This is a genomic window from Nostoc sp. PCC 9305, assembly GCF_963920915.1.
GTDB lineage: Bacteria > Cyanobacteriota > Cyanobacteriia > Cyanobacteriales > Nostocaceae > Nostoc.
In genome coordinates this window covers 1-57671 of the sequence record NZ_CAWUDN010000008.1, presented here as the reverse complement: position 1 = coordinate 57671, position 57671 = coordinate 1, and the positions used below count along the sequence as shown (strand labels likewise).

The following is a 57671-nucleotide window of genomic DNA, read 5'->3' as shown; positions in this document are numbered from 1 at the left end:
ATATTGAGTGGTAACTCAATTTTTTTCTATTTTCCCAGATTTAGGGCGCGTAGTTGGCGCTGGCGCTGAATTATTTTGCAGAATTGCAATTTCCCGCCGTGCATCTTGATAACTATCTTGTTCCCCTTGCTGTTGGAATAGTTTTGCAGCTTTTTGGAAATCTGCGATCGCACCCAGTTTATTTTTCTGCTGGGTGCGAATCACACCCCGGTTATAATAGGCTAAGGCATTGTTAGCATTAATTGCGATCGCTCGTGAATAATCCTGATTTGCAGCTTTTTTATTTCCCAGTTCGAGATAAGCGTTACCACGGTTGTTGTAAGCTGCTACATTATTAGTATCTAGTTTTAGCGCTGCGGTGTAATCTTCAATAGCGCCTTTATAATCTCCAAAAGAAAAGCGGTGAATACCTCTGTGAATATAAGCTGCAATAAATTTAGGATCGATCTGTAAAATAGTGTTGTAATCTTCAGTAGCTTCTACATTATTTCCTAGATCGCTGTAAATATCGCCACGATTCAGATAAGCTTCTATGTATTTGGGATTGATGTTGATTGCATCTGTGTAATCTTTAATCGCTTCAGATTTTTGTTTATTAATAGATTGAGTTAAACCCCTTTGATAATAAGCTTTAGCATCACTGGGATTAATTTTAATTACTTTATCAAAATCTTGGATTGCTTCAAGTCTTTGTTTGAGGCGACGGCGAAGAATACCTCGTTGCAAGTAGGCTTCAGTATACTGAGGTTTAAGAGCGATCGCTTTGCTAAAATCTTCAATTGCACCTTTATTATCCTTCGATTGAGCGCGAGCTAATCCTCGTCCATAGTAAGGGTATGCATCTTTAGAATTTAACTTAATTGCTTGAGTATAATCTGCGATCGCTTCTTTGTATTTGCCTAATGCCGAAAAAGCAAATCCTCGGTCAAAATAGGCATTAGCATCTTGAGGATTAAGTACAATAGCTTGGCTAGAATCTGCTTGTGCTTGCTCGTAGTCTCCTAATCGATAATAAGCATCGCCTCGCCGATTATAAGCCAAAGCGTTTTGCGGATCTAATTTAATAGCCTGATTGAAATCTTCAACTGCTCCTTCATAGTTTCCTGACTCATATTTATTTACTCCCTCTTGGTATAATGTCTTTTGAGCATTACTTACAAGTTTTGGCGATCTCAATTGCCACGCTGCAACACTAAGGGTAATACATCCAGCTATCCCTGCTAGAACTAGTAATAATTTTTTCTGATGCTGTTTTTGCTGATCGTCATCAACATTGATTAACTTTTTCAGGTCTTCTAAGACTTCCGTTGCATACTGGTAGCGCTTACGATAATCAAAACGCACCATTTTATTAATAATTTTTGCTAATTTTCTGTTAACTTTGAGATTTTTATCGCGCCAAACTATTTCACCCGTCAGCTTATTTTTCTGACTTCGCAAATTAGATATTTCCTTTGCAGGTAAAGCTTTCAGGGCTGCGATCGCAACTATACCTAAAGCATATATATCACTATTGTATTTGAGGTTGCCGTTAATTTGCTCTATAGGCATATACTCGGAATTGCCAACAGTATTATCGAGTGCTTCATTGAAAGTACCCAAATTAACCAAAACTAACTTTTTATCTGATTCCCGACGAATAATATTTGCTGGTGTAATATTCCGATGAATTATGCCATAGCTATGTACAACGACCAAAGTTTCTAATATCTCTGACAAAAGACTAATTACTTGGTCTTCTTTGAGAAGTTGTCCCTGGATAATTTCGTCAGTTAAAGGATTACCAGGTATGAATTCTTGGACTAGATAAAATTCTTCATTTTCTTCAAAAGAAGCAATGAGATTCTGAATTTTGTCGTGTTCTTGTCCGAGTTTTTCTAAAGTTGCTGCCTTGCTGGCAAACAAGCGGCGTAGGATTGTTAAAGCTTGAGGACTGCTATTAGGAAGAGATAACTGCTTTACTACAAATTCTTCACCATTAAGATTAACATCTTCAACTAGATAGGTTTTTTCTTTTTCCCCATCATTGAGAACTTTTAGTATTTGATAATGTCCATCTAGTAAATGACTATTCATCAATATAAAATTATAGTCTGATAAATTGCTCGATTATAGCTTAAGTGTTATTACTACTGATTTTAAAATATAAATATTTATTTATTAAGCAACTTCCAATGAGATCGCTACGTGGGTTGCTACCGCGTGTATATTGCAAAGTCCCTCTCCCAAGCTTGGGAGAGGGATTTAGGGTGAAAGCTCATTGATTAAGATTTTACGCTGGCACGACAAATTTCTCGCTACCAGCTAGTTCAAAGGCTGCATGAATGGCTTGCAAAGCTTTAACACCTTGCTCTTGTGCCACAACACAACTAATTTTGATTTCTGAGGTGGCAATCATTTGAATATTGATTTGGTGTTGGGCTAAAGCTTCAAACATTTTAGCGGCAATACCTGGTTGTCCTACCATACCTGCACCAACAATACTCACCTTAGCGATCGCACTATCTAAAACAACTTCACCCCATCCTAATTCTGCCGCTACTTGGGTAAGCATTTCTCTGGCATTTTCCCCGTCTATCCGCGAGACTGTAAAAGCAATATCTCGCCTGGGAACACCATCAATCACCCGGCAGCGCTGAGATTGGATAATCATATCAACACTAATATTATGTTTCGCTAATAATCCAAACAACTTCGCCGCCATCCCCGGACGATCTGGTAATTGGCGAATAGCAAGACGCGCTTGATTCAAGTCAAGGGCAACACCGCGAACGGGAGGAGAATTGGGCAGAGGGGCAGAGGGGGGGAGGGGCAGAGGAGAATCTATGCAGGTACTCTCCCCTGCTCCCTTGCTCCCCTGCTCCCCTGCTTCTATTTCAAAGGCAGTGCGGAGTGCATTGACGGCGCGATCGCATTGGTTGGCATTGACTACGCAACTTACTTTCACTTCGCTGGTGGAAATCATTTGAATATTCACGCCAGCTTCAGCTAATGTGGCGAACATCTTTGCCGCTACCCCAGGGCGGCCAATCATTCCCGCGCCTGCGATGCTGACTTTGGCAATGTTATGTTCTACCATTACCTCGGCTTCTTCCAACTTGGGATTAGATTGACTTCTCAGTGCTGGGGCGATCGCTGTTGCTACTGCTTCTGCTCGTCTTAATATTGGTGTGGTGACAGTAAAGGCAATGTCATTACTGTTACCTTCATGAACTGATTGAATAATCAAATCTACGTCTACTTTTTGCCGAGAGATTTCGCCAAATAATCTCGCTGCAACACCTGGTTTATCGGGTACGCGCAACAAAGCAACCTTTGCTTGGTCAGTGTCAAATTCTACATGATCTACTGGACGGGCAATTTCTAAATTGATTAGCGATCGCCCTTGGGGTTTGGCTGATGTCACCCAAGTACCTGGCTGATCCGTCCAACTAGACCTAACTACAAGGGGAACACCATAGTTACGGGCAATTTCCACAGCACGGGGATGTAACACTTTTGCGCCCAAGCTAGCTAATTCCAACATTTCATCGCAGGTGATGGCATCCATCAACTGGGCTTCGGCAACTAAGCGGGGGTCTGTAGTGAGAATACCTGGAACGTCTGTATAAATTTCGCAAAAATTCGCTCTTAATGCGGCTGCGATCGCCACTGCTGATGTGTCGGAACCACCACGCCCCAAAGTCGTAATTTCCATCTCTCCGGCGCTAGAGATACCTTGGAAGCCTGCTACTACAACTACTTTACCTTCATTTATGTGGCGAGTTAGGCGAGTAGTTTCAATATGCAAAATTCGAGCGCGGCTGTGTTCGGCTTCAGTAACAATTCCTACTTGAGCGCCAGTCATGGAAATTGCGGGTTGTCCGAGTTCCTGCAAAGCCATGCTGAGTAAGGCAATGGTTACTTGTTCGCCAGTAGAAAGCAGCATATCCATTTCCCGGCGATTAGGATTTGGAGAAATTTCAGTAGCTAGTTTGACGAGTCCATCGGTGGTTTTGCCCATTGCCGAAACCACTACGACAATAGAGTTTCCAGCTTTAACAGTTTTATAAACACGCTGTGCAACAGCTTGAATACGTTCGACTGAACCGACAGATGTACCACCGTATTTCTGAACTATGAGCGCCATAACTTTTTTTAATCAATTGTGCCTGCTTTCATCAACGCTTCCGTCTGGTTAGGAAGCATTCAAGGCTTATCAGTTATATAGTTTACTAAATATTGCGTCGAATGCCCTATAATAATTGATCATTCAAAAACTACATCTTCGTAGAGTGTTGCCATTGTTTCCTCAAAATCCACGCTATTGAGTCGAAATGATTGATGCTCTGATGTGTAAGATTGTAAAACCCATAACCCTTGTTCATTGCGTCGAAAACACTCAACTCTCTGACGTTTTGTATTAATTAAAACATACTCTTGCAGACTTTCCAGTGTTTGATAATCGGCGAATTTATCGCCTCGATCAAAAGCTTCGGTAGAATTAGATAAAACTTCGACAATTAAACAGGGAAATCTTTTATAACCTGGTGTTTCTCGATCTCGTCGATCGCAAGTAACCATCACATCGGGATAATAAAAGCGATTTAGTGATTCAATTCTGGTTTTCATGTCAGCGATGTAAACACGACAACCAGAGCCGCGTACATGATTACGGAGGAGAGCGAACAGGTTTCCCGCAATGGTAACGTGTGGATCTAGCGCTCCAGCCATTGCGTAGATGTAGCCGTCGATGTATTCATGCTTGATATCGCTCTGTTCCTCCAGTTGGAGGTATTCTTCAGCAGTCAGATAGTTTTGTTGGGGCGAGGCTATCATAGTTGAAACTTCAAGGTTTGAGTGATATTTATTGATGGCAAGTATACTTTATAATCCAATACGTTTCCGTTAAGGCAAGAGACGCGATAAATCGCCGTCTTTACAAAAGATTCATTCTTGTAAAGACGGCGATTTATCGCTTCTTTAAGAGCGATCGCTTGTAGATTTACACTTCTTTTCTAGAGCCTACGCCTTGACAACACCATCATTCAAGGCTTTGAGGCTAGATAATATAGCTATGAACTCCATTTGGGTAGACCTATGCAACTAGAAGATTATTTTGACTTTTTATCAGCCGATGATATTCGTCTGAAAGGACACCGTATCGGCATCGACAATGTACTTGATTATTACTTGGAAGGATATACGCCGGAAGAAATTGCTGCTAATCTACCTAGTTTGAGTTTGGAACAAATTCACGCTACTATTACTTACTATCTCCATAATCGCGCCGATATCGAAGCTTATCTGTCACGTCTGGCAACATGGCGGGAACAGCGTTACCAAGAATCGCTTACAAATCCTTCACCTTTGGTACAGCGCCTCAGAATCTTAAAAGCTCAAAGAAATGAACGTCAGGTAAGTGCTTAGTGAAAGTTCGTTTTTTGCTCGATGAAAATTTGTCACCCCGTCTGAAAATAGCTGTTCTTCGTCTTAACCCAGCAATAGATATTTTGCGCGTGGGTGAAAGTAATGCACCGATATTAGGAACTTTAGACCCTGACGTATTGCGTTATCTGCAATTATCTCAACGGCTGTTAGTGACAGATAACCGCGCTAGTATGCCGGCTCATTTAGAGACACATTGGGCAGAAGGTGGACATATTTGGGGCTTATTCTGGTTGCGTCCGAGAATACCAATAGGGCAATTAGCACAAGAACTATTGCTAGTTTGGGAGACTACTGAGGCAGAAGAATGGATCGATCAGTTGGAATGGATTCCTTTTTAAGCGATCGCTTGTCGATTTACACTTTAAAGTAGAGTCTCATTATCTTGATATTCTTTGATTTTGGCATATAAACTGGCAACCGTTTCTAGAGCAAATAGTTTTTCTTTAACTTGCAAATAGTGGCCTTCACTGAGTTTACAAGCCGCCCAAAATTTCATTACCTTCGACGGTTATAAGTGGCAGTTAAAAATTAGGTGATAAACCTGCTTGTTTACAAATCTCATTAGCAGTAATACGATCAATGGTACGATGTCGTTTTACTGGAAGAGTTTTCATATCATTAGTATATATAGAATGATTTCCTCCTTCCCTTAATAAATAAAAGCCATTTTGCTCTAAGTATTTAATTAGCTCTTTTCGTTTGACTGACACACTCAAACCTCTATCGGAATTTGTTCCAGCAAAGAACCGCCTGTCGGAATTTCTTTATTTTGTTGACGATAGGCAAGAATCATTTCTTTGGTTGCGTCTTGCAACATAGCCCTGCATTCTTCTATGGTTTCTCCTTCTGTGATGACTTCTTGCCATTCAATGAGTTGTCCCATATATCCGCTATTAGTTTTTGTATATTTTGCAGTGTATGTAATTAACATTGCTATGTTTGTGAAGATAATTATATGATTTATCGTAGCTGATTTTTTGTTGTGGGAGACATTGCTCTTCATCATTCACAACTGCATAATAGCTTTCGGCTCAATGATATACCAAAATAATGCGTGAATTACTCAAATAAGTAAGCAAACTGGGGTTTGAGTAAGTCAAAGCTTATTTTACTTGCGGAAAACACCAAAATGAGAAAGCAAAAGCTTATTTTGAGTAAGTCAAAGCTTATTTTACTTGCGGAAAACACCAAAATGAGAAAGCAAAAGCTTATTTTGAGTAAGTCAAAGCTTATTTTGCTTGCGGAAAACACCAAAATGAGAAAGTAAAAGCTTATTTTGAGTAAGTCAAAGCTGCTTTTGAGAAAGTAAAAGCTCATTTTGAGTAAGTCGAATGGCATTTTTACTGAGTTCAATATGAATTTTAGTCCAGGCGATACCTTTCCTACGGAACGCTACGCGAACGGTGAGCTTCTCTTCGAGACGCTGCGCGAACGCTAACGCACTTTTCAGTTTTCTCACGGTACGCTTTGCACAAAACTAGCTTATTCTGGATTTGGGGGGAGGCGATCGCTTATGGGTTTACAATCAATTTTTTAACGTAAAATTAAACTGGTAGGACAACGCGAGATTTCATGGCGATAAGATTTATTCTGAGCGACTATGTTGACCGAGCGATCGCCCAGGCAATTTATGACAAGTTAGAAGATGGTACATTTACAGGTAGAATTCCTGTTTGCAAAGGAGTGATAGCCTTTGCATTGACTTTACGCGAGTGTGAAGATGAATTACGCTCAACACTGGAAGACTGGATTTTACTTGGGTTAAAGCTGGCACATTCTCTACCAGTAATTGATAATATTGACCTCAACAAGGAGCCGAGCCTTGAGCCGATGGATACCGTGTAAGCGTCGGGATTTTGTCAAGAAATTACGACGGATTGGGTTTGAGGGGACTTATTCTGGAACAAGACATCAGTTTATGGTTTATGGGCAACATCGTCTAACTATTCACCTCTAATGATGAGTATTCTGTACCGCAATTGCGGATGATGATTGGGGAAGTTGAGGTGATTTTAGAGCGGGAAATGACGCTAGATGAATGGAATAGCCTTTAAGATTTACCAAGAAGCGATCGCTCTTAGTCTATATTAATAAGATTTAGGAGAGTGATGTCTACGACGGGCTATTCGGCGTCGCCTTTACAACACCATCATTCCACCTCAGAACACGAAAATCTGAGTTTGAGCGATACCTTCGGTAAGCTCCGCTAACGCACTTTTCAGTTTTATCACGGTAGCTTTGCACAAAACTAGCTTATTCTGGATTTGAGGAGAGGCGATCGCGAAGATATACTAAATTTCCACGAATAGTAACAGTATTTGGATGATCCACACCTAATCGCCGCTCACAAATATCCAAAGCTTGGATGTAAAGGGGTTCGGCTTCGCTGTATCTGCCTTGGGAATCGTAGAGTAACGCTAGATTGTTGAGGCTAGTGGCGACAGATGGATGTTCTTCTCCGAGCAGCTTGCGGCAGAGTGCCAAAGCTTGAATGTAAAGGGGTTCGGCTTCGCTGTATCTGCCTTGGGAATCGTAGAGTGACGCTAGGTTGTTGAAGCTAGTGGCGACAGATGGATGTTCTTCACTCAGCAGCTTGCGCCAGAGTGCCAAAGCTTGGATGTAAAGGGGTTCGGCTTCGCTGTATCTGCCTTGGGAGCGGTAGAGTAACGCTAGGTTGTTGAGACTAAGTGCGACATCTGGATGTTCTTCACCCAGCAGCTTGCGGCAGAGTGCCAAAGTTTGGATGTAAAGGGGTTCGGCTTCGCTGTATCTGCCTTGAGAGTAGTAGAGTAACGCTAGGTTGTTGAAGACTGGTGCGACATCTGGATGTTCTTCACCCAGCAGCTTACGGTAGAGTGCCAAAGCTTGGATGTAAAGAGGTTCGGCTTCGCTGTATCTGCCTTGAGAGTAGTAGAGTAACGCTAGATTGTTGAGGCTAGTGGCGACAGATGGATGTTCTTCTCCGAGCAGCTTGCGGCAGAGTGCCAAAGCTTGGATGTAAAGGGGTTCGGCTTCGCTGTATCTGCCTTGGAAGTCGTAGAGTAACGCTAGGTTGTTGAGACTAAGTGCGACATCTGGATGTTCTTCACCCAAGCGCTTTTTAGTGACTTCTAAACACTGCTCATACCAAAGTAAAGCTTGGTTATATAAACCTTGACCATTGTAAAATCGAGCGTTGCCGACAAAAGACCAAGGTAAATCATCATCGCTGACGTATTGAATAAGATTCTTCGCTACCTCAGCTAAATGAGGTATAGTAGGGGTGACATAGGTAATTTGCTCAAGTGTGGGAGTTTCAGGAATATTTTTAGCAACTGCTACCATTACTCCACAAAGCGATCGCTTTAATTCCTCTCCCTTATCTAAACCTCTACACTTATATTGAAAAAACTCCCGTAGCAGTGGATGCAGTTGATATATTCCCTCACCTTTGCGCTGAACTAAATGCAGATTCAGCAAGGTATCATCTCTAATTTCCTCTAAATCTTCGACATCTTCCTCTGGTAAACACTGTTCCACCAACTTCCAAGGTATGGGTGCGGCTGCAAATAAACTCAATAAACAACCCAATTGTTTATCGTCGTTCTCTAATTCCTGCCAACTCAATTCAAAGGCAGCTAACACACCTCGTTGTGCTGTCATATCAGCTTCCGACTTAGATTTAGACAGAGAACGCTCATCTAATCGCTTGTTCTCCAACCGCCGCAACATTTCTGCTAAAGATAAATCCTGTTTCCGCGCCAGATAGCGCCCTACTAATTCCACACCCAAAGGTAAATATCCCAGCCATTCACACAACTGATTTGCTAAAGCTAATTCTTTTTCAATTCGCCCCGGTGTTTCTTTGAGTAAAGACTTTAATAACTCCAGCGCTTCCTCTGGTTGCAGCACATCCAAAGATAACTTTGCGATGCGTCCCAAGTTCTGGCGCGTAGTCATCAACACTTTAAACCGAGAAGGTAGCGACTGTAAGTAAGGCTTAACTTCGTCATAGTCGCTGACATCATCCAGCACTAGCAACACATCACCCCCACGCCAACGCCGCCAACAGTATTGCACTTGGGCGAGTATGTCAAAATCTTCTGGCGGCTTTAAGTCAAGCTGCGTTCTGGCAAACTGCACAACTTGAATGCCCACATCCCCACTTTTTGGTAGCAACCAGCAAAGCCCACCGTTGTATGTTTCGCGGTACTTGATGGCATATTGTAAGGCGAGTTCTGTTTTACCAACTCCACCCATCCCTGCAATAGCAGCAATGGCAACTTGTTTATTATCCTGCAAAAGTTTGTGGAGTTGTTGCAATTCTTCCTCACGCCCGACAAACTCCACCACCCCACTCAGGGGCAAATTTTGCGGTATTTCAGTAGAAAGTATCAATTCCCCTTCGGGCGACTTTAGTCAGAAGTTTAAGGTGTTACCAGAAATGGTATTAGTTCCACCTTTAATATTTATCCCCTGCCAATTTTCAATAATAGTGTTCGTCAGTTGAGGTTGTGCTTCATTGGCTACAGCTTCCACAGCTTGAGCAATTTCAGGATCTTTCTTCGCCGCTTCCTCTACTTGCTGTCCAACAAGATAAGCCTGATTGTAATCTAAAGGTTGTGTTTGAGCCAGTTCGATAAGCTTCGCCGTGCTAGGTTCCTTAAGTTTGAGCAAAACTAACAACTTTTCGCCCTCGTTCCAAGCCTTTTCGCCGATGATTTCCCCAGTTTTTTCAAAGGCTTTGATAATTACCAAGGTTGCGATCGCAGCTGCTGTCAGTGATACTGGCTCCATAAGTTTCCCAAAATATACGAGATTTCACTTATGGCTTTTAGTCTAACAGCCTCTTACCAGTTGTACAAAATTCATTCTTAATTCTGACTCCTGACTCCTGAATTCTGTTTTGATAAAACAAATTAAGGGACGACTCCAACAGGTGAAATCGTCCCTTTAAACTTATAAAAGTGAAATATTCTCTATCTGCTTACCCTGGAAGGTTCAACCCACTCATCCCAAGAGCTATCATAGCCATCATAAGTAATTTTATAAAGATCGTTGCTAACTTCTAAAACCTGCCCTGGATACCATTTTCCTTTCCACAAAATTCTCACTGCATCTCCAGCTTGAAATGATGCCCGAAAGCGTGTAGTGCCAACCCACTCATTCCAGGAACTATCATAACCATCGTAGGTAATATAGCACTTCTCATCATTAACCTTAAGTACCGTTGCTGAATACCATGTTTCCTTCCAAAGAACCTCAGCCTTTTGTCCCGCAGAACAGGGTGAAGCAGCAAAAGCACTGGGAATTAATGTTCCTACCCAAGTTGCCATGAATATAGCGCCAAACAATACTTTGTTTTTCATGATTATTTCTATCCTCAAACAGTAAAACCAAATTTTGATAATGATTTATGGAAATCTACTTCAAAATTTGCAACTAACTGTTACTATTTTCGTGGGATTTATTTAGCGATCGCCTCAGCAAAAATTAGGAATTTCTGCCGCCGAATGTGAAGATAGCACCGCAGGATTCCGCATTTAAAAATAACAGTAGTTACTGATTTTACAAATTTGACATCAAAAGCCCTCACCCTAAATCCCTCTCCCAAGTTTGGGAGAGGGACTTTGAAATTTACTCCCCTTCTCCCACAGTTGTGAGAAGGAGTTTGGGGATGAGGGCTTTTGATTCATACAAGAGGTTTATTTTTTAATTCCCCTTTCTAAATCTAATTTCATAAAGTCCTAGTAAACCTGCTGCTACTAGCAAAGGTAAGAAATAATAGACTCCCCGATAAGCTAACATTGATCCCAAAACTGCCGCCGCCGAAACTTTTGAGGAGAGAATCAGCAAAATTATAGTTTCAAATACTCCCAAACCACCAGGGACATTACTAACCACACCCGCAAACATCGCTAGTAAATAAATTCCCAAAAAGTCTAAATATGACAAAGATATATTGCTAGAAAGTAAAGCATAAAGAACTGCTGCCGCCAGAATCCAGTCAAAACTAGAAATTGCTATTTGAGCCAGAGATATTGTAAAAGAAGGAAATCGAAATTCATGTCCACGAATTATTAATGGTTGTTTAATAAAAATACTTCCTAGTAAATAAACCGCAACTAATAGCAGAAAAATTACGCCGATGGGACGCACAGTAGCAAAAGGTAAATGTAATTGAGTGGGAATCTTCAGGGGGTTGATGAGGAACAATAAACCTGCAACGGCAAACATTCCCAACCAAAAAGTAAAATTGGCGAAAGCAATGACTTGAGCGATCGCAACTGCTGACACACCCCAACTTGAGTAAAATCGATAACGGATAGCACTGCCAGTCAGCAAGGCAAAACCGATGGTATTACTAAATGCAGAGCTAATAAAGCTAGTGAAAGCTATCTTATTCCAACTTAAAGAACGATTAATGTAGTTAAAACCTAAGATATCGTACCCAATCATCACTAGATAGCCGAAAGCTGTCAGCCAAATTGCCCAGCTTAAGCGACTTTTGGGAATAGCAGCTAGAGAGTTGAGGATATCACGATAATTATACTGACGTAACTCGTTTGCGATCGCCAACAGGGAAAGCACCAGCAACAACAAGCCAAACAAAGAACTGAAATTGAGTTGCAGCTTTTTAAGCATCATGAAGAAACTTATCCTAACTCTTGACTTTTAATTTACAACTAGTCGTAAAGTTTCCATCTTGTTGACACAGCGTTGACATACAGTTTGCATAAGCTTTTGAAGGCAAGCAACAACTAACTACGCCATGCTCAATGCCTTTCAAAAATGAACTACAAACAATCTAGAATTCTCTTGCTATTTTCAGTATTAACCCTAGTTGGCTGTAATTTTTCCCAAGGTGTCGTCGCAAAACCACCGCAACAGCAGGATTTACAAACAACGCCTTCCGTGCTGACAACCCAGCGCAATACTAGCAACTCAGCGACTCTCCTAACCTACAAAATTGAAACCTACGATAGTCAAGCAATGGGTGCAAATCGCACTTATGGCGTTTCTTTACCTCCTGGCTATGAGCAAAACCCCAAACAAAGGTATCCTGTAATCTTTCTCCTCCACGGTGGACATGGTAATCCCAGTGATTGGTTTATTCAGAATAAGGGACAAGCTCTCAAGACAGTAGAACAACTTTATGCTACAGGTAAGTTGCCACCCAGCATCATCATTACACCAGATGGCAACGACAAACGCGGCTCTAGTCCGTACCGAGATCCCGAATATATCGATGGCCCTAACGGTAAAGTCTCAACAGCTGTAGGCGATGAGTTAGTAAAAGTTATCCAAAGCCGTTATCGTACAATCAATAATCCAGATTTTTGGGCGATAGGTGGTTTATCTTCTGGTGGTTGGGGAGCAATCAATGTGGGATTACACAACCTAGATCGTTTCTCGATTTTATTTAGTCATAGTGGTTATTTTAATGATAAAAGTGGCCCAGCAAATAGCCCAATATTTTATATTAAAACCATTCCTATACAAGCCCAAAAAAGGTTAAAAATTTATCTAGATTCGGGTACATCAGATACTGATGAAATCAGGGAAGCAGAGCGATTTAGTAAAGTGTTAAATCAACTGAAAATTTATAATTCATTTCATGAATTTCCTGGCAGTCACACTTGGCAATACTGGCGGAAACATTTAGCAAACTCATTGATATTTGTCGGCGAACAATTTCGAGCTTCTGAAACAGCAAATATGGCTGATAAAAATTTAAGTATTAATCATAAAAAAATGCTCAAAAGAATTTAAAATCCATAGTACAATGTCTAAACTAGTAATAAAAAGTTTGTAGTAAGCACTTTAGTGCTTAGAGGATGTCTAAGAAGTATCAAATATTTCTTGATCCCCCCTAACCCCCTTAGAAAAGGGGGGAATAAGAGTCTTAAAGTCCCCCTTTTTAAGGGGGATCTCCAAGGGTTAGATGTATACAAAAAAACTTTTCAGACATCCTCTTAGAAAATCAAGGACTAAAGTCCTTACTACGAACTTAATTACCCATGAATTTAAACTTGATAGACTATTAGTAGAAATCATACTATTTTGCCGAGCAGTTGATACTTAAAATCCAAGGTGAAAAACTATACTGCCATTTTTCAAAAGATTCATTATAGTAAGTTTTAATGGAGGTGATTTTTTATTTAAAAGAATATAAAGAATATGAAGATTTATAAATTGTTAATTAGCTTAGTAGGAGCGATCGCACTCTTCACTGGCGCAGGTTATTATTATGTATTCATCTTAGGTGCGCCACAACTAGACCCACCTAAAAAAGCGGCAAATACCGGGCTAAAGTTTCAATTAGCAACCTTCAACTCCCAAGCGATGGGTGCAGTTCGTAACTACGGTGTGATTTTGCCTCCTAGTTATAATAACAATCCACAAAAGCGCTACCCTGTGATATTCTTACTACACGGTGGTCATGATGATGCTCGTGCTTATGCTAATAAATACGCACTCTTAGACGTATTGCATGAACTTTATCAAAATGGAAAATTACCGCCATCGATTGTGATTACACCTGATGGTAATGATAATCGCGGTTCTAGTCCTTTATACGACCCCGATTACTTTGATGGGCCGAATGGCAAAGTGGGAACTTTAATTGGTTCAGAATTAGTACAAGTTGTCAAGTCGCGCTACCGCACTTTGAAAGAACCCCAATTTTGGGCGCTAGGAGGTCTATCTTCTGGAGGATGGGGTGCATTTAATATCGGATTACGCTATCTCAATAACTTTCAGATTTTGTTTAGCCACAGTGGTTACTTTACTGATGACAGCGGTTCACAAAATAGTCCTCAACAAATTGTGCAACAGCTAACCGTTCAAGATAGGAAGCGATTGCGCGTTTACCTAGATGCGGGTGTAAACGATACTAATTTGCTAGCTTCTACCAAAGCCTTCAACGAAACCTTAAATAAATTAGGCATTGCTCACGTGTTTTATGCATTTCCTGGAGGTCATGGTTTGTCTGGTGCTAATGTAGGCTGGAACTACTTCCACAAACATCTTAAAGATTCACTCTCGTATGTAGGGGAACAGTTTAAAAAGTTAGAAATTAGGAGTTAAGAGTTAAAAATTGAAAACTCCTAACTCCTAACTTTTTACTCCTAACTACTAACGAAAAATGACAAATAATTTAAAAACTAAGATTGGACTTTGGAGTGCAGTTTTCCTAACAGGTTTAGTCGGAGTAGTAAATTTATTATCAGCAGTGACACCTAACCTGTATGGGCGGACTCACTGGTTAAAGGAATTTTTACCATTTGAAATTCGCGCCAGCGGTCATATATTCGCAGCATTGACTGGGTTTGTTTTATTAACACTTGCTACTAATTTATTACGCCGGAAAAGAATAGCCTGGTTACTAACCATTGCTTTACTAGTAATTTCCATTTGCAGCCACTTGCTGAAGGGACTGGACTATGAAGAAAGTCTACTCTCTGGAGTTTTGCTAGTGCAATTAATTTGGATGCGCCATTTTTTCACGGCGCAATCAGACCGTCCTTCCATTGCACGGGGAGTCAGAGTGCTGATAGGCGCTTTATTATTTACTCTGGCATACGGAACTATTGGATTTTACTTATTAGATGGTAAGTTTTCAGAGAATTTTAATTGGCGTGAAGCGATAGTTCAGACTTTGGCGATGTTCTTCACCGAGGATAATTGGGGACTGCAACCAAAGAGTCGATTTGGAGAATTTTTTGCTAATTCTATCTATATTATCGCCGCAGGTACTATTACTTATGCAATAGTTATGTTGTTGCAACCTGTATTTTGGCGCAATCTAGCAACTACAAACGAGCAACGAAGAGTTAAAGAAATTGTCGAACAATATGGATGTTCTTCTTTAGCAGCACTTACACTCTTAAATGATAAAAGTTATTATTTCAGTCCTTCGGGTAATAGTGTAATTGCTTATGTTCCCAAAGGACGGGGCGCGATCGCCTTGGGAGATCCTATCGGCCCCATTGAAGACCGCAAAGAGACAATTATTGCTTTCCAACAGTTTTGTCAGCGTAATGACTGGTATCCTGGCTTTTACCAAACTATGCCCGATGATGTTGAGCTTTACAAATCATTGGGGTTTAAGGTACTCAAGATTGGAGAGGAAGCGATCGTTGACTTAAAAAGTTTTACGTTACAAGGTAAAGCTGGTAAAAACTTTAGACCATCAATTAGTCGTTTAACTAAACTAGGATACCAAATCGACTTTTACCAACCACCCATTGCCAATGATTTATTGCATCGGCTCAAACCTGTGAGTGATGAATGGTTGAAAATGGTACAAGGTTCGGAAAAACAATTTTCTTTGGGTTGGTTTGACGAAGCTTACCTGCGAGAGTGCGAAATTGCTGTGGTGCATAATCCTGAAGGTCAGATTAGCGCCTTTGCCAACATTATCCGGGAGTACCAACTTAACGAAGCGACTATTGACATGATGCGACATCGCTCGTCTCTTGAAAATGGCACAATGGACTTTCTATTTATTTCCCTGCTCCAGCATTTTAAAGAGGGTGGCTACGACAGCTTTAATTTCGGTCTTTCGGCGCTTGCTGGAGTTGGAGATAACCCGGAATCACGCCGCTTGGAGAAAGTATTGCACTATCTTTACGAGCATTTGAATCGCTTCTACAACTTCAAAGGATTGCACGCCTACAAAGACAAGTTCCGCCCGCGTTGGGAACCGCGTTATTTGGTTTACCCCAGTTTAACTGCCTTACCAGATGTAGTTGTAGCATTGATTCGCGCAGATTCAGGCGATCGCCTCTTCGATTATTTCAAACCCGGAGCCTAAATCTAGACTCAAAACAAAGTCACTCAAGAGTGCAAAGCTTAGAAAGCATATATTCTGACATTATTCAGCAACACCATAACACCTCATTGCACAACGATATCTACCAGGGGCTACGCCTACACAACTAGCCCTTTTTATGATACAATTGTACTATAAATGTACAAGACTGTTCTTCGCGTTGCCTAAATTCCTAGCGAATAGACTCAAACAAACTTTGCGCTCCTCTGCGCTATACTCTGCGCCCCTCTGCGTTTAAACTTAAACCCTCAATCGTCCACGAACTTACCATTAAATTTCGCACGGTAAGAACAGTTTATTTTGGAATATTAATAGACTTCAATAACCGTTGCTATAAAAGATTATTGACCTTTATTCGCAAGGTGACAATATGAGCGACAATAAAATTTCTCTAGTAGAACTAATCCAAATTTTTGCAGAATATCGCAACAATATTATCATCAACATCAAACACCTACAAGAACATTATCAAAGAACAGGTGTTAAGCGTATTAGAGGTGTTAGAAACGAAAATGGAGAACTGTTACAACCTTGGTTAACAACAGAATATATAGATAATGCTGAGTATGTTGACATGGGCGAGTTTCAGTTTAGCCGCAACACTGCTACTATCAATATGCTTGTCAAACGTAGAGTTAAACTTGCCAAATTTGAAGACCAAACTCCTACTATTGAAGTAGCAGGCTTGTTAGTAAATGACCTCAACACTTTTAATAATTACACGATTGTAAGTGACGGCAAAATCAACATAAAGTCATTACAAGTCAAAATTAGCAGTAAAAAAGTCTTTGATTTACTCAAACAAAAAGGCATACTGGACGTAGAAGAATTTGACTTTCGGGCAGAATATACGATTCAGTTAGATAACTTGCCACTTGTAGCTGCTAATAGTCGTTACAGCAGTATTGATGGACTATTCAATGAACTAGCAGAAATCAAAGTACTGACTAGTATTATTTGCGCTCACTTGAAACAGGAATCAGATGTATTTATAGAGGCGCAGTTAGATGAGTTTAAAAAGCACTATCTGTCTAAGAATACTTACATCAACTTTCCTACAACCAATGAATATACTGACATCAGCGAAGCTTTAGCTAATGGTACTCTTGACTCAAAATTGAGTTATAAAATCGATATCGGCAGTCAAGATATTCTGAACTTGAGTAAATTACCTTCTGCTAACAAATTTCTCAATAGAATGTATCGTCTTTATGACAAAGAAACTGGAGAAATTATCATTAAGCCGAGTTTCGAGACGGCATTTAATCAGAATCTCGCTGTTAGACACAGATTACTTTCATCACGCACCAAGATTACAAAAGTTGACGAATTGATGAAACCAATTTTTGATGATTTTCTTGGGCTTGAGCAAAATGGTATTGTTGGAGGTATTCTTCAAAAAGTTGGTGCTGATAGTTTAGCGCAGTTATTGCAGGATAAACAAACTGGTAAGCAGATAAACAAAGAAGAAATGGTTGCAGCTTTAACAGTGGCAAATAAAAAGTTAGAACAATATGCAGAAAATATCTATCAAGATAAAATATCTCCCTTAGTATTTTACATTGGTTCTACTGGACTATTGCCAGAGCAAATGAAAGCTAAAGCCATGACTGCTGACGAAGCTGCTGTTAAATATCCAAATTTGCAATTTTCTAAGCATGAGCAAGAAGGTAATTTTTTTGCAGTTGGTGATAGTATTATCAGCATTTATGCCAAAACTGAATATTATAGCAAAAAGGTGGCTATCCTAAATCACTTGTGATCCAAAAAATCCCCGACTTCTTTGAGAAGTCGGGGATCTATGGCTTACAATTATCACAAATAAAATAGGATTACTATATAAATAATCTATTTTTGCTGAAAAAGCTGCTGATTATTCCCCAAGTGCTGACTGTATAACTAAATCAGCAATGCTACCAAGTCCCATCCCAAATTCTGGAATTATGAATACAAGCATCATTGCAAAGAGTCCGAATTGGGTATATTGCAATGGCTTTAGCTTAGGAAAAATTTCACTGAAAACATGAAACCCATCAAGTGGTGGAATTGGCAAGAGATTAAACAGAAATAATGTCAAATTAATCCGAGCTGCTAAATAAAAAAAATCTTCACTTAAAAATTCTGAAAGACTGAGATTAGAAAGAAATTTCAGCACCATAATAAATAAAATACCTAAAGCCAGATTTGATAATGGCCCAGCTGCTGATACCAAAATATTGCCTAGCTTACCAGAGCGAAACTTAGATGGGTTGACGGGCATTTGTCCCCAAGCTATACCCATAAGACAGAGAAAGATGATTGATTCTTTGCCCATGTGAACTACAGGATTCAGCGTCAGATGACCAGTCTGTTGTGGAGTGTTATCTCCCTGACTCATCGCAGCCCAGCCGTGAGCAAGTTCATGCAAAGTTATGGAAAAGATGACAATGGTAACGATTCTAAAAAAATGAATCGGCTCTGTGATGAGTGTTTCGATAAACATATACTCTGGTTCGTGGTATGTTTGAAGCTGAAATCCGCGCTTTTGGAAGATATGCATGAAAAAGTTACCTAATTTCAAAACTACAAGCTTTGAGAATCAAGGTTGATCGTAAATAAATCAGGTAAGTTACTTTTGCACGGCTTCCAAGACTAGTGAAAAAATCTCTGGAGACACTGGTTGTTGAAAATGAAGCGAATCAGTTGCTTGAAATCAGCGTAGACGTAACCTCTAGTAAGCTGTTACGTATACAACTTGCACTATCAGGGCGGGCAAGATGCCCACCCCACAATCATATTGAAAAAAATATTAGTGCAAATTAAAAGCACAACAGCTTAAACATCGCAAAGCAAGGCATCTGGTTAAAATCAGTTTTTTCTCGCCACGATGATACAAGTTCTCATCTATACCGACTGCAATATATCAGAAAGCTGGCTAAAACAGAATTTGTATCATAAATTACTATATTTTGCTAATTAATCTATCAGTGTAATAAACCCTTCTATAAATGTTATTAAAATAACTAAGTAAAAGTCCATAGTAATTATTCGTATATTTTGTAAATAAAACTTTATCGGTTTTATGCTCAAAAATTGTTTTTATGAATCTAAATAGTCTTTTTTAGCATTTAATAATGTTGCTCTATAAGTAGAAGTATGTAGTTTTTATGAAATTTTTAGTATAAAAAGCTATGTATTCTTAATGACTTATGAGATATTTCAGCTTTATTAACCAATCTTTGTTTATAACTGACCAAAGAGTAATTCTCGGTCAGTTATTGCTTAGTGATATTTCATACTCTTGCAATAAATATTATTTACTAAATAATTTAAAAATTAATACAGTCATTAGGCAGGATATTAACGGCTTATTGGTATTATTTTGATGCACTAACGCAATGATGATGAACAACAATGGATGAAGATCAGCGTCGGTCTTATTGGCGTGCTAATACTGCTTTAATTCGCAATCTTTTAATTGTCTGGGCATTGGTTTCCCTAGTTTTCAGTATTTTGTTGGTTCAACCTTTGAATGCAATACGGTTTTTTGGCGTACCCTTTGGCTTTTGGATGGCGCAACAAGGATCAATCCTGATATTTGTGGCTTTGATTTTCATTTATGCCTTTCAAATGGACAAGCTAGACGGCAAATACAATATCAAGAAGTGAGGAAAAAGCGTGTCAGTTGAAATTTGGACTATTGTATTAGTTGGACTTTCCTTTGTCGTCTACATTTATATTGGTTGGCAATCACGAGTTGAAAATAGCAAAGACTTCTTTATAGCAGGTCAAGGAATACCCTCAATTGCTAATGGTGCAGCCACCGCCGCCGACTGGATGTCCGCAGCCTCATTTATTTCAATGGCGGGGCTAATTTCTTTTTTGGGTTACGACGGTTCTATTTATTTAATGGGGTGGACGGGAGGCTATGTACTACTGGCATTATTGCTGGCTCCCTACTTGCGGAAATTTGGTAAGTATACAGTGCCAGATTTCGTAGGCGATCGCTACTATTCTAATATCGCCCGTCTGGTGGCAGTAGTTGCAGCCATTTTCGTCTCTCTCACCTATGTTGCTGGACAAATGCGGGGCGTGGGGATTGTTTTTAGTCGCTTCCTTCAAGTAGATATCAATACAGGTGTGATCATCGGTATGGTGATCGTGGGCTTTTTCTCTGTGTTGGGAGGCATGAAAGGTATTACTTGGACGCAAGTAGCACAGTACAGTGTGTTGATTTTTGCTTACCTGATTCCAGCGATCGCGATCGCCTGGTTTCTCACTGGTAATCCTGTTCCTCAGCTAGCATTTACCTTCAGTGATATTGCTGACAAACTTAATAAAATCCAGGTTGACCTGGGGTTTAAGCCGTATACTGAGCCATTTGTGAACAAGTCGATGCTAGATGTGCTGTTCACTACCATTGCCCTGATGGTAGGCACTGCTGGCTTACCCCATATTATTGTCCGGTTTTACACAGTAAAGAGTGTGCGTGCAGCTCGCTTTTCTGCTGGTTGGGCACTGCTATTTATCGCTATTCTTTATACAACTGCTCCAGCCCTCTCCATGTTTGCCCGCTACAACCTGATAGATTCCCTCCACAATCATACGGTTGCAGAAGTGCAGCAGTTAGACTGGGCGGCCAAGTGGGAAAAAACTAAACTGTTGGCTTTTGATGACATAAATAAGGATGGGCGTCTCCAGTTAACCCCGAATAAAGACACCAATGAAATCAAGATTGACCGAGATATCATTGTGCTTTCCACCCCAGAGGTAGCTAACCTGCCTCCGTGGGTGATTGGTTTGGTAGCGGCAGGCGGTTTGGCAGCTGCTTTGTCTACAGCATCAGGCTTATTGCTGGTAATTTCCAGTTCCATCGCCCACGATATTTACTACCGCATCATAGATTCATCAGCCTCAGAACAAAAACGGGTATTTGTCGGGCGGATCATGGTAGGTTTTTCCCTCGTCCTCGCCGGATATTTTGGGGTGAATCCACCGGGATTTGTGAGTGAAGTGGTAGCTTTTGCTTTTGGTTTAGCCGCCGCTAGTTTCTTCCCGGTGATTTTCCTGGGGATTTTCGACAAGCGCACCAATTCAGAAGGTGCGATCGCCGGTATGTTGACGGGTTTAATTTTTACGATTATCTACATTGTCGGCGTCAAGTTTGGCGGTATGCAACCCTGGTTTTTTGGAGTTTCTCCAGAAGGAATTGGTACTTTGGGGATGCTAATCAACTTCGCTGTCACCCTAGTAGTTTCGCGCTTAACACCACCTCCTCCAGCAGAAATTCAAGCGTTGGTAGAAAATCTCCGCAGCCCATTGATTGAAGAATAGGATATTGGGAATTGGGCATTGGGCATTGGGCATTGGGCATTGGGCATTACATTGGTTATTAATTATTCTCCCCTGCTCCCCTGCTCCCCTGCCCCTCTGCTCCCACTACTGCCCAAGTTCTTTGATGTTATTCATCACTTGTTGGTATAAGTCGTTGTTACCTTGACTTTGAAAAATGTTTGCTGCTTGTTGTAAGTCTTTGAGTGCCCCCTGTTTGTCTCCATTGGTGGCGCGGGCATTTCCTCGGTTATTGTAGGCAGGGGCAAAGTTACGATTGAGGCGAATGGCTTGATTGTAATCTGCGATCGCACCCTTGGGATCTCCATTGGCAGCACGGGCATTTCCTCGATTATTATAAGCGATCGCATATTTGGGGTTAAGGAGAATCGCTTGATCGAGATCGTCTATAGCCCCTTTTTTGTCTCCATTGGTGGCGCGGGCATTTCCCCGGTTATTGTAAGCTTCGGCATAGTTGGGATTGAGGCGAATCGCTTCACTGTAATCTTTAACTGCTTCTCTGTTGTTTCCCAGTGAGGCGCGGGCATTTCCTAAGTTATTGTGGGCTTCGGCGTCGTTAGGGTTGATGCGGAGGGCTTGATTGTAATCTGCGATCGCTTTTTCCTTGTCTCCCAAATCAAAGTAGGCTAATCCCCGCGCGTTGTAGGCAGCGCCATACTGAGAATTTTGACTAATTGCCTTACTATAAGAAGCGATCGCAGCTTGCAAGTCGCCGTTTAAATGCTGATTCTTTCCCTGAAGATAAAATTCCCCACCTCTGGATGTTGTAGCTGAACCACGGCTAGGTTGACTAACTCCTATTTCTGTTACTAATACATTGTCATTCTTACTACAAGAAATACTGCTAGTTGCTGTCAATGTAGTAAAAATAGCTATGGTAAATAAAGTATTTACCCTTGTTCGCTTTTGCCCAAATAAACGCCGTCTCATAAGTTAATATAAACTGCCATCATACCTGAATGGAATTAGTACCAAAATCTAGATTTTAATCCTTTAGCTCAATAACTATTCTAGCTTTTGATAGTCATTTAAAGGTAATTGACAAATTTCCCTAATATTTTGGAGATTTATCAGAGAAGGGATGAGGAAAGAATTATTAGATTTCAATATTTATTCTTCACAATAACTATATCAATTCTGACATTTGTAGCCTGATGAACAATTTACTCATCCTCAGCTTCATTCTCTTGAGTTTTGGGAATTAGGCGCCAAGAGGTATTTTTATCAATATCTACAGATAATTGTTCCAGATTTTCCCCTAAATCTTTTTGGAGTTTCTGAGTTAGTGTAATCGGAAAATCTAAATTAATACCTTGAGTTTGGGCTAGCTTTGCCAATTCTGTAAATGCAGCTTTGATTGTAGTCCGTTCATAACTAGTCAGTTTATAATCATAAGTTTCTGATATATCCTGAGCCTGCATGGCTTTTTTTATACGTTCTTGCAAATGCTCAAATTCTGAATTCAACAACTTCCACTGCTGCTCAACTTGCGAGTATCTAGCACTTAGCGAGCTTAAGTCTTCCGTTGCAGGTTCGGGACTGGCTTGGGCTTGTAAGCCTAACAAGTTTAGGTGAATTTGAGCAAGATAAATGCAGTCTAGGTAAGCATACTCTATCTGTTCTTCAGTCAGAGGGCGTTTTGCCCAATCGCTTTTTTGTTCTTGTTTATCGATATTATTAAAGCTACAAAGTGCTGTAGCTATGGTCTTGAGTTGATAGTTGGGTAATGGCAAAAGATAATAGGGAATTTTTTTGGCGATTTCCAAAGTGCAAGTAATATTTTTGGCTTTCTTGCTACCGAGAAATTTTAGATCGTAACTCGCGTTGTGAAAAACTTTTTCAATGGCAGAATTTATCATAATTTGATCGATAAATTCAGCTATAATATTAGGCTTGTCTAATACATCTAAAAGATAGACGCGATCGCCACTCATATCTTGAGGATTATCTAATACCTGAATCAGCGATAATCGGGGATTACGACTTTTATAGTCAGCGACTTCTGTATCTATCCACAGTGTTTTAGCGTTTGTATATTCAGCGACAATGGCATGAATTTCGCTAGCCGAAGTAAGGTAGGGCATTGACTAATATTTCCTGATATTTAAGGCATCGTAAGTAAGCCATAGTTTTATAAAGTAACATTTTGTTGGTAAGTTTGCTGGCACAGGATTGCAAAAAGGCTTAACTTTGAAATTTGTCATAGACATCGCCAAATTGACTCAAATCTGATAACATCGAGTCACTACTGTGGAGTGGCATAGTCTACCATCAAAACAGCTACTCAGCATCTACCTTAAAGTCATAGAGAGCCACAGACTGTGTGTAAAGCCATCCTGGTTAGCAGCCGTCAGAAAAATTGAATTGACATTTCTCAAAACCGGGTGCAAAATCTTAGCTTCAAGAAATCGTCTAAATTTCAATTTTCAGTAACCTGAGCTATTGCTGAAGCACTTTTGTTACTTCACTTTTAATTGTTTTTTTTAAATTTGCTCCTCAGGATGACACACACCTCAATTAACCGCTTCAACTACTCAATTCGGAGATAAATAATGAAAAAACTAATTCTATTGGTAGTTAGTAGCATTTTGGTAGTTGGTACTTTTGGCTGCCAAGAAGCTCCTAAAACTGGTTCAGAAACTCCTAGCACAACTAATGAAGCTGCTCAAGCACCAGCAAAACCAGCTTCGCAGACAAATCAAACTGCCAAGGTTCCAGAAACACAAACTACTCCTTTAGCAGCTAATACAGGTACGAAAGTTAAAACCGATGCTGAAAAAACGGCAGCAACAAAAGTTAAGAGCGACTTAAAAACTGAAGTTAGCGCAAAGTTGAATAAAGGCTTACCAGGCAACAAGTTACAAGTTGAAAACAAAGAGGGTGAAATTATCCTCAAAGGTACGGCGGCTTCTGTTGAAGAACTCAAGAAAGCTGAAACCTTGGCTAAAGAAGTTCAAGGTGTGAAGACAGTGAAGGTAGAAGCAAAAGTTGATACTGTAAAAAAGCCATAAAAGAATAACTGAAGCTTTCAGTTAGCATCGGCATAAAGCCAACCAGAGACTTACATCTATGTAAGTCTCTGTTTTTGCTATAGCTATTTTCAGATAAATAGATGATGTGATGAGGCATTGGTGTCAACTTAACGTGAAACCGCTTGTCCGCCGGGAATTGAAATTCCCGTCTTATAGCTAAAGTCATCTGAAGATGACTAAATATCGCCAAAAATCTCCAGTCTACTGAAGTAGACTTAAGCCTAAAAGCCAAAGAAATTTATTTCCGGGCGGGCATGGAAGCCAACAGTTAAGCTATTTCCAGCTTAAGTTGACATCAATGGTGGTGGGGGCACTCCTACTACTATAGGTTAATAGTTAAAGTCTATAAAAAAGACTGAGAAATGGTTTCAGTCTACTCAAGTAGACTGAAATTTAGCTATGGCTTACTTATAATTAATTCTATCTTCTCATCTTTCAACTTCCATTATTTGAACCTCGGTAAATTCGCTCCATCTGCTCTGGAGAAAGGCGTTTCATTGGAAACCACTCAAATGCAGAAATAGACACTTTCTCATAAGATTGACCATCATCATGCTGGTTTTGAGAGGAATGCACTGCTAAATTGGGATTTGGAAGCTGACCCCTGAAGGACTCATCTATTTCTGATTCTGGAAGCTGAGTTTGAGGCAAAACATAAGCATGTTTTTGGGGATCGTATGCGAAAACTTCTCCTGTTTCAATGTGATAAATCCAAGCATAAATGCTGAGTTCTCCCTGATAAAGCTTAGAGTGAACCACTGGATATGTCCGCAAATTCTCAATTTGAGTCAGAACATTTTCGGCAATCATAATCTCTAGCAATTCTTCGCCGTCGTAGTGACTGTAGTGGTCTATCACTAGCCTTCGAGTTGCCTCTGCATATTTAAGCCAATCATGTACGAGCGGCATTTCATCGCTGAGATTGTGTAACTTCATTAATCCTTTCATTGCACCGCAATGAGAGTGACCACAAATAATAATTTGGCGAATATCTAAAGCTTGAATAGCATACTCAATTGTCGCACCTTCACCGCCATTACTTGCCCCATACGGTGGAATGATGTTACCTGCATTGCGAATGACAAATAATTCACCAACTTGGGCTTGTGTAATTAGATTTGGATCGAGACGCGAATCAGAACAGGTAATAAATAATACTCTGGGCTTTTGACCCTGTGAAAGTTGCTCAAATAATTGTTGATGTGTCGAAAAATAGCTAGATTTAAATTCGCGCAGACCTTTAATTAATCTCTTCATTACTAAGTTCTACAAATATTTGAGGGTTAATAACCAAATCACAGACAGCAGATTGAGGTAGCAAAGAGGGCTTTCTTTCTACGTTTTTCCAATTGTAAAGATTACTATATTATAAATTCATCTAGTGCTTTTAATACCCTCTACCATTGGGGTGAGTTGCTTTTTTCACTTCCTCCCCCCTGTTACTTAGCAACTTACATTACTGTGTCAGAATGCCTCGCTCCTATTTCAAACTAGTTATATGCTGAGATAAAAATGCGATCGCTTTGTTGTCACGATCGACCGAGGATGATAGATCCAGAATAGATGATTCAAACTATACCAACTGATTCTCCTTCGCACTTAAAGTATCCTGAGATCGCGTCTGGTTGAATAGTTGTAATTAAGACTGACGCAAAGACACGCAAACGCAGAGATTTTTGGATTACAAGTAATTAGTAAGACATGATATTATCTGCTCTGGAAAAATTTTGATGGTCAGTTTGCGACATCAACATTTTTGCCGTACACTGAGCGATCGCTTGCGGTAAGCTTTTTGGGTAAAGCTTGCAGATTCACTGCAACGCGTCTACTATAATTTCCAATTCTCCGCCTTACCCTCTTGCGAATTCTTAATTAGTTGATACACTTGTTCTTCATTAGCCCAGGGAACCAGCGCCTATGGTGCACATCAAGCGCGTGGAACTTACGAACTTCAAATCCTTCGGTGGCACTACTTCTGTCCCTTTGCTACCGGGGTGTACTGTCATATCTGGGCCAAATGGTTCGGGTAAGTCTAATATCTTAGATGCACTGCTTTTTTGCCTGGGACTCTCCAGTTCTAAGGGAATGCGAGCCGAACGCTTACCAGATTTGGTAAATAACACTCAAACGGCTAAAGGACGTGCTTCGATTGAGGCTAGCGTCACGGTGACATTTGATTTGTCGGATGAAATTTCACACAAAGACGCAAAGGCACAAAGGCAGGAAGTAGAGGATGCAGGGGAGGCAGGGGAGGCAGGGGAGGCAGGGGATGCAGGGGAGGCAGGGGAAGAAAATCTAAAATCCAAAATCGCTCGACTGAGCGAAGCCGAAGTCCAAAATCCAAAATCGGCAGAGTGGAGTGTTACTAGAAGGCTACGAGTCACTCACCAAGGGACTTACACATCGAATTATTATATCAATGGTGTACCTTGCACGTTGACAGAGTTGCATGGGGAACTAAGTAATCTACGGGTTTATCCTGAAGGCTACAACGTGGTACTGCAAGGGGATGTCACCAGCATTATCTCGATGAATGCGCGGGAACGACGGGAAATTATTGATGAATTGGCTGGGGTGGCGGCGTTCGATCGCAAAATTGTCCAAGCCAAATCAACTTTAGATGAGGTGAAGGAAAAGGAAGATAGCTGTCGGATTATTGAAACGGAATTAACTGCACAGCGCGATCGCCTTTCTCAAGATCGGACTAAAGCTGAGAAATATCAAAAGCTTCGCACAGAATTTCTAGCGAAACAATCCTGGGAAGCTGTTTTATCATGGCGATCGCTACAAGCACAACAAGAAAAATTAGTTCACGAAATTCAAACAGGCGATCGCAATTTTACTGAACTCACTACCCAACTCACAAACCTAAATTCCCAAATTGTTGAAAAAACTGCGGAACTTGAACAACTCAATGCCCATGTAAAAGCCTTGGGAGAAGAGGAACTTTTGGCGGTACAGTCTACCCTCGCCACCCAAGAAGCAGAACGTAAACAACTCCAGCGTCAGCTGACAGAATTACAAACGACTTCCCAAGAAACCACCAAACGTTTAACTCAAACTCAACAAGAGATTCAAAAACACCATCATTCCCTAGAAGAAATTGCCGAAACCCAAATTGTAGAGACGCGATTCATCGCGTCTTCCCAGCAACAAAGAAATGAAGCCCACCAAGCCTTAGAAACCTCCCGCGAAGCCGCCGCAGAAATCGCCTCAGCTTCGGAAGCATGGGTGCAGCAACAAACAGCATTCAACCGTCAAATAGAAGCTTTGCTGCACACTCTAGAACCGCAACGCACCGAACAAGCACAACTCAGGGAACGCAATAATCAGTTACAGCAGCTTATCCAAGAGCAAACCCAGTTAATTGAACGCGACGAACCGCTATTAGCAGAAAAACAAACTCAGTGTAGTGGAGTTGAAACGGAATTTAACGCCTCTAGCGAACCCATCCAAAATTTAGCCCAAAATCTTTCAGCCACAGAACAAGAACTGCAAATTCAACAGGAAACCCAAAAACGGTTACTTTTTGAACAACGAGAAAAACAACGCCAGTTGGATAAAATCGAGGCGCAAGCGCAAGCACAGCAAGAAGTCCAAGGAACCCAAGCGAGTAAAGTCATTTTACAATCGGGCATACCTGGACTTTGTGGCTTAGTTGTGCAGTTAGGAAAGGTGGAACCCCGCCATCAGCTAGCCTTGGAAATGGCTGCTGGGGGACGCTTGGGACATATTGTGGTGGAAGATGACAGTATCGCCGCAGCCGGGATTGAATTGCTCAAACAGAAACGTGCAGGGAGAGCGACTTTTTTACCACTGAATAAAATTCACGCTCCTAAATTTACTCAAGATGCAACGCTGCGTTTTGCTAGCGGCTTCGTTAACTATGCTGTGAACTTAGTTGATTGCGATCGCCGTTACAAAGATGTATTTAGCTATGTTTTCGGTAACACCGTAGTATTCGCCAACCTGGAAGCGGCGCGGAAAAATTTAGGACTGTATCGCATCGTCACCTTAGACGGGGAACTTCTGGAAACCAGCGGTGCAATGACTGGTGGTAGCAATAACCAGCGTTCGTCCTTGCGGTTTGGCAATGCAGAAGCGGCGGAATCTGATGAAGCGATCGCTTTAAAAACTCGCTTAGTGGATATTGAACGGGTTTTAGAGCGTTGTACAGAAGCGATCGCAACTTTGTCAGCCAAAACCAAAAAACTCACCCAGGAACTCACAGAAGCGCGTCAGGCGCGGCGCGAACAGCAGTTGCAATTGGAACAGTTGCAGAAAGACATTAAGAGTTTAACAGCGCAATTAGAGGGGACGCGATCGCAACTCGCCCAAAACAGCAAAAAGTTAGCCACTGCTCAATCTCGATTAGAAATTTTAGAGCGGGAATTACCTGGGCAAGAAAATGAATTGCAACAATTGCGACACGCCTTAGCAGAGTTAGAAGCATCCCAAACCCCCAGTGAATGGCAACAAATCCAGGCGACAATTAAAATTCAAGAGCAACAATTACAACAACGGGAGACAGCGTTACGCGAAACTGAACAAAGATTAAAAAATTTAGAAAATCAGCAACAACGTTTGCAAGAAAAAATTCAAGAAGCAGAAACGCGAATCACCGAATACGAAACCCAACAAATCTCTTGTAGAGACGCGATGAATCGCGTCTCCACACAAACCACAACGATAGACGAGCAAATCACCCAAACCCGTTTATCGTTAAATCAAATGGAGCAAAATTTGGGAGAAGAGAAACAAAAACGCGACGCTACAGAACTGGAAGTGCGATCGCACCTTTTGCGCCAACAACAATTGGAATGGGAAATCCAAAAACTCCAAGAAACCCAAGAAAAGCGGCGGGAAGAACTAATTGCACTGCAAAACCAATTGCGGGATGTGGGAGCAGAATTACCAAATCCCTTGCCGGAAGTTCCAGATCAGGTAGATTTAGAAGAATTGCAGAAAGAATTGCGATCGCTTACCAAACGCTTACAGGCAATGGAACCTGTCAATATGCTGGCGTTGGAAGAATACGAACGCACTCAAAACCGCCTCCAAGAACTGACGCAAAAATTAGAAACACTAGAAGGGGAACGCACCGAACTACTTTTACGAATTGAAAACTTTACCACATTGCGGCAACTTGCCTTTAAAGAAGCTTTCGATGCTGTCAACGAAAACTTTCAATCAATTTTTGCCATTCTTTCCGACGGCGACGGCTTCTTGCAACTTGAAAATCCCGAAGATCCCTTTAGCAGTGGATTGAATTTAGTCGCGCACCCCAAAGGCAAACCCGTACAGCGCCTAGCTTCCATGTCTGGGGGAGAAAAATCACTCACAGCCTTGAGCTTTATCTTTGCCCTGCAACGCTACCGCCCGTCGCCATTTTACGCCTTTGATGAAGTAGATATGTTCCTAGATGGAGCAAACGTAGAGCGATTAGCTAGAATGATTAAACAACAGTCACAACAAGCGCAATTTATAGTTGTGAGTTTGCGTCGTCCGATGATAGAATCAGCCGAACGCACAATTGGCGTTACTCAAGCACGAGGAGCTTACACTCAAGTTTTGGGGATTAAGTTACAATCATCCAATACATCTGCTTGAGTTTTTGTTAATAATAGTGTATAGATAAACCACGTAATGTGTGACTTTCTCTCAAACCTAACCCGAACCCCTTCCCTACCAGGGAAAGAGAGCAAAAATCAAAGCCTCTCGTTCACTGGGATAGAGGAATGGAAGTGGGGTTACAAGAATAAGTTGCACATCGCGTTAAACCGGATTCGAGATCAGGACTCGGTATAGAATGACCTCCGAACAGATAATTAGGCGTTCCGACATATTAAATACCCAGGTGATTACCCGCGACAACGGCAAGCGGCTAGGCATAATCAGTCAAGTCTGGGTTGATATCGATCAAAGAGAGGTTGTGGCTCTTGGTTTGCGAGACAGCCTGATCTCCATTTCGGGCATACCGCGCTATATGTACCTCAACAACATCAGCCAGATTGGTGATGTCATCCTGGTTGATAACGAAGATGTCATTGAAGATATCGAAGTTGAATCTCTCAGTAATTTGATTAACTGGGAAGTAATTACAGAAACAGGTGAAGTCTTAGGCAAAGTTCGGGGCTTCAAGTTCAACGGCGAAAACGGGAAGCTTGAATCTATAGTCATTGCTTCTTTAGGATTGCCCCAAATTCCCGATCAATTTCTGAGTACTTACGAGTTCTCAGTGGATGAAATTGTCAGCACTGGCCCCAATCGGTTGATTGTGTTTGAGGGAGCCGAAGAACGAGTAAACCAGTTGACAGTTGGTTTACTAGAGCGCCTGGGTATCGGCAAAGCACCGTGGGAGCGAGATATAGAAGAAGAATACGGCTATACTCCACCGCGTACAATTGCAGCACCCAATCAACTGCCTAGTGGAGTGCCATTGCAGCCACCCAGGCAAAAAGTTCGCGCCCCCGAACCTGTAGCGCGGGAAGAAGAATGGAATGAAGACTATGTGGAAGAGGAAAGGCCACAGCGTCAAGTAATGAAGGCGCGGCAGTATGAATCTATTCAATACGAAGAAGATGAGGAAGAAGATAACTGGAGCGAGGCAACAGGCAACGACAGGTATCAACAACCGCAGCCGCTAAAATATGAAGCCCAGCCCTATAGCAAGCCTTATGTTGACGAATACGATGATTATGATGATGTAGACGGCGATGCTTGGGAAGATGCACCGAAGCCTGTGAATATTCCTAAGAAAGTTAAGGAAAGACAGCCAGAATACGAAGAAGAAGGCGGGTATTAAGTAATTCGTAATTCGTAATTCGTAGTTCGTAATTCAACCGGAAAATTAGGAAGTATTTTAAGATTAATTCAGCCTTTTCCTTACTTACAAGGAGAGGGCTAATTTTTTAGCGAGGTTCGAGCCAGTTTTCTACTTTTAAATTAGGAACACGGGAAAATTCACGGATGTTAGCGGTAATGAGAGTTAGAGCAAGGGTTAAAGAATGGGCAGCAATTAATAAGTCGTTAGCTCCAATCGGTTTACCTTGTTGTTCTAAATCAGTGCGGATTTCTGCATAATATTGCTCTACAGGATGAGTTAGGGGTAATATTTCAATACTATCCAAAATTATTTCAAGTTTTTCTATGAGCTTTTGGGAGTTCTTCTTTCTAGCTCCAAATCTTGATTCACAAGCTACTATAATACTTGTACAAATTTTGTCTTCTCCGACATCTTTAATTTTTGAAAATACCACTCCTCTGGGGTTTTTAATTAGTTCAGAAATGATGTTTGTATCTAACAAGTATAAATAACTCATTTTGAAAACTCAATATCATCTAAGGGTAATAATCCTTCGTCCACGTCGGCAAAGTCTTCGTCCAGTGGTTCAAGGGTGGAAAGGGTTTCCAGGAGGGATTTTTTCTTGATGGGGGAAATGATGGCGAAGGGGATACCGTTTTGGGTAATAGTGAGGGGTTCGCCTGTTTTTTGGGCTTGGTTGAGTAGAGTTTGGATGGTTTCGGGGAGATCGGAAAGAGTGATTTGTGTCATGGTGGGTTCTGAGGTTAGCGGATGGAGACTTGGCGCACGTCTATTTTACCTGTGACGGTGTTGGTGATGAGGGCGGTGAGATATTCAAAACAAGATTAAATCCGGGATTCCACACCCATAACTGTCACACCGCAATTAAATGGAGCTATTTAGTACTTATGAACTAATTAACTCTACGATAAATGCTAAAACAGCTTGTAACTAATTAGCGAACTATTCAGAAACTCACTAAAAACTGCTAGCGTCAAACAAAGTAAAATATCGCTGTGGACTTTCGAGCTTGAAAACCTGTTCTAATTACTGGCAACTACTGCCTTATATCCGAATCCAGTGGCAAAAGATTTATTGGGATCTTGGGATACGTGCTGACGACATTAGTATCGATCAATCTCGCCAGTAAATTCGCAATTCCCTTTGCACAAGATCCATCACCACTGAGGATTTGCCATAATTAATGCCTTCGCTTGAGAGCTATCTAATGGATGGGAGAACAAATATCCCTGCCCATATTCACACTTCAACTTTCTTAACATTGCTACTTGCTCTATTGTCTCTATCCCTTCGGCGGTAACATCCACACCTAATTTGTGTGCCAATGTAATAATTGTCTGAACAATATCTAAATTTCCATTATCAAAAATGCTCCCATTAACAAAAGAGCGGTCTATCTTCAACTGATTAATTGGAAAGTGGTGGAGACGACCTAATGAGGAATAGCCCGTACCAAAGTCGTCAATTGCCAACTTAATTCCTAAATTTCTCAGTTGCTTTAGCCTGATGATGGCTTTATCGTTGTTTTCCATAATTACGCTTTCTGTAATCTCCAGTATCAAACTCGGTGCGGAGAGTCCAGTGTCTTGTAGAACTTTGTTGATGTGCGGCAGCAAGTTTTCTTCACTGAACCTAGTACTACAAAGATTGATACTAATGCTCAAGGGAGACTCAGGCAGATCATCCCCACAGCTAGAGGATAATTGCTCTTGCCACTGCTGTATCTGACCACATGCCTCATATAAGACCCACTGCTCAATAAGGATTATTAGCCCGGTTTCTTGGGCAGTTGACATGAAATACGCTGGCAAAACAATGCCGTGTTTTGGATGTAGCCAGCGCACAAGCGCTTCAAAACCAGTTATTCTACCGCGACTGAGTGACACTATAGGTTGATAATAAACCCGAAACTCTTGAAGCTCAATGGCTCGGCGTAGCTCGTTAACCAACTCCAAGTGTGCCATTGCTTGAATATGCATATCAGTGTTAAAAATCTCATAGCACGCTCTGCCTTGTGCTTTAGCTCGGTACATCGCAATATCGGCGTCACGCAAGTAATCTTCTGGTTGTTTATAAACTGTTGTGCTTAAAGCAATGCCAATACTCGCTGTAGTAGAGACTTCGTGCCCGTCTAGAATTACAGGAAGTGCCAGATTCTTTTGTATTCGCTCAACAACCGCTACAACTTCTAATACATCTCTAATTCCCATTAGCAAGATGATAAACTCGTCTCCTCCCAGCCGTGCAGCTATATCTGTAGAGCGCAAGCATTCTTGAAGCCTTTGAGCAACGGTAAGCAGTAATTGATCTCCAAATGTGTGTCCGAGGCTGTCATTGATCAGCTTGAAGCGATCTAGGTCTAGAAACAAGACAGCAAATAGATAATCTGGATGCCGTTTAGAATAATTGACCGTATCTTCTAAGCGGTTCATAAATAAAGCACGGTTTGGGAGTCCCGTCAGTACATCGTGAAACGCAAGATGCAGCAGTTGTGACTTAGATCGTTTATGCTCTGTAATTTCACTCAGCAATTGCTGATTTGCTTTTGCCAGTTCCACTGTGCGTTTTGCCACTTGTTCTTGTGCTTGTTTAGCTTCGCTGATATTACGCAGCAACCAACGCCAGCCTACCAACTTTTCTTGTGAGTCATACACTGGAGATGCCCTGATACTAGCAGGAAAGGGTATACCCAAACGTGGCTTTAGCTCAATTATGCAGTCCTGTATCTGCTGTGAATTATTGATCAGGGAGCGAAATATCTGACGGTCTTGTTGAGCAATAAATACAATTAATGGTTTACTTATGAGATATTTTTGGCGCATAGAGAGCATAATTGCTGCTGCATAGTTAGCCTCTAGGATCTTCCCTGTGGTATTAGTTACTAAGTAACCATCCGGCGCAAAATCGAATAATTCTTGGTAACGCTGGCGTTCTCTCTCTGCTCCCGCTCTTGTTACCTCTAACTCCTCGGAGGCAGCCAATAGTTCTTCTACTGCCATTTGGAGTTCATCGAAAGCTTCTATTATTAGATCGTGTTGTGAGTTTGGTTGAGTTGCAGTGCGCTGCCATATTCCTCTTACCCGCGATCGCAATTCCTCTATCTGCTGGCTAAAGTTATCTACATCCATGTTGCTCGAGCTGCAAAACTATGAAGCGTGGGTGTAAGCAATACCAGTATCAATAAATACTAATAAATTCGCATCTATAGCAGGATATACTTTTAATACTTAATATTAATTATCTGTGTGCATATCATTTTGACTTGAACGCTAAAACAGTTTGTAACTAATTAGTAAACTAGTCAGAAACTCCCCAAAAACTGCTAGCGTCAAACAAAGTAAAATAGCGTTGTGGATCTTCAAGCTTGAAAACCCGTTCTAATTACTGGCAATTGCTGCCTTATATCCGACTCCAGTGGCAAACCATTACCAAGGGAATTATTGGTATCTTGGGATATGTGCTGGCGACTTTAGTATTAATTAATCTTGCCGGGAAATTGGCAATTCCCTTTGCTCAAGGTAATGTAGTCGCGATCGCTCAAATAACTGGCAGTTGTGCTTTAGTATTTCTTGTTAGAGGCTTGTTTCAGTCTATACAAGATATGTACATGGCGAAAGCTGCTTTGCGAGTTGCTTTTCATCTCCGCCAGCAAGTCTACGCGCATCTTCAAAAGCTAAATCTCAGCTATTTTGAAACGGCAAAAGCTGGTGATTTATCTTACCGCCTCACCGAAGATGTTGACCGCGTTGGCGAAGTGGTAAATAAAGTATTTCACGACTTTATCCCCTGTATTTTGCAGTTGCTAGCAATTCCGATTTACATGATTTATCTGAATTGGCAACTGACATTAGCAACAGTGATAGTTGCACCACTCATGGGTATTTTAGTTGGCTGGTTTGGCGAACGTTTACGCAAGTATTCCTTAAAAAGTCAAAATCGCGTGTCGGGTTTATCAGCCATCCTCGCGGAAGTTTTCAACGGTATTCGTTTGGTACAGGCTTTTGCTGCCGAAAATTACGAAATCGCCCGGTTTGGCCATGAAGCAGAACGCAGCCTCAAAGCAAAATATTCAGCCGAACGTCTGAAAGCAATCCAGATTCCCATCATCGGATTTCTGGAAGCCTTAAGTGCGTTATCGTTACTGATTGTAGGAGCTTGGCAAATTTCCCAAGGTAACTTGACAGTGGCGAATTTTTTCAGTTATCTGGCGGCGGCGGCGCTGTTAATCGATCCCATTGGTCACACTACTAACAATTACAACGAATTTAAGCAGGGTGAAGCATCTGTTGACCGCGTTTTTGAATTGATGGCAATTCAGCCGACGGTAATTGAAAAAGCAAATGCGATCGCTCTGCCTCCAGTTAATGGCAAAGTAGAATATCGTCATATTTCCTTCGCCTATAAGCCTGGTGAACCTGTATTAAAAGATATCAGCTTATTGGTATCGCCAGGTGAAGCGATCGCTCTTGTGGGTGCTTCTGGTGCTGGTAAAACCACATTTGTGAATCTTCTTCCCCGTTTTTACGATCCAGAAATTGGTCAAGTATTCATTGACGATGTTGATATTCGGGATGTGAAGCTGCATAGTCTGCGGCGACAAATTGGGATTGTTCCTCAAGAAACCATCATGTTTTCGGGAACGATTGCTCAAAATATCGCTTTTGGACAATATATTTTTGACATAAAAGCAGTTAAAGAGGCGGCGAAAATTGCTAATGCCCATCAGTTTATTAGCCAACTACCAGAAGGTTATAAGACTTGGGTAGGCGAACGTGGGGTAAACTTATCAGGAGGACAAAGACAAAGAATTGCGATCGCTCGTGCTGTTCTGCTCAATCCCCAAATTTTGATTCTTGATGAGGCGACATCAGCATTAGATTCCGAGTCAGAAGCGTTGGTACAGGAAGCGCTGGAAAGATTGATGGAGAAACGGACGGTATTTATTATTGCTCACCGTTTATCGACAGTTAGACGGTGCGATCGTATTTTAGTTCTCGAACAAGGACAAATTGTGGAATCGGGAACCCATGAAGAATTATTAGCCCTAGAGCGTCGCTATGCGCGGTTTTATGCCCAGCAGTTTAGTTAGCCGTAATCCGTCTAATTTTAAAAAAATAACTATGTTTGATTAACTGGAGATAAATTCAATGGCACATTCTAATGCTATTGCTATCGTTGAAAATTTACTGTTTGATTTTGCTGCAACTCTGGCAGATCAAGATGAAAGAATCACAGGTTTAATAGCTCAGACAAATTGTTTTGGTTGGAGTCTTGAAAATTTTGATAATTTAAGAGCTTGGTTTCAAGGTCAAGGAAAGCTGGAGTTTGCTGTAACTTTATATTTAAGTGGAGAGCAAGACGAGGATAAACCTTGGTCAGGTTCTGAAATTAAAGCCGATATTGAAGGTAAAGCATCAACACCAGAAAACAGCAATGTTTGGAAAATCACAGAGTACACAATAATGAAAGCCGATACAGACTTGTAATACACCTCATGTAATATCTCTTAACCTGGTTTTCTGCGCGAATGCTACTCATACCCCATTTACTCATGAAAACGCACGGCAAAGCCATCTAAATATTGACAAAGAGCAGGAGGTAGAGGGGCAAAGTAAAAAAATGATTTTCATTACAAGCCTTGCCCCTTATGAACTATCTCCTAGACTGAATTTGCTGTATTAACTCATAAAAAGGCTGCCAATTATCTTCTTGGGCAATTGATTCCCAAACAGATTCAATTACTGGCCTTAATAATACCGTTTTGGGATTATTAACAGCTAGAGTTTGGGCAATTATATTGGTGCGATCGCTATCAAAATCGTTCAATATTTTATGATATAGTATGCACCAATCATCAAACATTCCAGATGCACCGGGTACTGGCACAATATCGGAATTATTCATCACAAAACCTGGTTCATCTCGCCATTTGTATGAAAAAGTACGAGCCATCTCATAAAAAAACTGGTGATAACCAACTTGGCTATCTTTCAAAAATTCAACCGTTAGATTCAACAGTTCCGTCGCTTGTGGATGTGGCAACTCCGAAAAACCTAACTTTTTCAACATCAAAGAACTGTATTCAGCTTGATAATACTCATCAAACATTTCTAATCTAGCTTCCATTTCGCCTTTATCAATAATTGCCTTTAAAGGTTCTTGGAGCATTTGTAAATTCAGCTTGCAAATACTTGGTTGATTACCGTAACAGTAGCGTCCATAATAATCAAAATATGCAGCTATAAAGGATGGGTTATAACTCGGAATAAATGCGTAAGGTCCATAGTCAAAACTCTCTCCAGTAATCGACATATTGTCAGTATTCAGGACTGCATGACAAAAGCCAGCCGCCATCCACTGCGCTACTAGTTCTGCAACCCGTTTAACTAATTCGGCGTAAAACAGGATATATTTATCTTCTTCAGCATTTAAGTGTCGATAATACTGCTCAATTACGTGGTCTAACAGCTTCTTAGTTAAATCTGGGCGCTGGAAATAGTGCAGTCGCTCAAAAGTGCCAAACCGAATATGAGAACTGCTCATCCTAATCATCACAGCTGAACGGGTAGGCGAAGGTTCATCGCCCCGCCAGAGTGGTAAACCTGTTTCAATCATGCTCAGACAGCGCGAAGTACGTACACCCAAGTAGTGCAATGCTTCCGCAGCCAGAACTTCCCGTACTCCACCTTTGAGCGTGAGCATACCATCGCCACCACGGGAGTAGGGCGTTCTCCCAGAACCTTTAGTGCCAAAATCGTATAATTTGCCATCATTGGCGCGTACTTGCCCGTAGAGAAAGCCTCTACCATCACCCAACTGTCCGTTATATTCACCAAATTGGTAGCCGTGGTAACGCAGTGCTAACAACGGTTTGCGCTCCTGAAATTGGCCAAAGGCTGCGATGAAATCTTCGTCTTTGACTACTTGGGGGTCTAGACCAAAACGGGGTAATAGTTCATCGTTACGCCAACGCAGGAAGTGTTGAGGAAATTCTGCCGCTGCAACCTCATCGTAGTAGTCGCCGCCTAGAGATTCTAAAGCGGTTTCATAGTTGAGGGTGAGAAAAGGATTGCTAGAATTCTTGTCGTTTGGAGTTTCAGCCAGAGTCATTACGAGCAAAGCTAATTCATTCTTCCTTTAATACTACCTCTGGCTTCAGCATCATCAGCATAGACGCAAAAAGCGACCCATATCTAAAATATGGCAGCATCGCTATCAAAATCTGGAATGCTTCAGGAGGCAGGAGTAACTCACCTTTAAAAGCGTGGAATTGAAGTAAGCACGAAGCCCCTTCGGACATCCTACGAGAAGTGTCTTGTCTTCTCCCAAAAGGAGAGGCTAGCGCTAAAGAAGCAGGCTGCACTGGCTTCGTTGTATCTTATGACACTTTTAGGTCGAGACAATTCTTATTTTAAAGCGAATGACTCAAAACTAAAGTTTTCATTTATAATCCTTTGCTCTTGCTTTTTTTAGCATAAATAAAGTTTTGGACATAAAAAAATAAGACTGGCTCAACCGAAATTTGGATAAAATCCGCCAGTCTTCCGAAACTTAACCTTAATTAAATAAAACTGATTTTTTATTTTGTAATTGGTTGTGATGTTGGTGAAGTAATTCCTACTGAGTTGGATGTTGGTTGTGATACCTGCGAAGCTAGAATTTTTTTCACTTGCAGGTTATAAGTTTGCAAAATTGATTGAACCTGTTTCTGTTGATCTTGATTCAGATCCAAAGATTTTAACACTATTCTGATTCTCTGACGGGATTGCAGTGCCGCCTTAAATTTAGTAGCTTGGGATGGGTTTAATAAAGCCTCAATATCTTTATCTCTTTGCTGGCGAGCTACTTGGATTTGTAGGCGCTGTTGCTGTGTAAGTTTGATTGGCTGGTGTGATGCAGCACTAGTCTGAGTTTTTAAGGGTGGTGTAGTGGCAGAATTTGGGCCTGGTGCTGCCAAGACAACTCCGTTTAAGATGGTAGCAAAAGCGAAGATACTAGAAAAGACAGATAAGCGCTTTATAGAATTAATGAGCATTTTAAAAAACTCCTCAACTATTTAAGAAAATTGAACACATCGGCTAAAGCTAACCTTAATAACTGAGCCGGAGAGTGAACAAATATTACTATTGCATTTGCTTGTGGAGTTGTTGTGTAGTTATTATGAATTTGCTATGAATTTGTAGATGTTTAGAATCGATATATTCAATTCATTTTTAGATAGATATTATAGTATTATAAATAGCTGTAAGGTGGTCATTACTCACAAACGACAAATAAGTATTTGAGTGAAGCTTAAGCCTTACTTATATGGATTGCCTAAAGAAGGTTCATAAATAAAAATTATAAATATAGGACTTACGCACGGGTAACGGAAAACGAACCACAGAGGGCGCAGAGTTCACGGAGGAATGAGAGTTTGAGAGGGTTTTTGCGTAAGTCCTAAAATAAACGAATTTATTAACAGGTATAGTCGATGAATAAAATAAAAATATTGAGAGAAATCTCCGTATATTTTAAAAATGAGGTTCTTTCCAATAAGGATTTGTAAGACTTGTCAAAATATGATCTTCCCATTGTCCATTAATTAACAAATAGTCTCTAGCGTATCCTTCAACAACAAAACCAAGTCTTTTGAGTACATTACCACTGCGGCGATTGTGAGGCATATAGTTAGCCATAACTCGGTGAAAATTTAACTCTTCAAATAGATATTTAGTTGCAGATTTTAAACCCTCTGTCATATATCCTTTACCTTGTTTATTTTCAGCAAGGCTATATCCCACATAGCAAAAATGAGCGGCTCCTCGGACAAAATTACTAAAATTAACTGTTCCAATAACTACGGTAGGATTTTTTTTGGTAAAAACAAATAGTTTTAACGATTGCCCATTGATAAATTCTAGAAAACTATTCTCTATCTGATATTGCCAATATTCTTCAGTGAAAAAACCATCAGCCCAAAGAGGGTAAAATGGAGTGAGATAAGTTTTGTTATCAATAAAGTACTTGAGAATTTGGGGTATATCTTCATGGATCGCTGCTCGTAATAATAGGCGATCGCTTGCAATTATTGGCAGTTCTGATATCATAAATTACTTAATCGGCGGGATCTTTTCCCAAAAAATTCTCTAAATTTTATAAATTTTCTCATAACCTGTGGTTTAGCAACAGCAGTTAGATTAGCTGTATCACGATTGGGACTTACGGAAGTATCATAGTTTTTTCATCAACTTTGTCAAGAGTCAGGGTTAATTCACTGATTTTATATAGACTTTGAACTCTTGACCAGCATGACAAAAGATATATGTATGCCCAATGCCCTTTACAAAAGATAGGGTGAGTATTTTTGCTCTTAATCTGCCATTCAACCAAAATCTTGATAAGCTGATGTCTAATATCTAGAGCGGAAGGATTGAGAGCCAATGGGTGATAAAGCACAGTGCGCGGCATAACTTCGATAAAATTGCTTTGCCTAAACGCTGTACCGCAGCAGATTCAAGCAAAATACAGCTCTTGATTAACCCAGTCTACAAGAAGGATAGTGATGTGGTGGGAATACGCTACGATTGGCAGGAATTAGAGATTCAGGCGATTTACAATACGCCATTGCTAGAGCTTATTTATCAAGCTGCTAGCGTGCATCGCCAATATCATGACCCAACAAAAATACAAGTTTGCAAGCTTATATCTATCAAAACCGGAGGTTGTCCAGAAGATTGCAGCTACTGCGCCCAATCTTCCCGTTATAAAACAGAGGTAAAGGCGCAAGCACTCCTAGAAAAGGAAACGGTAGTTAACATCGCCCAGAAAGCTAAAGAAACTGGTGTTAGTCGCATCTGCATGGGTGCAGCTTGGCGCGAAGTCCGGGATAACTCACAATTTGAGGAAGTCCTGGAAATGGTCAAGGATGTGACTGCAATGGGTTTAGAAGTGTGTTGCACTCTGGGTATGTTGACGGCAAATCAAGCCAGGAAATTGTCAGAAGCAGGACTTTATGCCTACAACCATAACTTAGATACCTCGCAGGAATATTACAGCACAATTATTACCACGAGAACATATAGCGATCGCTTGAACACAATTGAGAATGTCCGCCAGACAAATGTTACTGTCTGTTCCGGCGGTATCCTGGGCTTAGGCGAAACAGTCGATGACCGGGTTGGGATGTTACAAACTTTGGCAAACTTACATCCCCATCCAGAGTCCGTGCCAATTAATATTCTTTCACAAGTACCGGGAACACCCTTAGAAAATCAGCCTGATGTCCCCATTTGGGATATTGTGCGGATGATTGCCACAGCCAGAATTTTAATGCCAGCTTCCGATGTGCGTCTTAGTGCCGGTAGGGCGAGACTTTCTCAAGTTGAGCAAGCTTTCTGCTTTATGGCAGGAGCCAATTCTATCTTTTCCAGCGACGATAACAAGATGTTGACGGTGACAACTCCCTGTCCAGATTACGATACTGACCGAGAAATGCTGAATTTACTTGGTTTGGGAATGCGTCCGCCTTCCCAAAGACAGGAGAAAGTAGCAAGTTCGGCTGTTGTAGGGTAAATATCTAATTGTGGGATAGCCGAAAGGCCCATCCCACAATAAATAATTAGATATTTTTTACTTGAATTTCCTAAGCAGGTGTCAATAAAATCAACTGCTGTTGCAAAAGGCTTCTTACCCCATCCAATCCCAGTTCTACATTTGTCAATATCTCTGCAATTGTGGAATTTTGATCGCATCTTTGCATAAACTCAAACTCTGCTACAGATAAATTAACTATCTGGTAATCGTAATTAAAGAAACATTGACTGGGAAATCCCTCAAGACAAGGATTCAGTTCGGGAATCGCTGCTAGTAGAGCGTTATTATCTGACCAGTCGGCTTTGATTAAGGGAGGACGACCGAGGAAAAACTCGTAATGAGTTACTTCTGGGTCTAATAATTCTATCAGGCGATAAAGCTGGCGATCGCTCAATTCTTTTGCCCGTTCTACTAACTCTGGTGCTTTGCCTAAAAGTCTGTCTAAATCCCAGAAATTCGGATTCGAGAAACCAATAAATTCCAATCCCGAAGCATCTATTAATTCAAACAGCGTCTCAATGTTGTAGTCAATTTCTTGAGGATGAACGTACATATCAGCAAAGTATTCATCCTTGTTGTTTTCTAGCGACCAACGTTGTTTATCGTATTTGACAATTCGGTTATTTTCTGGTAAAGAAGCAAATATTTGTCGCCCGACTTGGACACCATCGCGGTAGTCGCCTTTTTTATCACCTTGAATAAGTGCGATCGCTTTTTGCATGAGTTGAATTTCCCAACGCCCCAACTCCCCGTACACAAAAATGTGCATTAAGCCGCCTGGGGCTAACTTCTTCGCCAAAGCTTGAATCCCGCGAATTGGATCGGGGGTATGATGCAAAACGCCAACACAGTTAATTAAATCAAACTCACCCGGTAACTGTTCCACATCAAACAAACTGAGGTGATGAAATTCAACGCGGTTAGCCCCTGAACGCTGACAACGTTCTTTGGCTACAGCTAAAGCGCCTGTACTGAGGTCGATTCCCACAACAGAAGCTTGAGGATTGAGGTGAACCAGATACTCTGTACCCACACCAGTACCGCAACCTGCATCTAAAATCCGAATATCTTGCTTTTGGGGTTTTTGACCGGTGCAGAAGTTATGAGCAGCTAGCCAATTCCAGCGCCAGTTGTAGCCTGGAGGTGGTTCATCCAACAGGGCTTCCGGCGGAAAGGGATAGGTATTGTAGAGTTTGGCAACAGCAGCACTAACAGTTTGGGAATCGGACATGATGAGGAATAACGCAGCATTTCTGAGTTTAGCGGATAGTGGCTGGTTAGAGCAAAGATTACTATTGCTTATTTTCTACTACTTATCCAATAGCAAAATCAGTAAATTGGCGTTTATAAGGAGCGTAAAATTTGTTTTTGTGCTGCTAATAGTCTGTATGTTCCTAATCAACAAAGTAATACCTTTGCTCAAGTTTAACCGACACATTGGAAATTTTTACAACTAGATTTATGAGATTTTTGTTCTTAAATTTTTATCTAATTTACAATTACCAGCCTTAGATTAGAGCTTTATCTTTAAGTTTTTTCCAGATTATATTTGATAGTAGGGGTTTTAGCCATGAAAGTAACAAGCAAGCTAAAATAAATGAGATACGCAGTTACATAAATAACAACAAGCATTTTTTGTACTAAGATGAAAAGACCTTTTAGAAAACTGTTAAAATTGTACAAATGTTCTATTAATTGGTCTTTGAACATTTGTAATTATTTGAAAATTGAGTGATAATCGCTAATGTTTCAATATTATGCAGAACTATCCGAAGATGAGTTAAATGTTTTAAGAAAACTCAAACATTCTATTGAATCCAGTTTTAAAAATACATCTGAATATTGTCATAGCCTAAATGAATATTATGATGAATTAAGTGAAATCTTCCAATTGATAACTGACCCACTTCCTCCCGATTGTGAGTTGCAAGAATCGCTATTACCTAAATACTACCTTGACTTCAAAGAAGAATATCAAAGTTCAGGCCCATACACTTTTTTGAATGATTGCCGCTCTGCAAAATTGATCGCTTTTGTACAAGTCATATCTGTGAAAAATAGAGGTGCAAAGATCGCTGCAAAACCTCTAGCGATCTTGAAAGGACAAAAGGATGAGTTTGAATCAGATTGCTTTGGAAATATCAAGTTTAATGTGTATACAGCTTGGTCATATGCATGTTTTGAAAAAGGAGAGAAAGCATTAATTTTACTAGAAAAAGTATCAAATAAGACTGTAATTATATGGTCTTCAAGCAAAAAATTTGAAGTTATCAATAGAGATGGCATTGAAATAGTAATAGCAAAAAAAGTAAGAAAGTCATATTGGCATGATATTAATGTAGATAAAATTAATGAAAATAACCTTGTAATAATCCCTTGGAAACAATTAGAGACATGGATAAGAAATAATCTATGATTATTGTTCCAATATGAGTTTCACAGGTTCAAATTCTATGGATATCTTATACTAAGATAAGCACACTTCGTGCTGAGTATAAACCTTTAATTATTTACACTGCCTTACTTATCTATGGTTTAATTTTTATCATATTGTCTTTTGCGATCGCACCAATGATTTACAACCAATCAGAGTTTGATTTACGCTGTGAATGGGGTTCGCAAGGAGTTACTGAACTTGCTCCCATCAGTGATGTAGTTGTGATAGTTGACGTTCTCTCTTTTTCTACCTGCGTGGAAATTGCCACCAACAACGGCGCGATAATTTTTCCCTACGCATATAAAGATGAATCTGCCATAGATTATGCTAAGTCAGTGCAAGCAGAGTTAGCAAGTCATAGACAACGTTGGACTACAACTGGATATTCTCTCTCGCCAAAATCGGTAGCTGAAATTCCTGCTGGAACCAGACTAGTTTTACCATCACCTAATGGTTCTTTTCTAACTTTACATACAGGAAATACACCAACTTTGGCTGGCTGCTTGCGAAATTGTCAAGCAGTGGCGCAGTTTGCTCAAAAGTATGGTGATAAAATCGCTGTGATTCCTGCCGGTGAGAGGTGGAAAGAAGATGGTAGCCTCCGTCCTGCATTTGAAGATTTAATTGGTGCTGGGGCAATTCTTAGTTATTTAGATGGCAGTCTATCACCAGAAGCCGAAGTTGCTGTAACAACATTTCAGGCTTTCCAGCAAAATTTATTGGGGTACTTGAAAAAATGCAGTTCGGGTAAAGAGCTGATTGAAAGAGATTTTGAGTCAGATGTTGAACTGTCCGCCGCCTTTAACATCAGTAATTGCGTGCCTTTATTTAAAGATAATGCCTATGTCAACGTAAGTTCGACGAACCTCTCTCTGCCTTAAATTAAAGTTCAAGTCTGTGCTTCTTCAATTCCAATAGGGACGGTTTTGTGTAGTAAAACCTCTAAGAAATTTTTTGATTGAGTCAATTATAGGGACACTATATGAGCCGTCGAATTCACGCGATCTAAATTCCAAAAACAAGGTTAATTAAGTGCCAAGCTTTAATTATGCATATGCCATATTTATATGCCTTTGACTTGCCACGTTACTCTTCTGTTTTTCCCAAGCAATGGTTGTGTTGATAATCTCGTCTAAATCATTGTGTTTTGGTTGCCAACCCAAAACCCTATGGATTTTATCAGCACAAGCTGCAACACAGGCAGGATCGCCTGGACGACGTGGTGCGGCAATAACGGGAAAATCTACACCAGAAATAGCCTTGACTCTTTCAATAACTTGTCGCACGCTGTATCCTTGCCCATAACCGCAGTTGAAAATTTGGCTTTCCCCTCCTTTTTCTAAGTAATCCAAAGCATCTAAGTGAGCAGTAGCCAAATCTTCAACATGGATATAGTCTCGAATTGCGGTTCCGTCGGGCGTAGGAAAATCAGTACCAAAAATTCGGACTTCTGGCTTGCGCTTGAGTGCTGCATCACAAGCAGCTCGAATCAAATGAGTGGCATTCGGTGACATTTGCCCCAATAGTCCACTTGGTTCGGAACCTGCTACATTAAAGTAACGTAAAATTACGTAGTTTAGTGCAGATACTGCTGCATAGTCCTGGATCAGCCACTCACTCATCAACTTTGAACGTCCATAAGGATTAATGGGCTGTGTAGGATTCGACTCGGTAACAGGATTGTCTTTTACTTCCCCATAGACTGCGGCTGTGCTGGAAAAAATGAACTTGTTAACACCCATAACGCTACAGCAGCGCAGCAAATTTAAGGTGTTGCGGGTGTTGTTGGCGTAGTAGTCGAGGGGATGAGCTACTGATTCTGGAACAATCAGACTAGCGGCAAAGTGTAAGACTGCGCTGAATTTATGCTGGGCAAAAACTTGATAAAGATGCCCACTGTCTACTAAATCACCAATAATTAGTTTCCCGTGTAGTACCGATGCTGGTGAACTTGTAGAGCAGTTGTCGTAGACTACGACATCATAACCAGCTTCCCCTAATTGGCGAACTACATGCGAGCCAATGTAACCAGCACCGCCAGTTACCAATATTTTCTTTTTCATTTCTTTTTCCTTATCTACCTTTACCTAACAAAACAACTCGAATCGTTTTGAAGGCGATCGCTAAATCCAACCAAATGGAATAATTTTTGATGTAGTAGAGATCGTATGACAGCTTTTCATAAGCATCTTCTATAGATGCTCCATAGGGATACATAACCTGTGCCCAGCCTGTAATTCCAGGTTTGACCAAATAGCGAACTTCATAGTAGGGAATCGCTTCTTTGAGTTTGACATCAAATTCTGGTCGTTCTGGACGAGGCCCAATCAGACTCATTTCACCTCGTAAGACGTTCCATATTTGAGGTAATTCATCAATACGCAACAAACGCAGCCAGTATCCGACTCTGGTGATTCGTGGATCGCGTTGACTAGCCCACTGCGCCCCCAACTTTTCTGCATCCTGATACATGGAGCGAAATTTATAAACTCTAAATGGTTTACCGTGTAACCCACTTCGCTGCTGACTGTACAATACTGGGCCAGGGCTATCTAGCCTAACTAGTAATGCAACCAACAACAGAAGTGGTGCAACTAATACTAGTAAAAAGAGGATCAAGATGAGATCGATACCTCGCTTCAGTTTCATGCTGAAGTAACCAGGCATTAGGTTAAAACCATCACTAAAAGCCAACCATTTATCTTGTAACAACGACGAAGGTAGTTTATACCAAAATGTTTCATACACATCTGGCAATGTATAAACCGGAATGCCTCGCAACCGCATCTGCATTAACTGTTGTGCTTGTGACTGAGAAAAGTTTATCTGGGCTGTCACTATGACCCCAGACCAGGATTCTTGACTCCATTGCGACAAATCGCTCAGGCTTCCCTGATAACTCAGATTTCTTTTTGGTAAGTCTATAGTTTTTTGGTTTTCCTCTGCTAGAACAGTCAATTTCCCTAAAGGATTCAGTCCTAGCAATTTTTGTGCAAATTTGATGGCATTATCTCCGCCTCCTAGTATTAACCAACGGCTTTTCAGAGCGTGCGATCGCACCCATCTCACTGCTACCACGCGCAATATTATTGCCCAAATGGTAAAGATTCCCAAGCTAGGTAAAAATACACTCCGCCACGTTACCGGATTCTGTTGGGCAATACCTGATAAGTAAATTAGGGCAGAAATAAAGAATGCGATCGCAATGCTACAAATAATAATTCGAGCGGGCGCTCTTAACCCTGAAATTTGCCGATCTGGATGGTAAGCATCTGCTAGATAGAATGCTGCAAGGATCATGCAGACAAATGTATAAGGTAACGGATTTAGCCAATGTAAGGGTTGATCTAAACGCAACCATTGTGCGATCGCTAAACAAATTAGCAACCCAAAAATATCCCCTAACAAAAGCAATATCGGTAGGCTGCGGACTATATTTGGCAGCCTAGTATTGGTAGGTAAACTGACATAACTTGTGGAAGTCATTGGTTTTTATTATTCTTCAGTATCCTGAACTCGAGTTCTTTGTTCAAACCAGCAACAGATTCAAAGAAGGGAATATTAAAGACTAGCCGTATTGTGCCAAATCATACAAAAATAAGAAATTTCGTATGCTCTGTTTGTCAAAGAAATTGGAGATTAGGGATTACAAACTAGGAGGGGAACTATCTGTGCGTCGGTATAGCATATCTGTAGGATATACATCCTAACTTGCATTGGCTGTACGAACTACACTACGGCTTCAAGGTTGTTGTTTTGACATTTGCATTATGCCATGAGTGTAGTCAATCTGAACTTTATATTTAATTTATTTATTAGCGTATATTTACTGCTAAAGTAAGTGTTTACAGAGTAACAAAATAAGAAAAAATCTTATACAAGCTGTTGAAATGCTGTTAGTAAAATAATATAAAGAAAAGAAGTGGGTGAGAAAAAACATCATCATGTTAACAAAGATAAACAAGGCTCAAAGCTTGTTCCATTCTATATCTTGCCTTCTATCTCCTACCCGATCTCAACTAAAAGTATTTACCTCTTTCTACTTAATGAGTTGAAATAAATGCTTTTCAATGTAATCTAAAATTCTAGAAAAAAAAATTAAAAACACCTTGACATTCAGATAATATTTCTGGGATAAATCTAAGGAAATCTAATAAAAAGTAAACACTTTAGAGAATACGGGCACTTGTATTATGATTTTTTATACAGATAATTAGTAATTAATCCTAACTATGTCCAAATGACTATCTTGGACTACCAAAATTGTGAAGCAAAATTAGTAAAAACAATTTCAGGTATTCGTAACATACTCCATGCCCTCTAACCAAGAAGACCAAAACTCTTTAGATTTGCAGCAATACTCGCTACTTCTGAAAAGGCGTTGGCTAATTATAGCTGCGGTGACTGCCTCTATTTTTGGGTTTTCAGCTTTAAATGCTATCAAGCAAAAACCAATTTATGAAGCAGAAGGTAAGTTGCTTTTCAGTAAAACTGACCGCGTTTCTTCGCTGACAAGTCCCTCGGCACAAGTTGGGGAGTTGAGAAGTGTGACTGAAATCAACAGTCCGTTGGATACAGAAGCAGAGGTTATTCGTTCTAATCCAATAGTTGAAAAAACTATTGCTAGTCTCAGGTTGGTAGATAAGCAAGGAACACCCTTGGAAATAAATGAGTTTCTCCAAAAAGTCAAAATTAAGAGTGTCCGGGGTACAGATATTTTGGCGATTTCGTACAGTAGCAGCAATCCAAAAGAAGCCGCAGATGTTGTGAATTCGCTGATGAGATATTACCTGGAGAACAATATTGGCATTAACCAAGCCCAAGCGACAGTGGCAAAGAAGTTTTTACGCAAGCAATTGCCTGAAGTTGAAGCAAGAGTAGTCAGATCGGAAGCAGCTTTGCGTCGATTTAAAGAAGAAAATCGGGTAATTGCTTTAGATCAAGAAGCAACAAAAGGAGTGGACAAACTCGCGGATTTATCAGACCAGATTACCCAAGCCCAGGCAAATTTAACAGATGCTAAGACTCGCTCACAACTTCTGCAACGTCAATTGAGATTGAATTCGCAGCAAGCTGTGGATATGGGGAATTTAAGTCAATCAAAAGCTGTGCAGGAGGTATTAACACAATACCAACAGGTGCAAAACCAGTTAGCAGTAGAAAAGACTCGCTATACAGACAAACATCCTGCGATCGCTAATTTGTTAGCAAAAGAAGCAGCCCTCAAAAAGCAGCTAGAGAGGCGAATTGTTGAGAATGCAGATAGAGAAAAATTTGTACCAGCCCAGAATTTAGGGATGGGAGAACTCAAGCAGACCTTAGTGGCCCAACTGGTACAGTCGGATGTAGAACGTTCAGCATTAGCTAACCGAATTACAGTTTTGCAGAATGCATATACACTTTCTCAAAGACGATTGAGTGTTTTACCTCAACTGCAAGAAAAACAGCAACAGCTAGAGCGACAGTTGCAAGTTGCTACATCTACTTATGAAGAACTGCTAAAGCGATCGCAAGAAGTCGATGTAGTAGTAAATCAGAATGTCGGTAATGCCAGGGTAATATCTGCGGCTTTACTTCCTAAAAAAGCTGTCCCTTCCAAAATTGCCTTTCACCTAGCGGTGGGTGGGTTTTTGGGAATTTTGCTGGGTGTAGGGGTAGCTTTGATGTTAGAGGCTATGGATCGATCCCTCAAAACTCTTGAGCAAGCCCAGCAGTTCTTAGGTTATTCTTTACTCGGTACGATTCCTCTCTTGGGTCAAAAAGCTAAAAACAGTGGGGAAGGTTTAGTCGAACTACCAGTCAAAGATAATCCATATTCGGGAGCAAGTTCAGCCTTTGAGATGCTTCAGACGAACCTGGATTTGACTATCTCCGATCGACCACTAAAAGTAATTGCCGTAGTTAGTTCAGCTCCAGGTGAAGGTAAATCATTTGTGGCTGCAAATTTGGCAGTAGCTCAGGCACATATGGGCCGCAGAATCCTATTAGTAGATGCGGATATGCGTCACTCCTCGCAACAGAAAATCTGGAAACTATCTAATCCAGTCGGACTAAGTAATGTTTTAGTTGGTCAAGCAGAGTTTCGCAACGCCACCCAAGAAGTATTAGTTAACTTAGATTTATTAACGGCCGGGACAATCCTAGCGAAACCCGCAGCATTGCTAGATTCGCAGCCTATGGCTTTGTTAATTCAAGAGGCAGTCAAAGACTATGATTGTGTGATTATTGATACTCCTGCCTTGAGTTTATTTGGTGATGCACTCATGCTGGGCAAGATGGCAGATGGGATATTGCTAGTTGTACATCCTGAAGTGCTTGACCGTGCTGTTGCTAAGAGTACGAAAATGATGCTAGAGCAAGCGCGATCGCGTGTTTTAGGAATGGTGGTGAACGGGGTTACTGCTGAAAAAGGGTCTGGTTACTATCACTCTAGGGGGTCTGACGGTGGAAAAAGGTCTGCTTTGAGTCAGATAAATTTGCCTGGGATTAAGAGCTTGATGAAGTTTATTTATTGACTTGACTATAGGTTAACTCTGGAGATAGGGGTATTTTCATGATGAGAAAACAGACGCTCGAGCCTCGGCAGAAATTAGTGATTAAGGCAGGGCGAATCGAGCAGCAGTATTGGCAGGATATCTGGAAATATCGAGAATTGTTTTACTTCCTGGCATGGCGAGACATCTTGGTGCGCTATAAGCAAACGGCGATCGGGCTGGCTTGGGCATTACTGCGGCCTTTTTTAACAACGATGGTGTTTACGCTGGTATTTGGGGTTTTACTCAAGGCGCCGTCGGCAGGTGCGCCTTACCCGATTGTGGTGTTTTCGGCGATGTTACCTTGGCAGTTCTTTTCCAATGCCTTGAGTGAGTGTAGTAATAGCTTAATTAGTAATTCTAATTTAATTTCTAAAGTTTATTTTCCGCGTTTGATTGTGCCAACGAGTGCGGTGATTGTGAGTTTTGTGGATTTTATGATTTCTGCGATCATCTTGCTGGGCTTTATGGCGTGGTATAACTTTGTGCCGGATTGGCGAATTTTAACGCTGCCGTTGTTTATTGCGATCGCATTTGCAGCAGCGATCGGCGCGGGGTTATGGCTGGCAGCATTAAACGTGGAATATCGGGATTTCCAATATATTGTGCCGTTTATTGTGCAGTTTGGACTTTATATCTCACCAGTGGGTTTTAGTAGTAGCGTGGTGCCGGAACAGTGGCGACTACTTTACTCGTTAAATCCAATGGTAGGTGTGATTGATGGGTTCCGGTGGGCAATTTTGGGTAAAAATTTTGACATTTATTTACCAGGATTTCTCTTGTCGGTGGCGTTAGTGATATTAGTGCTGATTACGGGGATTTATTATTTTCGCCGGATGGAGCGCAAGTTTGCGGACATTATTTAAGCACATAGGTTCAAAAGTTGTTAGCAGTTGGAGAATATATGGCAGATACGGTGATTAAGGTTGAGAACTTAAGTAAGAGCTATGTGTTGAGCCATCAGCAGGGGGGATATCGCTATAAGGCGTTGCGCGATGTTATGGCGGATGGGGCGAAATCGATCGCAAAGACTTTGAACCCTTTTAATCACAACGCAAAATGCAAAACACAAAACTCGAATCGTGAGGAATTTTGGGCAATCAAGGATCTGTCGTTTGAAATTAAGCAGGGCGATCGGGTTGGAATTCTTGGGCGGAATGGAGCGGGCAAATCGACGCTGCTGAAGCTTTTGAGCCGGATCACGGAACCTACTCATGGCAGTATTGAGATTACGGGACGTGTGGCAAGTTTGCTAGAGGTAGGGACAGGTTTTCATCCTGAGTTGACAGGGCGGGAAAATATTTACCTCAATGGCGCGATTTTGGGCATGGAGCGGCAACAGATCAAACGCAAGTTTGATGAAATTGTTGATTTTGCAGAGATTGAAAAATTTTTAGATACGCCTGTTAAACGCTACTCTTCTGGGATGTATGTACGCCTCGCATTTTCGGTTGCGGCACATTTAGAGCCAGATGTTTTGATTGTGGATGAAGTTTTAGCAGTTGGAGATGCAAATTTTCAGAAAAAATGTCTTGGCAAAATGCAGGAAGTATCCAACGATCAAGCTCGAACAGTTATATTTGTAAGTCATAATATTGAAGCAATTCAACGGCTATGTTCTAAATGTTTGTTACTAAATAAGGGGCAGCTAATTACTTACGAGAATACAAACAGCGTGATAACTCAATATTTATCTAGTAACTCTTATTCTTATCAAGCTTTACCCAACGAGTGGATAAATTTAAGTAATGTAACTCGCAATGGCAATGGACAAGCTCGTTTTATCGCTGCTCAATATAGGAGTTCAAAAAAAGATATTTCTTTTAATGCTTATTCCAATGGTGAACTTGAATTTTTACTGAATATTGAATCAGATTCCTCAAGAAATATTGGAAGTCTTGCGGTTGTTGTGTATAACCATTTTGGTATCAAGTTGGTAAATGCAGATATTGTATCACTTGGACAAATAATATCTCTTCAGCAGGGAGAAAATATAGTTCAATTAAACATTGAAAAACTACATTTAAAATCAGGTACTTATGTCATTGGTCTTTGGCTTTCCGATTCTTCATTTCATACTATCTTTGATTATATTGAGTCGGCATTTGAAATAGAGGTGGTTGAACTTCCATCCGAAGAGTTTGGTATAACATGTGACGGGTTAGTAACCTGTAACTTTCAAGTATTCTCAAAGCCAATCGCCGATTCAAATCTAAATTTAAAAACCTAGAAATAATTCACTGAGAGACTTCTAGAGATAGTCTGATGTTTATTTAATACAAAAAAAGACATCCCTTTTGATACAAGATAGATAAGAGAGAAGGCATGGAAAAGCAAAATGTTCTTTATTTCACAAGTTATCCTTTAGATTCTAATAATGGTTGTGGAATGGCACTTTTAAATGATATTTATCAATTATCTCAAATAGAAGATATCAACCTTTATGTTGCTGTTACTTGTAACGAAAGTAGTCAATTAGAAACTAGAATACAATTAGAAAAACTTAAAGTTAAATATTACTTAACTACTCGCTTAAGCCCTTCTACGAAAAAAGAAAATTTCTTAAAAGAAGTAGTAAAAATATATAAAAGGTTAGTATATAAAATACGATCGACTTTTAGCTTTCAGAATGTAACATACTACAATTTTGAGCGAGCAAAATATGTTTCTGAATACTTAACTGAACTTTGCAAACAACTCTCGATTCAAATTGTTATTGTTGAACAACTATATAGTATTTTATGGTTTAAAAATTTCCTCAAACTTAAACAAAAAAAGATATACCTTGCAACGGATAAAGAGGCAGAATTTTTTAAGGCTCTTGCTCCCCATAATTGGTTTAATTACAAATCTCAATCTAGCATTTTTATTAGTTATTTAAGACTTAAGATTTTTGAAAAAAAAGTCTGTAAATTGGCTGATAAATGTATATTTATGTCCGAAGCAGATATTCCCAAATATTTACTAGCTAATCAAAAAGTATCGATCAATTCACAAATACTTCCGCCTAAACTCGGCGGCTGGCGTTATACAAATTCAAAGACAGTTTTCTTTGCTGGTAATATTAATTTCTATTTCAATTTTTTAGCTGTAAAATGGTTAATTTATGAATTATCTCCGAGATTATTAAGACTAAATAATACAATAAAAATTGTGATCGCTGGTACAGATTTTCATAATATACCCAAAGATTGGACTATAGAAAATAACGTTCATATTCCTGGTTTTATTCCTAAAAAACAGCTTGAGAATTTGTTTGAGACTTCCGATATTTTTATATGTCCTATTGATAATGATTTTTCAGTGAAAATGAAATTAGTTGAATGTGTTTCTTATGGAATGCCTTTCTTTGCAACTGAACCTTGTCTTAAAGCATTACCATATTTATCTGGATTGCCAATTTTAGATATTAATAAACCTGACGAAGCAGCAGCTTATATTTGTGATACTTTATCGAGAAAAGAAGTCTTAGAGCAATTAAGTCAACGAATCTTAGAAGATGCTTTTAATTTTGCGAATACTCGAAAAGATTGGTGGACAAAAGCTGTTTTAGATATGTAAATATTTAACTTTAAATATTGAGATAATTATCAGAATTAATTTATCTCAATTGATAAAAATTATCAAACACTAGTTATTACAACATAACCAAAATGACTACTTTCCATCAATCAGTTTTAGTTACTGGGGTAGCGGGATTTATTGGTCGTTACGTTGCTCGGTATTTCTCAGAGCAAGGCTGGTCGGTAATAGGCGTTGATAATTCGCCTCCTGAAAATGCTCCCCTTCACAACTTAACAGTTTATCATCGTCTCAAATTACCCGACCCCTCTTTAAATAACTTATTAAAGGAATATTCTCCTAACATTTGCATTCATTGTGCAGGGCGTGCTTCTGTTGGCTTATCGATTATAGAACCAGATATTGACTTTCAATCTAACACAGCTTTAACTTTTGAAATTTTAAATGCGTTGCGAATTAATGCGCCTAGATGTCGATTTATTTTTCTTTCTAGTGCAGCTATTTATGGAAATCCAGAGTCATTACCTATTGGAGAAACTCAACGCTGTAACCCCATTTCTCCGTATGGATTTCATAAGTTACAAAGCGAACAACTATGTTTAGAATTTAGCAAAGTTTATGATTTACCAACTGCAAGTGTCCGAATTTTTTCTGCTTATGGCCCGGGTTTACGCCGTCAAGTCCTTTGGGATATTTGCCGACAAGCAATTTATCAACCCATAGTTAAGTTACAAGGAACTGGCAAAGAAAGCCGTGATTTTATTCATGTACTCGACATTGCCAAAGCTTTATTAGTAGTAGCAACTTCTGCACCAATGCAAGGAGAAACATATAATTTCGCAAGTGGAAGAGAAGTTACAATTTCAGAACTAGCGGAGATGGTGTTTAAATCCTTAGACTACAAAGGTAGTGTTGAGTTTGATGGAATGGTTCCTGTTGGAACCCCCATTAATTGGCAAGCTGATGTTACAAAATTAGGAAGTCTAGGAATAACCGATTTTTTATCTTTAGAGCGGGGTGTCCGTGTTTATGCAAATTGGAGTTATGCAGAACTGTTGGGCATATAGTTCTTTTTTCAAAAAGCCATACTCATTAAAAGAATTTTTATCATGAACACAGAACAGTTAAAACTAATCGTTCAAAAGATATTACCATCTCCTACCCACCACTGGCTAAAGTCTCAATATAATAAGGTACGCCTGGGTACTCTACAAAGCTTAAAACCTATAAATTCAGGTTGGGGTTTTGAACAAGGAAAACCAATTGACCGCTACTATATTGAGAATTTTTTGGGTCGCTATTCAAATGATATTTATGGACACGTATTAGAAATTGGAGATAACTATTATACTCAGCAATTTGGAGGCGATCGCGTTACTAAAAGCGATGTATTGCACGTTCAAGATAACCCCAATGCAACAATCATCGCAGACCTAACAGATGCGGAACATATACCATCAAATATATTTGACAGCTTTGTTTTGGTTCAGACGCTTCAGCTAATTTACGAAGTGCGACTAGCGCTGAAAACAACCTACAGAATTATGAAACCAGGAGGTGTTGTTCTGGCAACGTTTCCGGGAATCACACCACTAAAAGATCGGGAATGGAACAATTGCTGGTGTTGGAATTTTACAGCCCTATCTGCACAGCGACTGTTTGAGGAGGTTTTTCCTAAAGAGAATATTCAAGTCGAAACCCACGGAAATGCTTTGGCAGCCACAGCTTTTCTTCAAGGATTGGTAGTTCAAGATATACCCAAGGGAAAGCTAGATTATCATGACCGTAGCTACGAGGTAACTATCACCGTCAGAGCAGTGAAACCTGAGGTGATGGAATGAAAATACTTGGAAGTGACAAATTGCAGCGAACGATTCGACGGCTCCAGAAAAATTTAGCATCCTCTAAGGGGCTGATTTTGATGTACCATCGCGTCGCTGAGGTAGAATTAGACCCCTGGAGTCTGTGCGTAACTCCCCAGTACTTTGCCGAACAACTAGAAGTTTTACAAAAAAAAACCCACCCCATTAGCCTCAAGCAATTCGTGCAAGCGCATCGAGATGGCAAAATTCCAGATCGAGCAGTGGTTGTCACCTTTGATGATGGTTATGCAGATAATCTCCATCATGCCAAACCAATACTTGAGGGCTACAGCATTCCAGCCACGGTTTTCGTAAGTACTGGCTACATAGAAAAAGAGCGTGAGTTTTGGTGGGATGAATTAGAACGGCTACTTTTGCAACCAGGCACATTACCTGAGAAACTCTCTCTGAATATTAATGGTAGCCTTTGTCACTGGGAGCTAGGGCAAGCAGCAAATTACACTGAACAAGACTATCAAAGCGATCGCACTTCTAAAGCCTGGGAAGCTAAACCCGGTTCTCGAATGTCTTTCTATTACTCAATTTGGCAAGTATTACTACCTTTACCGGAACGAGAATGTATAAAAGCTCTAGACGAGTTAGTAATTTGGGCTAATGCCGAATCTACGGTACGCAAGACTCACCGCTCCCTTTTACCGGAAGAGGTGTGTGCTTTGGGGCAAGGGGATTTAGTAGAAATTGGCGCTCACACAGTTACCCATCCATTTCTTTCAGCACAATCAACAGAATTACAAAGGTATGAAATCCAGCAAAGCAAAGCTGCTTTAGAGGAGATGCTCAATTGTCCCGTGACAAGTTTTTCCTATCCATTTGGTAATTACACTCCAGAAACCCTGGAACTGACTCGAACTATTGGATTTGACTGTGCTTGCACTACAACTGAAGACATTGTATGGCGACAGAGCAACAGTTTTCAATTGCCTCGCTTCGGGATTGAAAACTGGAATGGGGAAGAATTTGCCAAGCAATTAGCGAGGTGGTTTCATGGTTGAACAGATAAATAACAAACCGTTAGTTTCCTGCATCATCATCTTTTTGAACGGTATTGAAAAGTTCTTTATAGAAGCAATAGAAAGCATTTTCGCTCAAACCTATGACAATTGGGAACTTTCGTTAGCAGATGACGGCTCAACCGACGAGAGTACAGCTATTGCGTTGCAATATGCCCAACAACACCCTGACAAAGTGCGCTATTTGGAGCATGAAGGTCATCAAAATCGCGGTATGAGTGCCAGGGTAAGAGCATCTCAATCAGGCTTGACGCAAGGAATCAGAAGAATCTAATA

48 protein-coding genes are annotated in these 57671 nt (G+C 40.5%); 25 read left to right on the top strand and 23 right to left on the bottom strand.

Annotation, left to right across the window (positions count from 1 at the left end; translation table 11 throughout):
• Nucleotides 1-15: 15 nt before the first annotated feature.
• The 3 genes from ACM0OX_RS04980 to ACM0OX_RS04970 all read right to left on the bottom strand — a co-directional run bounded on the left by ACM0OX_RS04980 (nucleotide 16) and on the right by ACM0OX_RS04970 (nucleotide 4818).
• Nucleotides 16-2076 carry a tetratricopeptide repeat protein gene (locus tag ACM0OX_RS04980; RefSeq protein WP_414513548.1) on the bottom strand — a complete coding sequence of 687 codons (2061 nt, stop codon included), beginning with the start codon at nucleotides 2074-2076 and terminating at the stop codon, nucleotides 16-18.
• 196 nt (nucleotides 2077-2272) lie between these two features.
• On the bottom strand, nucleotides 2273-4129 hold the full coding sequence (locus ACM0OX_RS04975) for an aspartate kinase (RefSeq protein ID WP_414513546.1): 1857 nt from the start codon (nucleotides 4127-4129) through the stop codon (nucleotides 2273-2275).
• 119 nt (nucleotides 4130-4248) lie between these two features.
• The gene (locus ACM0OX_RS04970; RefSeq protein WP_414513545.1) at nucleotides 4249-4818 is read right to left on the bottom strand and encodes a Uma2 family endonuclease; all 570 of its coding nucleotides are present in this window, start codon (nucleotides 4816-4818) and stop codon (nucleotides 4249-4251) included.
• Between the two features lie 261 nt (nucleotides 4819-5079).
• On the opposite strand from ACM0OX_RS04970, the gene ACM0OX_RS04965 reads away from it, so the two are divergent.
• The gene (locus tag ACM0OX_RS04965) at nucleotides 5080-5409 is read left to right on the top strand and encodes a DUF433 domain-containing protein (protein WP_414513543.1); all 330 of its coding nucleotides are present in this window, start codon (nucleotides 5080-5082) and stop codon (nucleotides 5407-5409) included.
• Complete coding sequence (locus tag ACM0OX_RS04960; RefSeq protein WP_414513541.1) at nucleotides 5409-5768, top strand: DUF5615 family PIN-like protein; 360 nt, start codon at nucleotides 5409-5411, stop codon at nucleotides 5766-5768. The genes ACM0OX_RS04965 and ACM0OX_RS04960 overlap by 1 nt, the downstream gene beginning before the upstream one ends.
• 23 nt (nucleotides 5769-5791) lie before the next feature.
• Here the strand turns inward: ACM0OX_RS04960 and ACM0OX_RS04955 are convergent, their stop codons facing one another.
• The 3 genes from ACM0OX_RS04955 to ACM0OX_RS04945 are packed head-to-tail and all read right to left on the bottom strand — an operon-like array spanning nucleotide 5792 to nucleotide 6361.
• On the bottom strand, nucleotides 5792-5926 hold the full coding sequence (locus tag ACM0OX_RS04955) for a hypothetical protein (protein ID WP_414513539.1): 135 nt from the start codon (nucleotides 5924-5926) through the stop codon (nucleotides 5792-5794).
• Between the two features lie 25 nt (nucleotides 5927-5951).
• On the bottom strand, nucleotides 5952-6140 hold the full coding sequence (locus ACM0OX_RS04950; protein WP_334696181.1) for a type II toxin-antitoxin system HicA family toxin: 189 nt from the start codon (nucleotides 6138-6140) through the stop codon (nucleotides 5952-5954).
• 2 nt (nucleotides 6141-6142) lie between these two features.
• Complete coding sequence (locus ACM0OX_RS04945) at nucleotides 6143-6361, bottom strand: type II toxin-antitoxin system HicB family antitoxin (RefSeq protein WP_335229223.1); 219 nt, start codon at nucleotides 6359-6361, stop codon at nucleotides 6143-6145.
• A 641-nt stretch (nucleotides 6362-7002) separates the two neighbouring features.
• Here ACM0OX_RS04945 and ACM0OX_RS04940 point away from each other — a divergent pair.
• On the top strand, nucleotides 7003-7275 hold the full coding sequence (locus ACM0OX_RS04940; RefSeq protein ID WP_414513537.1) for a type II toxin-antitoxin system HicB family antitoxin: 273 nt from the start codon (nucleotides 7003-7005) through the stop codon (nucleotides 7273-7275).
• Nucleotides 7276-7683: 408 nt separating this feature from the next.
• Here the strand turns inward: ACM0OX_RS04940 and ACM0OX_RS04935 are convergent, their stop codons facing one another.
• The 4 genes from ACM0OX_RS04935 to ACM0OX_RS04920 form a co-directional block, all read right to left on the bottom strand.
• Entirely contained in the window at nucleotides 7684-9762 is a 2079-nt protein-coding gene (locus ACM0OX_RS04935; protein WP_414513638.1) for a tetratricopeptide repeat protein, read from the bottom strand.
• A gap of 66 nt (nucleotides 9763-9828) precedes the next feature.
• Complete coding sequence (locus tag ACM0OX_RS04930) at nucleotides 9829-10206, bottom strand: hypothetical protein (protein ID WP_414513535.1); 378 nt, start codon at nucleotides 10204-10206, stop codon at nucleotides 9829-9831.
• 182 nt (nucleotides 10207-10388) lie between these two features.
• Complete coding sequence (locus ACM0OX_RS04925) at nucleotides 10389-10778, bottom strand: agenet domain-containing protein (protein WP_414513534.1); 390 nt, start codon at nucleotides 10776-10778, stop codon at nucleotides 10389-10391.
• Between the two features lie 343 nt (nucleotides 10779-11121).
• On the bottom strand, nucleotides 11122-12054 hold the full coding sequence (locus ACM0OX_RS04920) for a lysylphosphatidylglycerol synthase domain-containing protein (RefSeq protein ID WP_414513636.1): 933 nt from the start codon (nucleotides 12052-12054) through the stop codon (nucleotides 11122-11124).
• 147 nt (nucleotides 12055-12201) lie between these two features.
• On the opposite strand from ACM0OX_RS04920, the gene ACM0OX_RS04915 reads away from it, so the two are divergent.
• The 4 genes from ACM0OX_RS04915 to ACM0OX_RS04900 all read left to right on the top strand — a co-directional run bounded on the left by ACM0OX_RS04915 (nucleotide 12202) and on the right by ACM0OX_RS04900 (nucleotide 18008).
• The gene (locus ACM0OX_RS04915; protein ID WP_414513532.1) at nucleotides 12202-13182 is read left to right on the top strand and encodes an alpha/beta hydrolase; all 981 of its coding nucleotides are present in this window, start codon (nucleotides 12202-12204) and stop codon (nucleotides 13180-13182) included.
• A 408-nt stretch (nucleotides 13183-13590) separates the two neighbouring features.
• Complete coding sequence (locus ACM0OX_RS04910; protein ID WP_414513530.1) at nucleotides 13591-14499, top strand: alpha/beta hydrolase; 909 nt, start codon at nucleotides 13591-13593, stop codon at nucleotides 14497-14499.
• A 58-nt stretch (nucleotides 14500-14557) separates the two neighbouring features.
• Nucleotides 14558-16228, top strand: coding sequence for a phosphatidylglycerol lysyltransferase domain-containing protein (locus tag ACM0OX_RS04905; RefSeq protein WP_414513528.1), 1671 nt, complete (start codon nucleotides 14558-14560; stop codon nucleotides 16226-16228).
• Nucleotides 16229-16616: 388 nt separating this feature from the next.
• On the top strand, nucleotides 16617-18008 hold the full coding sequence (locus ACM0OX_RS04900; RefSeq protein WP_414513526.1) for a hypothetical protein: 1392 nt from the start codon (nucleotides 16617-16619) through the stop codon (nucleotides 18006-18008).
• 111 nt (nucleotides 18009-18119) lie between these two features.
• Here the strand turns inward: ACM0OX_RS04900 and ACM0OX_RS04895 are convergent, their stop codons facing one another.
• Nucleotides 18120-18728: a site-2 protease family protein gene (locus tag ACM0OX_RS04895; RefSeq protein WP_414513634.1), complete on the bottom strand. Its 609-nt coding sequence runs from the start codon at nucleotides 18726-18728 to the stop codon at nucleotides 18120-18122.
• A gap of 911 nt (nucleotides 18729-19639) precedes the next feature.
• Here ACM0OX_RS04895 and ACM0OX_RS04890 point away from each other — a divergent pair.
• Together ACM0OX_RS04890 and ACM0OX_RS04885 are read left to right on the top strand one after the other, a co-directional pair.
• Nucleotides 19640-19894, top strand: a complete 255-nt coding sequence (locus ACM0OX_RS04890; protein WP_414513524.1) for a DUF4212 domain-containing protein — start codon at nucleotides 19640-19642, stop codon at nucleotides 19892-19894.
• A 9-nt stretch (nucleotides 19895-19903) separates the two neighbouring features.
• Nucleotides 19904-21559, top strand: a complete 1656-nt coding sequence (locus ACM0OX_RS04885) for a sodium:solute symporter family protein (RefSeq protein WP_414513522.1) — start codon at nucleotides 19904-19906, stop codon at nucleotides 21557-21559.
• A 105-nt stretch (nucleotides 21560-21664) separates the two neighbouring features.
• On the opposite strand, the gene ACM0OX_RS04880 is transcribed toward ACM0OX_RS04885, so the two are convergent.
• Nucleotides 21665-22507 (bottom strand): tetratricopeptide repeat protein, encoded by an 843-nt coding sequence (locus tag ACM0OX_RS04880; RefSeq protein WP_414513520.1) that lies wholly within the window; start codon nucleotides 22505-22507, stop codon nucleotides 21665-21667.
• A 233-nt stretch (nucleotides 22508-22740) separates the two neighbouring features.
• Entirely contained in the window at nucleotides 22741-23661 is a 921-nt protein-coding gene (locus ACM0OX_RS04875; RefSeq protein ID WP_414513518.1) for a ribonuclease D, read from the bottom strand.
• A 468-nt stretch (nucleotides 23662-24129) separates the two neighbouring features.
• Between ACM0OX_RS04875 and ACM0OX_RS04870 the strand changes: the two genes are divergently transcribed.
• Nucleotides 24130-24588 carry a BON domain-containing protein gene (locus ACM0OX_RS04870; protein WP_414513517.1) on the top strand — a complete coding sequence of 153 codons (459 nt, stop codon included), beginning with the start codon at nucleotides 24130-24132 and terminating at the stop codon, nucleotides 24586-24588.
• A gap of 456 nt (nucleotides 24589-25044) precedes the next feature.
• On the opposite strand, the gene ACM0OX_RS04865 is transcribed toward ACM0OX_RS04870, so the two are convergent.
• On the bottom strand, nucleotides 25045-25866 hold the full coding sequence (locus tag ACM0OX_RS04865) for a carbonic anhydrase (RefSeq protein ID WP_414513515.1): 822 nt from the start codon (nucleotides 25864-25866) through the stop codon (nucleotides 25045-25047).
• Between the two features lie 660 nt (nucleotides 25867-26526).
• Here ACM0OX_RS04865 and smc point away from each other — a divergent pair.
• Nucleotides 26527-30219, top strand: a complete 3693-nt coding sequence (gene smc, locus ACM0OX_RS04860) for a chromosome segregation protein SMC (RefSeq protein WP_414513513.1) — start codon at nucleotides 26527-26529, stop codon at nucleotides 30217-30219.
• Nucleotides 30220-30418: 199 nt separating this feature from the next.
• A complete protein-coding gene (locus ACM0OX_RS04855; RefSeq protein ID WP_334928074.1) occupies nucleotides 30419-31414 on the top strand; it encodes a PRC-barrel domain-containing protein in 996 nt (331 codons plus the stop codon).
• A gap of 106 nt (nucleotides 31415-31520) precedes the next feature.
• Here ACM0OX_RS04855 and ACM0OX_RS04850 read toward each other — a convergent pair whose 3' ends face one another.
• The 3 genes from ACM0OX_RS04850 to ACM0OX_RS04840 form a co-directional block, all read right to left on the bottom strand.
• Complete coding sequence (locus tag ACM0OX_RS04850; protein WP_414513512.1) at nucleotides 31521-31931, bottom strand: type II toxin-antitoxin system VapC family toxin; 411 nt, start codon at nucleotides 31929-31931, stop codon at nucleotides 31521-31523.
• Complete coding sequence (locus ACM0OX_RS04845) at nucleotides 31928-32164, bottom strand: type II toxin-antitoxin system Phd/YefM family antitoxin (RefSeq protein WP_118167264.1); 237 nt, start codon at nucleotides 32162-32164, stop codon at nucleotides 31928-31930. The genes ACM0OX_RS04850 and ACM0OX_RS04845 overlap by 4 nt, the downstream gene beginning before the upstream one ends.
• Nucleotides 32165-32592: 428 nt before the next feature.
• On the bottom strand, nucleotides 32593-34563 hold the full coding sequence (locus ACM0OX_RS04840) for a putative bifunctional diguanylate cyclase/phosphodiesterase (RefSeq protein WP_414513511.1): 1971 nt from the start codon (nucleotides 34561-34563) through the stop codon (nucleotides 32593-32595).
• Between the two features lie 236 nt (nucleotides 34564-34799).
• On the opposite strand from ACM0OX_RS04840, the gene ACM0OX_RS04835 reads away from it, so the two are divergent.
• Together ACM0OX_RS04835 and ACM0OX_RS04830 are read left to right on the top strand one after the other, a co-directional pair.
• On the top strand, nucleotides 34800-36524 hold the full coding sequence (locus ACM0OX_RS04835; protein WP_414513509.1) for an ABC transporter ATP-binding protein: 1725 nt from the start codon (nucleotides 34800-34802) through the stop codon (nucleotides 36522-36524).
• 58 nt (nucleotides 36525-36582) lie between these two features.
• Nucleotides 36583-36921 carry a hypothetical protein gene (locus tag ACM0OX_RS04830; RefSeq protein ID WP_414513508.1) on the top strand — a complete coding sequence of 113 codons (339 nt, stop codon included), beginning with the start codon at nucleotides 36583-36585 and terminating at the stop codon, nucleotides 36919-36921.
• 166 nt (nucleotides 36922-37087) lie between these two features.
• On the opposite strand, the gene ACM0OX_RS04825 is transcribed toward ACM0OX_RS04830, so the two are convergent.
• The 3 genes from ACM0OX_RS04825 to ACM0OX_RS04815 form a co-directional block, all read right to left on the bottom strand.
• Nucleotides 37088-38545: a protein adenylyltransferase SelO gene (locus ACM0OX_RS04825; protein WP_414513506.1), complete on the bottom strand. Its 1458-nt coding sequence runs from the start codon at nucleotides 38543-38545 to the stop codon at nucleotides 37088-37090.
• Between the two features lie 469 nt (nucleotides 38546-39014).
• Complete coding sequence (locus ACM0OX_RS04820) at nucleotides 39015-39470, bottom strand: hypothetical protein (RefSeq protein WP_414513504.1); 456 nt, start codon at nucleotides 39468-39470, stop codon at nucleotides 39015-39017.
• A gap of 478 nt (nucleotides 39471-39948) precedes the next feature.
• The gene (locus ACM0OX_RS04815; RefSeq protein ID WP_414513502.1) at nucleotides 39949-40524 is read right to left on the bottom strand and encodes a GNAT family N-acetyltransferase; all 576 of its coding nucleotides are present in this window, start codon (nucleotides 40522-40524) and stop codon (nucleotides 39949-39951) included.
• Nucleotides 40525-40981: 457 nt separating this feature from the next.
• Here ACM0OX_RS04815 and bioB point away from each other — a divergent pair, with 457 nt between their 5' ends.
• Nucleotides 40982-41989 (top strand): biotin synthase BioB, encoded by a 1008-nt coding sequence (gene bioB / locus ACM0OX_RS04810; protein WP_414513632.1) that lies wholly within the window; start codon nucleotides 40982-40984, stop codon nucleotides 41987-41989.
• A gap of 70 nt (nucleotides 41990-42059) precedes the next feature.
• Here the strand turns inward: bioB and ACM0OX_RS04805 are convergent, their stop codons facing one another.
• Nucleotides 42060-43241, bottom strand: coding sequence for a class I SAM-dependent methyltransferase (locus tag ACM0OX_RS04805; protein ID WP_414513501.1), 1182 nt, complete (start codon nucleotides 43239-43241; stop codon nucleotides 42060-42062).
• Between the two features lie 513 nt (nucleotides 43242-43754).
• Here ACM0OX_RS04805 and ACM0OX_RS04800 point away from each other — a divergent pair.
• Together ACM0OX_RS04800 and ACM0OX_RS04795 are read left to right on the top strand one after the other, a co-directional pair.
• Complete coding sequence (locus tag ACM0OX_RS04800; protein ID WP_414513499.1) at nucleotides 43755-44426, top strand: hypothetical protein; 672 nt, start codon at nucleotides 43755-43757, stop codon at nucleotides 44424-44426.
• A 155-nt stretch (nucleotides 44427-44581) separates the two neighbouring features.
• Nucleotides 44582-45328 (top strand): 2-phosphosulfolactate phosphatase, encoded by a 747-nt coding sequence (locus ACM0OX_RS04795; RefSeq protein WP_414513497.1) that lies wholly within the window; start codon nucleotides 44582-44584, stop codon nucleotides 45326-45328.
• Nucleotides 45329-45493: 165 nt separating this feature from the next.
• Here ACM0OX_RS04795 and galE read toward each other — a convergent pair whose 3' ends face one another.
• Nucleotides 45494-46510, bottom strand: a complete 1017-nt coding sequence (gene galE, locus ACM0OX_RS04790) for a UDP-glucose 4-epimerase GalE (protein ID WP_414513495.1) — start codon at nucleotides 46508-46510, stop codon at nucleotides 45494-45496.
• A gap of 10 nt (nucleotides 46511-46520) precedes the next feature.
• Nucleotides 46521-47933, bottom strand: a complete 1413-nt coding sequence (locus ACM0OX_RS04785; RefSeq protein WP_414513493.1) for a sugar transferase — start codon at nucleotides 47931-47933, stop codon at nucleotides 46521-46523.
• Nucleotides 47934-48760: 827 nt separating this feature from the next.
• Between ACM0OX_RS04785 and ACM0OX_RS04780 the strand changes: the two genes are divergently transcribed.
• From ACM0OX_RS04780 to ACM0OX_RS04745, 8 genes are all read left to right on the top strand, one after another.
• On the top strand, nucleotides 48761-50962 hold the full coding sequence (locus ACM0OX_RS04780) for a GumC family protein (RefSeq protein ID WP_414513491.1): 2202 nt from the start codon (nucleotides 48761-48763) through the stop codon (nucleotides 50960-50962).
• Between the two features lie 41 nt (nucleotides 50963-51003).
• Nucleotides 51004-51846, top strand: coding sequence for an ABC transporter permease (locus tag ACM0OX_RS04775; RefSeq protein ID WP_414513630.1), 843 nt, complete (start codon nucleotides 51004-51006; stop codon nucleotides 51844-51846).
• A 38-nt stretch (nucleotides 51847-51884) separates the two neighbouring features.
• On the top strand, nucleotides 51885-53210 hold the full coding sequence (locus ACM0OX_RS04770) for an ABC transporter ATP-binding protein (RefSeq protein WP_414513489.1): 1326 nt from the start codon (nucleotides 51885-51887) through the stop codon (nucleotides 53208-53210).
• 95 nt (nucleotides 53211-53305) lie between these two features.
• The gene (locus tag ACM0OX_RS04765) at nucleotides 53306-54541 is read left to right on the top strand and encodes a glycosyltransferase (RefSeq protein WP_414513487.1); all 1236 of its coding nucleotides are present in this window, start codon (nucleotides 53306-53308) and stop codon (nucleotides 54539-54541) included.
• A gap of 92 nt (nucleotides 54542-54633) precedes the next feature.
• A complete protein-coding gene (locus ACM0OX_RS04760) occupies nucleotides 54634-55569 on the top strand; it encodes an NAD-dependent epimerase/dehydratase family protein (protein WP_414513485.1) in 936 nt (311 codons plus the stop codon).
• A 42-nt stretch (nucleotides 55570-55611) separates the two neighbouring features.
• The gene (locus ACM0OX_RS04755; protein ID WP_414513483.1) at nucleotides 55612-56343 is read left to right on the top strand and encodes a methyltransferase domain-containing protein; all 732 of its coding nucleotides are present in this window, start codon (nucleotides 55612-55614) and stop codon (nucleotides 56341-56343) included.
• Nucleotides 56340-57377: a polysaccharide deacetylase family protein gene (locus ACM0OX_RS04750; RefSeq protein ID WP_414513481.1), complete on the top strand. Its 1038-nt coding sequence runs from the start codon at nucleotides 56340-56342 to the stop codon at nucleotides 57375-57377. The genes ACM0OX_RS04755 and ACM0OX_RS04750 overlap by 4 nt, the downstream gene beginning before the upstream one ends.
• A complete protein-coding gene (locus ACM0OX_RS04745; RefSeq protein WP_414513479.1) occupies nucleotides 57370-57669 on the top strand; it encodes a glycosyltransferase family 2 protein in 300 nt (99 codons plus the stop codon). The genes ACM0OX_RS04750 and ACM0OX_RS04745 overlap by 8 nt, the downstream gene beginning before the upstream one ends.
• The last annotated feature ends 2 nt before the right edge of the window (nucleotides 57670-57671 follow it).

Bases quoted from the DNA above. Each gene is read 5' to 3' on its own strand.
- ACM0OX_RS04980 (WP_414513548.1), bottom strand. From the start codon at position 2,076: ATGAATAGTCATTTACTAGATGGACATTATCAAATACTAAAAGTTCTC.
- ACM0OX_RS04975 (WP_414513546.1), bottom strand. From the start codon at position 4,129: ATGGCGCTCATAGTTCAGAAATACGGTGGTACATCTGTCGGTTCAGTC.
- ACM0OX_RS04970 (WP_414513545.1), bottom strand. From the start codon at position 4,818: ATGATAGCCTCGCCCCAACAAAACTATCTGACTGCTGAAGAATACCTC.
- ACM0OX_RS04965 (WP_414513543.1), top strand. From the start codon at position 5,080: ATGCAACTAGAAGATTATTTTGACTTTTTATCAGCCGATGATATTCGT.
- ACM0OX_RS04955 (WP_414513539.1), bottom strand. From the start codon at position 5,926: ATGAAATTTTGGGCGGCTTGTAAACTCAGTGAAGGCCACTATTTGCAA.
- ACM0OX_RS04945 (WP_335229223.1), bottom strand. From the start codon at position 6,361: ATGTTAATTACATACACTGCAAAATATACAAAAACTAATAGCGGATAT.
- ACM0OX_RS04940 (WP_414513537.1), top strand. From the start codon at position 7,003: ATGGCGATAAGATTTATTCTGAGCGACTATGTTGACCGAGCGATCGCC.
- ACM0OX_RS04930 (WP_414513535.1), bottom strand. From the start codon at position 10,206: ATGGAGCCAGTATCACTGACAGCAGCTGCGATCGCAACCTTGGTAATT.
- ACM0OX_RS04925 (WP_414513534.1), bottom strand. From the start codon at position 10,778: ATGAAAAACAAAGTATTGTTTGGCGCTATATTCATGGCAACTTGGGTA.
- ACM0OX_RS04920 (WP_414513636.1), bottom strand. From the start codon at position 12,054: ATGCTTAAAAAGCTGCAACTCAATTTCAGTTCTTTGTTTGGCTTGTTG.
- ACM0OX_RS04915 (WP_414513532.1), top strand. From the start codon at position 12,202: ATGAACTACAAACAATCTAGAATTCTCTTGCTATTTTCAGTATTAACC.
- ACM0OX_RS04910 (WP_414513530.1), top strand. From the start codon at position 13,591: ATGAAGATTTATAAATTGTTAATTAGCTTAGTAGGAGCGATCGCACTC.
- ACM0OX_RS04905 (WP_414513528.1), top strand. From the start codon at position 14,558: ATGACAAATAATTTAAAAACTAAGATTGGACTTTGGAGTGCAGTTTTC.
- ACM0OX_RS04900 (WP_414513526.1), top strand. From the start codon at position 16,617: ATGAGCGACAATAAAATTTCTCTAGTAGAACTAATCCAAATTTTTGCA.
- ACM0OX_RS04895 (WP_414513634.1), bottom strand. From the start codon at position 18,728: ATGTTTATCGAAACACTCATCACAGAGCCGATTCATTTTTTTAGAATC.
- ACM0OX_RS04890 (WP_414513524.1), top strand. From the start codon at position 19,640: ATGGATGAAGATCAGCGTCGGTCTTATTGGCGTGCTAATACTGCTTTA.
- ACM0OX_RS04880 (WP_414513520.1), bottom strand. From the start codon at position 22,507: ATGAGACGGCGTTTATTTGGGCAAAAGCGAACAAGGGTAAATACTTTA.
- ACM0OX_RS04875 (WP_414513518.1), bottom strand. From the start codon at position 23,661: ATGCCCTACCTTACTTCGGCTAGCGAAATTCATGCCATTGTCGCTGAA.
- ACM0OX_RS04870 (WP_414513517.1), top strand. From the start codon at position 24,130: ATGAAAAAACTAATTCTATTGGTAGTTAGTAGCATTTTGGTAGTTGGT.
- ACM0OX_RS04865 (WP_414513515.1), bottom strand. From the start codon at position 25,866: ATGAAGAGATTAATTAAAGGTCTGCGCGAATTTAAATCTAGCTATTTT.
- smc (WP_414513513.1), top strand. From the start codon at position 26,527: ATGGTGCACATCAAGCGCGTGGAACTTACGAACTTCAAATCCTTCGGT.
- ACM0OX_RS04855 (WP_334928074.1), top strand. From the start codon at position 30,419: ATGACCTCCGAACAGATAATTAGGCGTTCCGACATATTAAATACCCAG.
- ACM0OX_RS04850 (WP_414513512.1), bottom strand. From the start codon at position 31,931: ATGAGTTATTTATACTTGTTAGATACAAACATCATTTCTGAACTAATT.
- ACM0OX_RS04845 (WP_118167264.1), bottom strand. From the start codon at position 32,164: ATGACACAAATCACTCTTTCCGATCTCCCCGAAACCATCCAAACTCTA.
- ACM0OX_RS04840 (WP_414513511.1), bottom strand. From the start codon at position 34,563: ATGGATGTAGATAACTTTAGCCAGCAGATAGAGGAATTGCGATCGCGG.
- ACM0OX_RS04830 (WP_414513508.1), top strand. From the start codon at position 36,583: ATGGCACATTCTAATGCTATTGCTATCGTTGAAAATTTACTGTTTGAT.
- ACM0OX_RS04825 (WP_414513506.1), bottom strand. From the start codon at position 38,545: ATGACTCTGGCTGAAACTCCAAACGACAAGAATTCTAGCAATCCTTTT.
- ACM0OX_RS04820 (WP_414513504.1), bottom strand. From the start codon at position 39,470: ATGCTCATTAATTCTATAAAGCGCTTATCTGTCTTTTCTAGTATCTTC.
- ACM0OX_RS04815 (WP_414513502.1), bottom strand. From the start codon at position 40,524: ATGATATCAGAACTGCCAATAATTGCAAGCGATCGCCTATTATTACGA.
- ACM0OX_RS04805 (WP_414513501.1), bottom strand. From the start codon at position 43,241: ATGTCCGATTCCCAAACTGTTAGTGCTGCTGTTGCCAAACTCTACAAT.
- ACM0OX_RS04800 (WP_414513499.1), top strand. From the start codon at position 43,755: ATGTTTCAATATTATGCAGAACTATCCGAAGATGAGTTAAATGTTTTA.
- ACM0OX_RS04795 (WP_414513497.1), top strand. From the start codon at position 44,582: ATGATTTACAACCAATCAGAGTTTGATTTACGCTGTGAATGGGGTTCG.
- galE (WP_414513495.1), bottom strand. From the start codon at position 46,510: ATGAAAAAGAAAATATTGGTAACTGGCGGTGCTGGTTACATTGGCTCG.
- ACM0OX_RS04785 (WP_414513493.1), bottom strand. From the start codon at position 47,933: ATGACTTCCACAAGTTATGTCAGTTTACCTACCAATACTAGGCTGCCA.
- ACM0OX_RS04780 (WP_414513491.1), top strand. From the start codon at position 48,761: ATGCCCTCTAACCAAGAAGACCAAAACTCTTTAGATTTGCAGCAATAC.
- ACM0OX_RS04775 (WP_414513630.1), top strand. From the start codon at position 51,004: ATGAGAAAACAGACGCTCGAGCCTCGGCAGAAATTAGTGATTAAGGCA.
- ACM0OX_RS04770 (WP_414513489.1), top strand. From the start codon at position 51,885: ATGGCAGATACGGTGATTAAGGTTGAGAACTTAAGTAAGAGCTATGTG.
- ACM0OX_RS04765 (WP_414513487.1), top strand. From the start codon at position 53,306: ATGGAAAAGCAAAATGTTCTTTATTTCACAAGTTATCCTTTAGATTCT.
- ACM0OX_RS04760 (WP_414513485.1), top strand. From the start codon at position 54,634: ATGACTACTTTCCATCAATCAGTTTTAGTTACTGGGGTAGCGGGATTT.
- ACM0OX_RS04755 (WP_414513483.1), top strand. From the start codon at position 55,612: ATGAACACAGAACAGTTAAAACTAATCGTTCAAAAGATATTACCATCT.
- ACM0OX_RS04750 (WP_414513481.1), top strand. From the start codon at position 56,340: ATGAAAATACTTGGAAGTGACAAATTGCAGCGAACGATTCGACGGCTC.
- ACM0OX_RS04745 (WP_414513479.1), top strand. From the start codon at position 57,370: ATGGTTGAACAGATAAATAACAAACCGTTAGTTTCCTGCATCATCATC.